Annotated in this window: 54 protein-coding genes and 1 pseudogene; 16 read left to right on the forward strand and 39 right to left on the reverse strand. The window is 71.3% G+C overall.

Annotated features, from left to right (window positions below):
- Positions 1-67: 67 nt before the first annotated feature.
- The 3 genes and pseudogenes from AEQ27_RS04515 to AEQ27_RS04525 all read right to left on the reverse strand — a co-directional run bounded on the left by AEQ27_RS04515 (position 68) and on the right by AEQ27_RS04525 (position 2835).
- Positions 68-538 carry a hypothetical protein gene (locus AEQ27_RS04515; protein ID WP_054145587.1) on the reverse strand — a complete coding sequence of 157 codons (471 nt, stop codon included), beginning with the start codon at positions 536-538 and terminating at the stop codon, positions 68-70.
- A gap of 148 nt (positions 539-686) precedes the next feature.
- A complete protein-coding gene (locus AEQ27_RS04520; protein ID WP_235450975.1) occupies positions 687-1442 on the reverse strand; it encodes an acyl-CoA dehydrogenase in 756 nt (251 codons plus the stop codon).
- A gap of 227 nt (positions 1443-1669) precedes the next feature.
- Positions 1670-2835: pseudogene (locus tag AEQ27_RS04525) on the reverse strand (cysteine desulfurase family protein).
- Between the two features lie 78 nt (positions 2836-2913).
- On the opposite strand from AEQ27_RS04525, the gene glgX reads away from it, so the two are divergent.
- From glgX to AEQ27_RS04540, 3 genes are all read left to right on the forward strand, one after another.
- Positions 2914-4959: a glycogen debranching protein GlgX gene (gene glgX / locus AEQ27_RS04530; RefSeq protein WP_054145588.1), complete on the forward strand. Its 2046-nt coding sequence runs from the start codon at positions 2914-2916 to the stop codon at positions 4957-4959.
- Complete coding sequence (gene ybaK / locus AEQ27_RS04535; RefSeq protein ID WP_054145589.1) at positions 4956-5459, forward strand: Cys-tRNA(Pro) deacylase; 504 nt, start codon at positions 4956-4958, stop codon at positions 5457-5459. Before glgX ends, ybaK begins: the two co-directional genes overlap by 4 nt.
- Positions 5460-5596: 137 nt before the next feature.
- Complete coding sequence (locus AEQ27_RS04540) at positions 5597-6238, forward strand: DUF1294 domain-containing protein (protein WP_054145590.1); 642 nt, start codon at positions 5597-5599, stop codon at positions 6236-6238.
- A 110-nt stretch (positions 6239-6348) separates the two neighbouring features.
- On the opposite strand, the gene AEQ27_RS04545 is transcribed toward AEQ27_RS04540, so the two are convergent.
- The 3 genes from AEQ27_RS04545 to AEQ27_RS04555 are packed head-to-tail and all read right to left on the reverse strand — an operon-like array spanning position 6349 to position 10601.
- Positions 6349-8466, reverse strand: coding sequence for an ABC transporter ATP-binding protein (locus AEQ27_RS04545; protein ID WP_054145591.1), 2118 nt, complete (start codon positions 8464-8466; stop codon positions 6349-6351).
- Complete coding sequence (locus AEQ27_RS04550) at positions 8463-9605, reverse strand: ABC transporter permease (RefSeq protein WP_082383247.1); 1143 nt, start codon at positions 9603-9605, stop codon at positions 8463-8465. Before AEQ27_RS04550 ends, AEQ27_RS04545 begins: the two co-directional genes overlap by 4 nt.
- A gap of 9 nt (positions 9606-9614) precedes the next feature.
- Positions 9615-10601: an ABC transporter permease gene (locus AEQ27_RS04555; protein ID WP_054145664.1), complete on the reverse strand. Its 987-nt coding sequence runs from the start codon at positions 10599-10601 to the stop codon at positions 9615-9617.
- 219 nt (positions 10602-10820) lie between these two features.
- Between AEQ27_RS04555 and AEQ27_RS04560 the strand changes: the two genes are divergently transcribed.
- Positions 10821-11030 (forward strand): hypothetical protein, encoded by a 210-nt coding sequence (locus tag AEQ27_RS04560; protein WP_054145592.1) that lies wholly within the window; start codon positions 10821-10823, stop codon positions 11028-11030.
- A gap of 57 nt (positions 11031-11087) precedes the next feature.
- Positions 11088-12494, forward strand: a complete 1407-nt coding sequence (locus tag AEQ27_RS04565) for an ABC transporter family substrate-binding protein (RefSeq protein WP_054145593.1) — start codon at positions 11088-11090, stop codon at positions 12492-12494.
- A gap of 32 nt (positions 12495-12526) precedes the next feature.
- Here AEQ27_RS04565 and AEQ27_RS04570 read toward each other — a convergent pair whose 3' ends face one another.
- The 5 genes from AEQ27_RS04570 to AEQ27_RS04590 form a co-directional block, all read right to left on the reverse strand.
- Entirely contained in the window at positions 12527-13111 is a 585-nt protein-coding gene (locus AEQ27_RS04570; RefSeq protein ID WP_054145594.1) for a signal peptidase I, read from the reverse strand.
- Entirely contained in the window at positions 13108-13641 is a 534-nt protein-coding gene (locus tag AEQ27_RS04575; protein ID WP_054145595.1) for a hypothetical protein, read from the reverse strand. Before AEQ27_RS04575 ends, AEQ27_RS04570 begins: the two co-directional genes overlap by 4 nt.
- 373 nt (positions 13642-14014) lie before the next feature.
- Positions 14015-14956, reverse strand: a complete 942-nt coding sequence (locus AEQ27_RS04580; RefSeq protein ID WP_054145596.1) for a hypothetical protein — start codon at positions 14954-14956, stop codon at positions 14015-14017.
- Positions 14953-15552 carry a TasA family protein gene (locus AEQ27_RS04585; RefSeq protein WP_054145597.1) on the reverse strand — a complete coding sequence of 200 codons (600 nt, stop codon included), beginning with the start codon at positions 15550-15552 and terminating at the stop codon, positions 14953-14955. The genes AEQ27_RS04580 and AEQ27_RS04585 overlap by 4 nt, the downstream gene beginning before the upstream one ends.
- Before the next feature lie 154 nt (positions 15553-15706).
- Positions 15707-16285: an alternate-type signal peptide domain-containing protein gene (locus tag AEQ27_RS04590; protein ID WP_054145598.1), complete on the reverse strand. Its 579-nt coding sequence runs from the start codon at positions 16283-16285 to the stop codon at positions 15707-15709.
- Positions 16286-16697: 412 nt separating this feature from the next.
- On the opposite strand from AEQ27_RS04590, the gene AEQ27_RS04595 reads away from it, so the two are divergent.
- Complete coding sequence (locus tag AEQ27_RS04595) at positions 16698-18698, forward strand: alpha-1,4-glucan--maltose-1-phosphate maltosyltransferase (RefSeq protein WP_082383250.1); 2001 nt, start codon at positions 16698-16700, stop codon at positions 18696-18698.
- A gap of 11 nt (positions 18699-18709) precedes the next feature.
- Entirely contained in the window at positions 18710-20950 is a 2241-nt protein-coding gene (gene glgB, locus AEQ27_RS04600; RefSeq protein ID WP_082383251.1) for a 1,4-alpha-glucan branching protein GlgB, read from the forward strand.
- Between the two features lie 78 nt (positions 20951-21028).
- On the opposite strand, the gene AEQ27_RS04605 is transcribed toward glgB, so the two are convergent.
- Both AEQ27_RS04605 and AEQ27_RS17715 read right to left on the reverse strand, forming a co-directional pair.
- Positions 21029-22036: a tetratricopeptide repeat protein gene (locus tag AEQ27_RS04605; protein WP_054145599.1), complete on the reverse strand. Its 1008-nt coding sequence runs from the start codon at positions 22034-22036 to the stop codon at positions 21029-21031.
- Complete coding sequence (locus AEQ27_RS17715) at positions 22033-23835, reverse strand: hypothetical protein (protein WP_054145600.1); 1803 nt, start codon at positions 23833-23835, stop codon at positions 22033-22035. Before AEQ27_RS17715 ends, AEQ27_RS04605 begins: the two co-directional genes overlap by 4 nt.
- A gap of 1326 nt (positions 23836-25161) precedes the next feature.
- Here AEQ27_RS17715 and AEQ27_RS04620 point away from each other — a divergent pair.
- Entirely contained in the window at positions 25162-25959 is a 798-nt protein-coding gene (locus tag AEQ27_RS04620) for a hypothetical protein (RefSeq protein ID WP_054145602.1), read from the forward strand.
- A 73-nt stretch (positions 25960-26032) separates the two neighbouring features.
- Complete coding sequence (locus AEQ27_RS04625) at positions 26033-27091, forward strand: AI-2E family transporter (RefSeq protein WP_054145603.1); 1059 nt, start codon at positions 26033-26035, stop codon at positions 27089-27091.
- A gap of 6 nt (positions 27092-27097) precedes the next feature.
- Here AEQ27_RS04625 and AEQ27_RS04630 read toward each other — a convergent pair whose 3' ends face one another.
- The 11 genes from AEQ27_RS04630 to AEQ27_RS04680 all read right to left on the reverse strand — a co-directional run bounded on the left by AEQ27_RS04630 (position 27098) and on the right by AEQ27_RS04680 (position 37623).
- A complete protein-coding gene (locus AEQ27_RS04630) occupies positions 27098-27904 on the reverse strand; it encodes an alpha/beta hydrolase (RefSeq protein WP_235450976.1) in 807 nt (268 codons plus the stop codon).
- On the reverse strand, positions 27901-28200 hold the full coding sequence (locus tag AEQ27_RS04635) for a hypothetical protein (protein ID WP_043596338.1): 300 nt from the start codon (positions 28198-28200) through the stop codon (positions 27901-27903). The genes AEQ27_RS04630 and AEQ27_RS04635 overlap by 4 nt, the downstream gene beginning before the upstream one ends.
- A 48-nt stretch (positions 28201-28248) precedes the next feature.
- Positions 28249-28983: a lytic transglycosylase domain-containing protein gene (locus AEQ27_RS04640; protein WP_235450977.1), complete on the reverse strand. Its 735-nt coding sequence runs from the start codon at positions 28981-28983 to the stop codon at positions 28249-28251.
- Between the two features lie 193 nt (positions 28984-29176).
- On the reverse strand, positions 29177-29731 hold the full coding sequence (locus AEQ27_RS04645) for a DivIVA domain-containing protein (RefSeq protein WP_054145668.1): 555 nt from the start codon (positions 29729-29731) through the stop codon (positions 29177-29179).
- Positions 29732-29793: 62 nt separating this feature from the next.
- A complete protein-coding gene (locus tag AEQ27_RS04650) occupies positions 29794-30792 on the reverse strand; it encodes a phosphatidate cytidylyltransferase (RefSeq protein WP_082383252.1) in 999 nt (332 codons plus the stop codon).
- Positions 30792-31310, reverse strand: coding sequence for a ribosome recycling factor (gene frr, locus AEQ27_RS04655; protein WP_054145670.1), 519 nt, complete (start codon positions 31308-31310; stop codon positions 30792-30794). The genes AEQ27_RS04650 and frr overlap by 1 nt, the downstream gene beginning before the upstream one ends.
- Before the next feature lie 77 nt (positions 31311-31387).
- A complete protein-coding gene (gene pyrH, locus AEQ27_RS04660; RefSeq protein WP_043596333.1) occupies positions 31388-32107 on the reverse strand; it encodes a UMP kinase in 720 nt (239 codons plus the stop codon).
- Positions 32108-32258: 151 nt separating this feature from the next.
- The gene (gene tsf / locus AEQ27_RS04665; protein ID WP_054145604.1) at positions 32259-33086 is read right to left on the reverse strand and encodes a translation elongation factor Ts; all 828 of its coding nucleotides are present in this window, start codon (positions 33084-33086) and stop codon (positions 32259-32261) included.
- A gap of 42 nt (positions 33087-33128) precedes the next feature.
- Positions 33129-34070 (reverse strand): 30S ribosomal protein S2, encoded by a 942-nt coding sequence (gene rpsB, locus AEQ27_RS04670; protein WP_054145605.1) that lies wholly within the window; start codon positions 34068-34070, stop codon positions 33129-33131.
- Between the two features lie 319 nt (positions 34071-34389).
- Positions 34390-36105 (reverse strand): BCCT family transporter, encoded by a 1716-nt coding sequence (locus AEQ27_RS04675; protein WP_054145606.1) that lies wholly within the window; start codon positions 36103-36105, stop codon positions 34390-34392.
- Between the two features lie 69 nt (positions 36106-36174).
- Positions 36175-37623, reverse strand: a complete 1449-nt coding sequence (locus tag AEQ27_RS04680; protein WP_054145607.1) for a sugar porter family MFS transporter — start codon at positions 37621-37623, stop codon at positions 36175-36177.
- Between the two features lie 133 nt (positions 37624-37756).
- On the opposite strand from AEQ27_RS04680, the gene AEQ27_RS04685 reads away from it, so the two are divergent.
- Positions 37757-38302 carry a murein hydrolase activator EnvC gene (locus AEQ27_RS04685; protein WP_054145608.1) on the forward strand — a complete coding sequence of 182 codons (546 nt, stop codon included), beginning with the start codon at positions 37757-37759 and terminating at the stop codon, positions 38300-38302.
- Between the two features lie 122 nt (positions 38303-38424).
- Here the strand turns inward: AEQ27_RS04685 and AEQ27_RS04690 are convergent, their stop codons facing one another.
- The 9 genes from AEQ27_RS04690 to AEQ27_RS04735 form a co-directional block, all read right to left on the reverse strand.
- Entirely contained in the window at positions 38425-39339 is a 915-nt protein-coding gene (locus AEQ27_RS04690) for a tyrosine recombinase XerC (protein ID WP_152970169.1), read from the reverse strand.
- Between the two features lie 50 nt (positions 39340-39389).
- On the reverse strand, positions 39390-40103 hold the full coding sequence (locus AEQ27_RS18260) for a DNA-processing protein DprA (protein ID WP_054145609.1): 714 nt from the start codon (positions 40101-40103) through the stop codon (positions 39390-39392).
- A 544-nt stretch (positions 40104-40647) separates the two neighbouring features.
- Entirely contained in the window at positions 40648-42177 is a 1530-nt protein-coding gene (locus AEQ27_RS04705) for a YifB family Mg chelatase-like AAA ATPase (protein ID WP_054145611.1), read from the reverse strand.
- Positions 42174-42539 carry a YraN family protein gene (locus AEQ27_RS04710; protein ID WP_054145612.1) on the reverse strand — a complete coding sequence of 122 codons (366 nt, stop codon included), beginning with the start codon at positions 42537-42539 and terminating at the stop codon, positions 42174-42176. Before AEQ27_RS04710 ends, AEQ27_RS04705 begins: the two co-directional genes overlap by 4 nt.
- Before the next feature lie 151 nt (positions 42540-42690).
- Positions 42691-43014, reverse strand: a complete 324-nt coding sequence (locus tag AEQ27_RS04715; protein WP_043596320.1) for a DUF2469 domain-containing protein — start codon at positions 43012-43014, stop codon at positions 42691-42693.
- 73 nt (positions 43015-43087) lie between these two features.
- Positions 43088-43726, reverse strand: coding sequence for a ribonuclease HII (locus AEQ27_RS04720; RefSeq protein ID WP_054145613.1), 639 nt, complete (start codon positions 43724-43726; stop codon positions 43088-43090).
- A complete protein-coding gene (gene lepB, locus AEQ27_RS04725; protein WP_054145614.1) occupies positions 43723-44472 on the reverse strand; it encodes a signal peptidase I in 750 nt (249 codons plus the stop codon). The genes AEQ27_RS04720 and lepB overlap by 4 nt, the downstream gene beginning before the upstream one ends.
- Before the next feature lie 67 nt (positions 44473-44539).
- Positions 44540-44887, reverse strand: coding sequence for a 50S ribosomal protein L19 (gene rplS / locus AEQ27_RS04730; protein ID WP_054145615.1), 348 nt, complete (start codon positions 44885-44887; stop codon positions 44540-44542).
- Between the two features lie 160 nt (positions 44888-45047).
- Complete coding sequence (locus AEQ27_RS04735; protein ID WP_054145616.1) at positions 45048-45623, reverse strand: hypothetical protein; 576 nt, start codon at positions 45621-45623, stop codon at positions 45048-45050.
- 38 nt (positions 45624-45661) lie between these two features.
- Between AEQ27_RS04735 and map the strand changes: the two genes are divergently transcribed.
- Positions 45662-46432 (forward strand): type I methionyl aminopeptidase, encoded by a 771-nt coding sequence (gene map / locus AEQ27_RS04740; RefSeq protein WP_054145617.1) that lies wholly within the window; start codon positions 45662-45664, stop codon positions 46430-46432.
- 55 nt (positions 46433-46487) lie between these two features.
- On the opposite strand, the gene trmD is transcribed toward map, so the two are convergent.
- The 4 genes from trmD to rpsP are packed head-to-tail and all read right to left on the reverse strand — an operon-like array spanning position 46488 to position 48480.
- Entirely contained in the window at positions 46488-47180 is a 693-nt protein-coding gene (gene trmD / locus AEQ27_RS04745; RefSeq protein WP_054145618.1) for a tRNA (guanosine(37)-N1)-methyltransferase TrmD, read from the reverse strand.
- Between the two features lie 3 nt (positions 47181-47183).
- Positions 47184-47819: a ribosome maturation factor RimM gene (gene rimM, locus AEQ27_RS04750; protein WP_235450979.1), complete on the reverse strand. Its 636-nt coding sequence runs from the start codon at positions 47817-47819 to the stop codon at positions 47184-47186.
- Between the two features lie 4 nt (positions 47820-47823).
- Positions 47824-48060 carry an RNA-binding protein gene (locus tag AEQ27_RS04755; RefSeq protein ID WP_043596309.1) on the reverse strand — a complete coding sequence of 79 codons (237 nt, stop codon included), beginning with the start codon at positions 48058-48060 and terminating at the stop codon, positions 47824-47826.
- A 3-nt stretch (positions 48061-48063) separates the two neighbouring features.
- Complete coding sequence (gene rpsP, locus AEQ27_RS04760) at positions 48064-48480, reverse strand: 30S ribosomal protein S16 (protein ID WP_054145619.1); 417 nt, start codon at positions 48478-48480, stop codon at positions 48064-48066.
- 303 nt (positions 48481-48783) lie between these two features.
- On the opposite strand from rpsP, the gene AEQ27_RS04765 reads away from it, so the two are divergent.
- Positions 48784-49929, forward strand: coding sequence for a glutamate--cysteine ligase (locus AEQ27_RS04765; RefSeq protein ID WP_054145620.1), 1146 nt, complete (start codon positions 48784-48786; stop codon positions 49927-49929).
- 91 nt (positions 49930-50020) lie between these two features.
- Here AEQ27_RS04765 and ffh read toward each other — a convergent pair whose 3' ends face one another.
- Entirely contained in the window at positions 50021-51592 is a 1572-nt protein-coding gene (ffh, locus tag AEQ27_RS04770) for a signal recognition particle protein (RefSeq protein ID WP_054145621.1), read from the reverse strand.
- 104 nt (positions 51593-51696) lie between these two features.
- Here ffh and lipB point away from each other — a divergent pair, with 104 nt between their 5' ends.
- Both lipB and lipA read left to right on the forward strand, forming a co-directional pair.
- Positions 51697-52380 carry a lipoyl(octanoyl) transferase LipB gene (gene lipB, locus AEQ27_RS04775; RefSeq protein ID WP_054145622.1) on the forward strand — a complete coding sequence of 228 codons (684 nt, stop codon included), beginning with the start codon at positions 51697-51699 and terminating at the stop codon, positions 52378-52380.
- Entirely contained in the window at positions 52377-53363 is a 987-nt protein-coding gene (lipA, locus tag AEQ27_RS04780; RefSeq protein ID WP_054145623.1) for a lipoyl synthase, read from the forward strand. The genes lipB and lipA overlap by 4 nt, the downstream gene beginning before the upstream one ends.
- 70 nt (positions 53364-53433) lie before the next feature.
- On the opposite strand, the gene ftsY is transcribed toward lipA, so the two are convergent.
- Positions 53434-54315 (reverse strand): signal recognition particle-docking protein FtsY, encoded by an 882-nt coding sequence (gene ftsY / locus AEQ27_RS04785; RefSeq protein WP_369813588.1) that lies wholly within the window; start codon positions 54313-54315, stop codon positions 53434-53436.
- Between the two features lie 197 nt (positions 54316-54512).
- On the opposite strand from ftsY, the gene AEQ27_RS04790 reads away from it, so the two are divergent.
- Entirely contained in the window at positions 54513-55529 is a 1017-nt protein-coding gene (locus AEQ27_RS04790; protein WP_054145624.1) for a TerC family protein, read from the forward strand.
- Between the two features lie 87 nt (positions 55530-55616).
- Positions 55617-56198, forward strand: a complete 582-nt coding sequence (locus AEQ27_RS04795; RefSeq protein ID WP_054145625.1) for a histidine phosphatase family protein — start codon at positions 55617-55619, stop codon at positions 56196-56198.
- The last annotated feature ends 202 nt before the right edge of the window (positions 56199-56400 follow it).

Consider the following 56400-nt stretch of genomic DNA (forward strand, 5'->3'; position numbering starts at 1 on the left):
GGCGCGGTGCGGTGCCCGCGGGTCGTGGGTCCGCGGTGGGCACCGGTCGCCGGGTCCACGGTCGTCCTCACCCTCGACGGGCGGCGCCGCGTCGCGTCGGCCAGAAGGCCAGCACGACGGCGGCTCCGACGACGGCGACCGCAAGGCCTCGGGCCGGCGGGGTCGACATCGTCGTCAGGACGAAGCCGAGGCCCGGGGCCGAGGCGACGACGATCCGGGCGTCGCGCACGACGTAGGGGTCGCGGTCGTCCGTGTCGTTGGCGTCGCCCCGCAGCACGAGGGATCGCGCGGCGGCGTCCCCGGGCACGGCGGTCGTCGAGACCACCCGGCGGGTCACCGGGACCTCGAAGCCGGGCCGGGGCACCGTCCCCACGTCGCCGGCCCGCACGTCGGCCGCGGCGATCGCCCGCGTGACGCCGGCGCCGCCCGCGGGCACGGTGGGACTCATCGAGCCGGTCAGGACGACCACGAGCGACAGGCCGAGGACCGTCGAGACGGCGAGCCAGAGCAGACAGATCGCACCGACGAGGCCGACCACCGACAGCAGGACGGTGCTCGCGACGTCGACCGGACGACGGCGCGGGCGCCGGCCCGGGCGGTCGCGACGGTCCGCGCGCGCGGCCCGGCCTCGGGCGCCCGGCGCCCCGCTCGGGGCCGGGTCACGGTGTCGACCATCGGTCGGTCCGTCACTCGACGCTGGTCGAGGCGAACTCCCACGCCGGGGCGACCGTACGGCCCTGCAGGGCCGTGGACGCGGCCGTCGCGGCGCTCTGCGGCAGGGTCACCTCGAAGCAGTAGAACTGCGTGCTGGCGGATCCGGCGGCGAGACGCTGCGGGGCCGACGCGCCTGTCGAGGCGAGGGGGCCCGTGCCGATCGTCGTGGGAGCCGTGAAGGCGGCGGCCGTGCATGTCGGGGCGGCTCCGGTGCCGGAGACCACGACGGTCGCCACGCGGACGGTCAGCGCGGAGAAGAGCGAGCCCCCGGCGTCGGCGACGGTCACGCCCGTCGCGGGGACGGCGGCTCGGACCTGGACGTCGGCGGGGACGGTCGTCGTCGCGGTCGTCCGGAGGGCGACGCCCGCGTAGACGCTCTCGCCGGGGCTCAGGGTCTGGGAGCCCGGGGTGAAGATCATGGCCTGGCCGGGGTTGGCCTCGAAGTCGGTGAAGCCGGCCGTGTAGGGCGACGTGACGCTCTGCTGCACCTCGAAGGTGCCCGTGCCGATGCCGGGACCTCCGGAACCGTCACCGGCGTAGACCCATTCGCTGTCGGTCCAGGCGGCGACCGTGTAGCCGAGGCCGCCGACGACGAGGGCGCCGCCGGCGGCGAGCGCCGCGATCTTGCGGAGACGACCTGGTCTCGGCGTGGCCCGGTCGAGCGTCGCCACGTCGCCGTGGGAGGCATCGTCGCGAGGGGCGTCGGAGGCAGAGCTGTGCTGCGGCATGGTGGTGCTCCTGATCCGCGCAGCCTGGTGAGGGCGGCGCTCGGGTGGTGCGATGGACGCCCGTGGTGAGTGGGCGGCGTGCCGGGGTGCGGCGGTGGCGCGGGATGGTGGGGCCCGGCCGGTGAGACGTGCTCACGTGTGTTGACGACGAGTACACCACCCCCGCGCGGGGGCGACAACCCACCCTTTCGGGGGACGGCGCCGGGGTGCCCGTCGCGGGGGCCGGATCAGCGGGCGCCGAGCGCCGGGGTCCGGTCGGCGTGGCCGGCGGTCGTGGCGCGCGCGACCGCCGTCGGCAGTGCCGCGAGCAGCGCGTCGACGTCGGCGTCGGGGCTCGTGTGCCCGATCGTCATGCGCAGCGCACCGCGGGCCGCATCCGCCGGCAGGCCCATGCCGAGCAGCACGTGCGACGGCTCGGGGATGCCCGCCTGGCAGGCCGACCCGGTCGAGACGCTGACGCCGGCGGCGTCGAGCAGGAACAGCAGCGAGTCGCCCTCGCACCCGGCGAAGGTGAAGTGGGCGTTGCCGGGCAGCCGGTCGACGGGGTCGCCTCGCAACACCGCCCCGGGCACCGCCGCCAGCACCCCGGCGATCAGTCGGTCACGCAGCGGCTCGTAGGCCCCGTGCGGCTGCTCGGCCGCGACGGCGAAGGCGACGGCGGCCGGGGCGTCCTGGGGGCCCGAGCGCACCTGCCGCTGCTGCCCGCCGCCGGGGGTCAGCGGCACGACGGGCGCCGCGCGCGACAGGACCAACGCGCCGAGGCCGATCGGCCCGCCGATCTTGTGGGCGCTGACGCTGAGCGCCGCGAGCCCGGAGGTCGCGAAGTCGATCGGCACCTGCCCGTAGGCCGCGACGGCGTCCGAATGCACCGGCACCCCGTGGGCCGCGGCGAGCGCCACGACCTCGTCGACGGGTTGCATCGTGCCGACCTCGTTGTTGGCCCAGAGCAAGCTGACGAGGGCGACGTCGTCGTGCTCGTCGAGGGCCGCGGCGAGGGCGTCGACGCGCAGCCGACCCTGCTCGTCGAGCGGCAGCCAGGTGACGACGGCGCCCTCGTACCGTTCGAGCCACTCGACGGTGTCGACGGTGGCGTGGTGCGCGCCGGCGGGGCCGAGGGGGCGCGGGGGCGGTCGGCCGGCTGCCTCGCCCCCCAGAGCCCCTTGATCGCGAGGTTGGCCGCCTCGGTGCCGCCCGAGGTGAAGACGACCTCGATCGGGCCGCGGCCGAGGGTCGCGGCGACGCGTTCGCGGGCCTCTTCGAGGGCGCGCTTGGCGTTCTGGCCGGCCGAGTGGATGGACGAGGGGTTGCCGACCGTGCCGAGCGCCTCGGCGTAGGCGGCGATGGCCGCCGGATGCATCGGCGTGGTGGCCGCGTGGTCGAGGTAGACGCTCATGTTCGGGTCCTCAGGCTGGGTGGGGCGGTGACGCTCGATGATTTCGGGGCCGACACGCGCCTCCTCTACTGTAATCGCGTGACCGATCCCGACCCCCTGCGCGATCTCGGCATCCGTCCCGGCCCCGACGGGCCGACGCTGCGCGTCTGGTCGGCGTCGGCGTCCCGGGTCGACCTCGTGATCGACGACGCCCCGCACGACCGCGTCGTGCCGATGGTCCGCGACGAGCACGACGTGTGGAGCGCCACCGACGGCGCCCTCACCCCGGGCCGTCGCTATTGGCTGCGCGCCGACGGCCCGGCCGGGGGCGGCAACGCCTTCGACCCGTCGCTCGAGCTGCTCGACCCGTACGCGCGCGGCCTCGGTCGCACCGGACGCGGCACGTGGCAGTCGACCGTCGTCGACGAGTCGTTCGACTGGGGCGGGGTGGCCAAGCCCCGCACGCCGCTCGACCGGGTGGTCGTCTACGAGGCGCACGTCCGCGGTCTGACCCGGTTGGCCCCCTTCGTGCCCGAAGAGCTGCGCGGCAGCTACGCCGGCCTCGCCGCCGAATCGACCATCGCCTACCTGACGGGCCTCGGCGTGACGGCGGTGCAGCTGCTGCCGGTGCACCAGCACGTCGACGAGCAGCGCCTCGTCGCGCAGGGCATCGAGAACTACTGGGGCTACAACACCCTCGGGTACTTCGCCCCGCACGCCGCCTACGCCAGCCGCGACGCGCAGCTGGCCGGCGCCTCGGCGGTCCTGCGCGAGTTCAAGGGCATGGTGCGTCTGCTGCACGAGGCCGGCATCGAGGTCTACCTCGACGTGGTCTACAACCACACGGCCGAAGAGGGCGAGGTCGGCGGGCCGGTCACGAGCCTGCGCGGTCTCGACGGGTCGGCCTACTACCGGCACGACGCAGAGGGCCGTCCGGTCGACGTGACCGGCTGCGGCAACTCGCTCGACACGAGCACGCCGGCCGCCTCGCGACTCGTGCTCGACTCCCTGCGGTACTGGGCGGACGAGGTGCAGATCGACGGGTTCCGCTTCGACCTCGCCGCCACCCTCGGTCGCGGGGCGGACCACGTCTTCGACCCCGAGCACCCGCTGCTGAGCGCTATCGTCGACGATCCGGCGCTCGAGGGCGTCAAGATGATCGCCGAGCCGTGGGACGTCGGCCTGGGCGGCTGGCAGACCGGCGCCTTCCCCGACGGCTGGATCGAGTGGAACGACCGGTTCCGCAACCGGGCCCGCGACTTCTGGCTGACCGACATCGCCGCCGCCCGCTCGCAGGGCGCTCCCCCGTCCGGGCTCGGCAGCCTGGCCTCCAAGCTCAGCGGCTCGAGCAACATCTACGCCCATGAGCGCGGCCCGCTGTCGGGTGTGAACTTCGTCACGGCGCACGACGGCTTCACCCTGCTCGACCTCGTCTCGTACGACGGCAAGCACAACCTCAGCAACGGCGAGGGCAACCGCGACGGCACCGACGACAACCGGTCGTTCAACCACGGGGTCGAGGGCGACAGCGTCAACCCCTGGATCTCGGACGCCCGCCGCCGGTCGATGCGCAACCTGCTCGCCACGCTCTTCGTCTCGGCCGGCATCCCGATGCTGACCGCCGGCGACGAACGCGGTCGCACCCAGCACGGCAACAACAACGCGTACTGCACCGACAGCGAGCTCACCTGGGTCGACTGGTCCGACGAGCCCTGGCACCGGGCCCTGCACGACGACGTCGCCACGCTGGCCCGGCTGCGGGCCGAGAACCCCGCCCTGCGCCCGTCGCGGTTCGGCCTCGACGGCGCCCGCACGATCGGTGCCGACGAGATGTCGTGGCACTCGGCCTCGGGCGACGAGATGCGTCCCGACGAGTGGAACGACCCCGGCGTCCGCACCCTGCAGTACCTCGCGGCCTCGACGCCCGAGCACGAGGCGCCGAACACGGTGCTCGTCGTGGTGCACGGGGCCGAGACCGCCGTCCCGGTGACGCTCCCCCGGCACGACGGGGTGACGGCCTACGAGGCGTTGTGGTCGAGCGACGACCGCAGCCTGCCGCAGGCGTCGGCTCCCGGTGACGACCTGCTCGTCTCGGGGCCGACCGTGGTGGTGTTCCGCGCCACGACGGTCGAGGCCGCACCGTGAGCACGAAGCACGCAGGAGGCGCGCGCGGCCCCGCCACGCCGGCCACCGTCGCGCTCACCACGGCCGGCATCCCGTTCACGGCCCACACGTACGAGCACCACGACACGGCGACGAACTTCGGCGAGGAGGCCGCCGCCGAGCTCGGCCTGTCGGAAGAGCGCGTCTTCAAGACCCTCGTGGTCGACGCCGACGGCACCCTCGTGGTGGGCGTCGTCCCCGTCTCGGGTCGCCTCGACCTCAAGGCGCTCGCCGCCGCCGTCGGGGCGAAGAAGGCCTCACTGGCCGACCCCGCCCTGGTCGAGCGTCGCACGGGTTACGTCGTCGGCGGCATCAGCCCGCTCGGCCAGAGGACCGCCGCGACGACCGTCGTCGACGCGAGCGCCGCCTCCTTCGCCTCGGTCTTCGTCAGCGGCGGGAGGCGCGGGTTCGACATCGAGATCGCCCCCGACGACCTCGTGCGCGCCACCGGCGGCACCTACGCGGCGATCCGTCGCGACTGAGCCGCGCCGCGCCTCCTCGGATCTGCGGCCACGCCGCCACGAAGTGGACGATCCGCCACGCGGGAACGTGGCGGGATGTCGACCTCGTGGCGGGATGGCCGAGTGCGGCACGGGCGGCGCGGGCTAGGGTCGGGCGCATGACCGGCGGCCCGGCCCGGATCGAGGGCACGCTCACCTCGTGGGACGACGAGCGCGGGTTCGGGTTCCTCACCCCGGTCGCGGGGCGGGGTCGCGCGGTCGTCCACATCACGGCGTTCGGGCGCGGCACGGCCCGGCCCCGGGTGGGCGCCGCGTTCTCGTACGGGGTCGACCGCCACGGCGACCGGGGGCCGGCCGCCGTGCGGGTGTCGTCCGTCGGCACGCGCTGGTCCGCACCACGGGCCCGGACACCCCGACCCACGCGGGCCGGCAGGGTCGCCCTTCTCGTCGGGTTGGTCGTCGTGCTCGGGGTCGCCGCAGCCGTCTGGGCCCTGACCCGAGACTCGACGTCGCCGCAGCTCCACGGACTCGCGCCCTGGCTGGTCGGCGGACTGGTCGGCGTCACCGTGCTGACGGCCCTCGTCTACGGACTCGACAAATCCGCGGCCCGGCGAGGACGACGTCGCGTGCCGGAACGGACGCTGCTGCTGCTCGGCCTGCTCGGCGGCTGGCCTGGGGCCCTCGTCGCGCAACAACTGCTGCGCCACAAGACGAGCAAGCGCTCGTTCCAGTTCGCATTCTGGGCCACGGTGGCCACGAACGTGTCCGCGGTCGTCCTCGCTCTCGCGTTGCTGCGTTGACGCCCCGCGAGCTCAGACGCCCCGCGAGCTCAGACCCCAGAAACCCGCCGAGACCCTCGTGCGCGCGCTGGGGTCTCGGCGAGTTCCTAGGGTCTCACGGCAGCGCAGCCTCAGACGAGCTGCTTCTCGCGGGCGAAGTGGCACGCGGCGGTGTGGTCGGCACCGTCGCGACCGTGCGGCAGCATCGTGGGCACCTCGTCCTCGCAACGCGACCGCTGGGCCTCGGGCAGCATCGCGTAGAGCGGGCAGCGGCTGCGGAACCGGCAGCCGGTCTGCTTGACGGTCGGCGTCGGCGGGTCGCCCGGCAGCACGATGTGCTCGCGTGCCCGCTCCTTGACCGGGTCGGGCACCGGCACGGCCGACAGCAGCGCCTGCGTGTACGGGTGCAGGGGGTGCTCGAACACCTCGTCGACCGGGCCCGTCTCGACGGTCCGGCCGAGGTACATCACCGTGACCCGGTCGGCCACGTGCCGGATCACCGAGAGGTCGTGCGACACGAAGAGGTACGACAGGTCGAGCGTCGCCTTGAGCTCGGCCAGCAGGTTGAGCACGCCGGCCTGGATCGAGACGTCGAGCGCCGACACCGGCTCGTCGAGCACGATCAGCTTCGGATCGGCGGCCAGCGCCCGCGCGATCGAGATGCGTTGCCGCTGTCCGCCCGAGAACTCGTGCGGGTAGCGCGTCGCCGCCGCGGGCTCGAGCCCCACGAGACGCATCAGCTCGGGCACCCGACGCGACACCTCGTCGCGGGGTCGACCGATCGCGAGCAGCGGCTCGGCGATGATGTCGCTGACCGGCTGCCGGGGGTCGAGGCTCGCCATCGGGTCCTGGAAGACCATCGAGACCGCGCCGCGCAGCCGCTTCACCGTGGACCCGTCGAGCTTGCGGTCGAGGGCCGTGCCGAGCAGTTCGATGGTGCCGGCCTCGGGCACCCGGAGGTCCATGATCTCGTGCAGCGTCGTGCTCTTGCCCGAGCCGGCCTCGCCCACGAGCCCGAGCGTCTCGCCCTCGCGCACGTCGAGGTCGACCCCGTCGACCGCCCACACGCTGCCGACCCGGCGCTTGAACACGGACCCCTTCGTCAGCGGGAACGTCTTGACCAGTCCGTCGACGTGCAGCACCCGGTCCCGCGACGCCCGCGGCACGGACGCCAGCTCGGAGGTGGGAGCGGGAGGCAGGTCGTAGACGTCCTCGGGGTCGGTGCCCTCGCCCACGAGCTGGTCCGCGTGCAGGCAGGCGGCCCGGTGGCCGACCTCGCCCGCCGGGGCCTGCTCGAGCGCGGGCTCGTCGACGCGGCACTCGGCCGTCGCGAGCGGGCAGCGCGCCGCGAACGGGCAGCCCGGGGCCAGCGACAGCAGCGACGGCGGCGTCCCGGGGATCGGCACGAGCGGCTGGTCCGACCGCTGGTCGAGCCGCGGCAGCGCCCCGATCAGTCCGACCGTGTAGGGCATGCGCGGGTGGGCGAAGAGGTCGTCGGCCGTCGCCGTCTCGACGACGCGGCCGGCGTACATCACGGCGATCCGGTCGGCGAAGCCGGCGATCACGCCCAGGTCGTGGCTGACGAACAGCAGGGCGGCCCCGGTCTCGCGCTGCGCCGTGCGCAGCACCGAGATGACCTGCGCCTGGATCGTCACGTCGAGGGCCGTGGTCGGCTCGTCGGCGAGGATCACGTCGGGGTCGTTGGCGATCGCCATGGCGATCATCGCGCGCTGCCGCATGCCGCCCGAGAACTCGTGCGGGAACGAGTCGACGCGACGCCCGGGCTCGGGGATGCCCACGAGCCCCAGCAGCTCGATCGCCCGCTCGCGCGCCTGCTTCTTCGTGCCGCCGCGGTGGATCAGCACGGTCTCGGCGATCTGCTGACCGACCGTGTACACCGGCGTGAACGCCGACAGCGGGTCCTGGAAGACCATCGCGATCCGTTTGCCGCGGATCGCCGACATCGCCTTGTCGCCGCGACCGAGCAGCTCCTCGCCGTCGAGGGTGATCGAGCCCGTCACCTTGGCCGTCGCGGGCAGCAGACCGAGCACGGCGAGACTCGTGACCGACTTGCCCGAGCCCGACTCGCCGACGATGCCGAGCACCTCGCCGCGGCGCAGCGTGAGGTCGACGCCGCGCACGGCGCGCACGTCTCCGTCCGGGGTCGGGAAGGTCACGGTGAGGTCGTGCACCTCGAGCACCGGAGCCGAGGAGGCGCGGGTGCGGTCGACCGGTTCGGTGAGCGTCATGCGCGCTCCCCCTTCTCGTCGTTCGTGCGGGGCGGAGCGGACGTCGGCAGCGTGTCGGACGCCGGGGACGTGCGGGTCGGCGTCGGCGAGCCGACGTCGGCCCCGGGGGCGGGGCTCGCGGCCTCGGAGACGCCGGCGACGCGGCCGAGCGGCGCCGCGCCTCCTCGGCTCTCGGCCGTCCGGCCGCGGGTGCGACGGCGACGGCCGGTGCGCCCGGCGGTCGAGGGCGGGTCGAGTGCGTCGCGCAGCCCGTCCCCGAGCAGGTTGCTCGCGAGGGCGAACACGATCAGCGCACCAGCCGCGAAGAAGAACAACCACGGCTTGGTGGTCGCCGCGCTCTGGTTCTGGGCGATCAGCGTGCCGAGCGACACGTCGGGCGGCTGCACGCCGAAGCCGAAGTAGGACAGCCCCGACTCCGTGAGCACGGCCGCGCCGATCGCGATGGTGGCGTCGATCACGAGGAACGACGCGACGTTCGGCAGGATGTGCCGGACGATGATCGTGAAGTGGCCGATGCCCATGTAGCGGGCGGCGCGGATGAACTCCCTCTCTTTGATGCTGAGGGTCAGCGAGCGCACCACGCGGGCCGTGATCATCCAGCCGAACAGGGCGAGCAGGGCCACGAGGATCAACCAGCCGTACTGCTTGAGGCGCGGCGAGAGGATCGCGATGATCAGGAACGACGGCAGCACGAGCAGCAGGTCGACGAAGACCATCACGGCCCGGTCGATCCAGCCGCCGAAGTAGCCCGCCATCGCGCCGAGCATGCCGGCGATCACCGTCGAGAACAGGGCGACGAGCAGGCCGATCAGCAGCGACTTCTGCAGGCCACGGGCGGTCTGGGCGAAGACGTCCTGACCGATGTTGTTCGTGCCGAACCAGTGCGCGCCGCTCGGTGGCGACGACAGGGCCGTATAGTCGATGTAGTTGTAGGCGTACGGCGAGACCACCGGGCCGACGAACGCGAAGACGAAGAGCAGCACGATCGTCACGAGGCCGACGGTGGCGCCGCGGTTCGCGAAGAGGCGCCGGAAGGTCAGCGCGAAGCGGTTCGGCGACGTCGCCGCGACCTCTTCTCGCGACTCGGGCGCGACCGCGTCGGACGGCCCGTCGAGCAGGTCGGGTGTGAACCGGGTCATGGGGCGGCCCTACTTCTGCGCGCGGACGCGCGGGTCGAGCACCGCGTTGAGCACGTCCGACACGAAGCCGGCGAGCAGCACGACGACGGCGCTGTAGAGGGTGTACGTGACGACCACGTTGACGTCGTTGGCCTGAACGGCGTCGATGAACCAGGCGCCGAGGCCGTTCCAGGCGAAGATCTTCTCGGTGAAGGTGGCCCCGGTCAGCACGCCGAGGAACGCGAAGGCGAACAGCGTCGTCATCGGGATCAACGCCGTGCGCAGCCCGTGCTTGAAGATCGCCGGACGACGCCGCAGCCCCTTGGCTCGAGCGGTGCGGATGTAGTCGGCCTGCAGCACGTCGAGCATTGTCGCCCGCTGGTACCGGCTGTAGACGGCGATGAGCCCGATGCCGATCGAGATGGTGGGCAGCAGCAGGTGGGCGATGCGGTCCCACGCGATCGTGCCGAACCCGCCGGTCAGGTTGGGGGTCGCCTCGCCGGTGAAGGTGATCAGCTGGTAGCCCAGGACGTCGTTGAGCTTCGTCGCCCCGATCTTGAGCAGCACCGCGGTGAGGAACACCGGCGTCGAGATCAGGACGAACGACAGCACCGACGACACCCGGTCCGAGAACCGGTACTGCCGGATGGCGTTCCAGGTGCCGACCACGACGGCCAGCACGATGCCGAGGATCGACCCCACCAGCAGGAGGCGCAGGCTGACCCCCAGCCTCGGCCCGAATTCCGCCGCGACCGGCTTGTCCTGGATGGTCTGCCCGAGGTCGCCGGTGACCGCTCCGCCGAGCCAGTGGACGTACCGCTCGCCGAGGGGGTCCTTGTCGTTGACCCCGATCGAGGTGAGCTTCGCGTCGACGATCTCGGAGGACGGACGCGGGTTGCGGTCGGCGTAGACGGAACGCGGGTTGAGGGTCGCCGAGGCGAGGAAATAGGTGAGCGACGTCGCGATGAAGACCAGGGCGACGTAGTACACCAGCCGGCGGGCGAGGAATCGGGCCATGGAGATCGACACTAGACGTACCCCGAGCCGCGACCAGCTGGCCAGGTTTCGAGCGTGTAACAAATTCACATGAAAGTTTGCGTGGATTCAAGGCGTCCGTACATTTGGGCTCACGCGGTCAGCTCTCAGGAGGCGTCGCCATCCGTACCCTCATGGGTCGACAGCGACGTGACTCCTGGGTTGATCAGCACTTTTCACCACCCTTCAGTTCGGAGTGCCATGAAGATCACGAAGAAGCTCGGCCTCGCAGCCGGCCTCGTCAGCATCGCCCTCGTCGTCACGGCGTGCAGCGGAGGCGGCGGCGACGACGGCGACGGAGCCGCGAAGAACGGCGAGTTGTCCCCCGACGGCGACATCAACGCCACCGCGGCAGCCGACGTCGAGCAGGGCGGCACGCTGACCCTGCCCCTCAGCCAGCTGCCCTCGTAGTGGAACTACGGCCAGCTCGACGGCGCCCTGGCCGACGCCTCGCTGATCGAGAGCGCCGTGCTGCCCCAACCGTTCCGCATCGACGAGAAGGGCGTCGCGCAGATCGACGAGAACCTCGTCACGAGCGCCGAGGCCACCAGCGAGGACCCGCTCGTCGTGACCTACGACATCAACCCCGACGCGGTGTGGAGCGACGGCACCCCGATCACGGTCGCCGACTTCCAGGCCTGGAAGAGCGCACTCGACGGCTCGAACCCCGAGTACCTCGTCGGCAGCACGCTCGGCCCCGACCGCATGGCCTCGGTGGAGGCGGGCTCGAGCGACAAGCAGGTCGTCGTGACCTACGCCGAGCCCTTCTCGGACTGGAAGAGCATGTTCGCCCCGCTCTACCCGGCGAGCCTCTACAACGACCCGAACGCCTTCAACACGGCCTACGTCGACACCCTCCCGGTCTCGGGCGGTCCCTACAAGGTCGACAAGATCGACACGACGGCCCAGACCGTGACGATCGTGCCCAACGAGACCTGGTGGGGCGACGCCCCGAAGCTGGACTCCGTGGTCTTCCGCGCCCTCGACAGCGACGCCGACGTCGACGCCTACCTGAACGGCGAGATCGACTTCGTCACGGGAAACTCGTCGGAGCGCTACGACCGCCTCAAGGACGCGAAGGACACCGACATCCGCGCGGCACCGTCGGCTCGGTACACGCACGTCGACTTCAGCACCAAGGGCGTCCTCGCCGACGAGAAGATCCGTCAGGCGATCCAGCACGCGGTCGACCGCGACGCGCTCGGCAAGGTCATCACGGGCACCCTGCCCTACGAGCTGACCACGCTCAACAACCACCTCTTCCTCAGCACGGACGGCGCCTACCAGGACAACGCGAAGGAGACCGGGAACTACGACGTCGACGAGGCGAAGAAGATCCTGGCCGACGACGGGTGGGAGCTGAACGGCGACGTGCTCGAGAAGGACGGGAAGCAGCTCGAGATCGCCGTGACGATCCCGTCGGGCACGCCCATCTCGCAGCAGCTGTCCGAGGTCATGCAGAGCCAGCTCGCCGCGGTCGGCATCAAGCTGACGATCAACGCCGTCAGCGTGGACTCCTTCTTCGAGGACAACGTCACGCCGGGCAACTACGACATGACGATCTTCGTCTGGGCCGGCACCGGCTACCAGGCGTCCGGCGTCAGCATCTACAACTCGGACGAGCAGGGCCAGAACTACGGCCGTGTCTCGAGCCCCGAGATCGACGACCTGCTCAGCCAGGCCGTCGCCGAGGGCGACCCCGACAAGGCCGCCGACCTGTACAACCAGGCCGACGAGAAGATCTGGGAGATCGGACACTCGATGCCGATCATCCAGGCGCCGTACATCTCGTTCCAGAGCCCGAAGCTCGCGAACTTCGGCGCCCGCGCCGGTGCGAGCGACGTGGACTGGACGGTCGTCGGCTTCACGAAGTAGGAGCACCGCCCGAGGCCCGTCCGGCCCCTCGCTCAGCGCGGGGCCGGGCGGGCCTTCCGCGTCCGCGCCCGCCGACGCTGCGCCTCCACCAGGCCGGTGGCCAGGGAGTAGCCCGCGTAACCGAGCAACGCGATCGCCAGCAGCGGCACGATCCACGACCGGGCGTCGCCGTTCACGACCTGGTTGACGAACCCGAGCCACGGCACCGAGTACCAGAGCGTGCCGCGCACCTGCTCGGGCAGCACGGCGGCCTCGTCGGGCTCGGAGTTGTTGTCGCCCTTGGTCACGAACGCGGTGCCGCCGTCCGACGACGACACGATCTCGATCACCCGGTGGCTGATCACCTCGGGCCGGCCGCTCTCGATCTGGTAGGTCACGACGTCGCCGATCCGGATCTCGTCGGCCGGGGTCGGCTTCACCACGATGAGGGTGCCCGGGGGCAGCCGCGGCTCCATCGAGCTGGTCAGCACCGTCAGCGGGGTGGCCCCCGCGACCTTCGGCACGACGATCAGCACCGTCGCGAGCCCGAGCACGAGGACGAACAGCCCCGCACTGAAGCCGAGGCCGAGCGCGTGCAGCAGGCCCTTCTCCCGCACGGCGGCGCGGCGGCCGCTCACGGCTGCTCCCCCGCGGTCTCGTCGTCGTCCGGGCGGCGGCGACCGACCGCCCCGAACGCGCCCGCCAGCACGGCGATCGCCGCGATGGGCAGCGGCAGCCAGCTGCCGCGCAACGGCACGGGCACGAAGTCGTCGAGCACGTCGAGGGCGTGGACGGGGAGCTCGGTGTCCGTGCCCGACACGTCGGTGGTCCCGTCCGACGCGTCGTCGCCCGCGGAGGACACCGCCCCGCGGGCCTCACCAGCCGAGGAGGCGCGGGTCGTCACCGCCTCGATCGTCGCGCTCGAGACACGGTCGCCCCCCGCGCCTCCTGCGCCCGTGCCCGCATTCGCGCCCGCGTCCGCCGCGCCGGCGGTCCCGGCCGATGCGCCCCCCGTCGGCACCGCCACCCCGGCCAGGCCGGCGCGCGTGACGAGCACGCCGAAGGCGGGGGTCTGGTCGCCGGTGCCGTCGGAAGCGGAACCGTCGAGGGCGACCGAGACGGTGACCGGCACCTCCTGCCCCGCGGCGAGCCGGACGGGCGCGAGCACGGGGGTGCAGCCGTCACCGGCCAGGGTGACGGGCGGCAGGTCGCCGACGTCGAGGTCGGAGTGCGAGCTGACCGTGACCGCCTCGGCGAACGCGGGCGACGAGGTCGTGACGTCGACGAGGCGGGCACTGAGCGCGGCCGGCCCGCCCGCGCGGGTCTTCCCCCCGCAGGGGCCCGTCCGGCTCGCCCCGCGGCGAGCCGCAGGCCGTCGCCGACCAGCGCCGCGTCGGGGCGGCCCTGCCAGTGCTCGCCGTCGCCGCTGACCATCAGGCGGGGCGCGGTGGCGGCCGTGGCGGGAGCCGGGGCCGACAGGACGCCGGCGGAGGCGACGAGCGCCGTGACGGCGACGACGACCGCGACCACCCGGCCGCCGGTCACCCGCACTGGATGTTCCTCGTCCCGTACTGGTCGTAGACGACCTTGAGGGTGCCGACGGCCATGAGGTCGGTCGGCTGGCCGTCGACCATCACGCGGATGTCGACGCCGATCAGGCCGTCGCCGAAGGGGTCCTTCGGCAGGTTGTCGCGGGTGAAGGCGAAGTGCGGGTAGTCGCCGGTCTGCTCGTTGTTCGAGATCCGGGTGCTGCCGACGTAGGTCGCGTAGCGGGTCGCGGTCGCGCGGGTCGACGGGTCGAAGTCGAGCCACGCGTAGGCCTCGCCGTCGGTGCGACAGACCGCGGTCTGCGCGGGGACGATCGTGTTGTTCTGCACGATGCGGCGGTCCTGCGGGGTCGCGGTCCACGAACCGGCGGCCAGCGACACGGTGAGGACCGGGTTGACGCGTCCGGTGGGCGACGAGGTCGCGATCGAGGTGCGGAGGCACCAGGTCGCACTGGCCTTGGCGGCGAGGCTGCCGGACAGGTTCGGAACGGCCGACCAGGTGCCGCTGACGCTCCCCGACCCGACGGCCGCCGTCGACGTGCAGGCGGACGCGGCGGACACCGGCCAGCCGACGACGGCGATCGACGCGGCGAGGTCCGCCGAGCTGCCCGAGCTCAGGCTGCCGCGCGTCGAGTACGTCGCCGCGACCGTGCCCGAGTTCGTGAAGGTCCACGGCGCCGTGAGCGACCGGGTCGACCCCGAGTAGTCGGCCTGCAGACCGTCGACGGTCCCGGCCGTGAGCCCGACGGCGCCGGTCCCGACCTTCTCGGTGAGGGTGGCGGACACCGTCCAGAGCGCCGAGGCCGCCCCTCCGGAGGCCAGCGCGACGCCGACGATCACGCCGACGACGACGGCGGCCAGGGCCGATCGCGGAGCGGACCGGGGCCGTGGGCCGATCGCGGGCCGCGGCCCGCTCACGACGCGGCGCCCGGTCACGGGGCCACCTGCGTCCCGGTCAGGACGAGCCCGATCGACGAGGTCTGGTTCTGCAGGGTCGCCGGGACGTCCGAGTCGAGGGTGACGACGACGCACCCGGTCGCGGTGGCGCCGGCCGGCAGCGTGAAGTAGCCGCTGCCGGTGTCGAAAGCCGAGGGCCGCGCCGAGTACCCGCCGACGCCCGCGACGCAGTCCGCGGACTTCGTGACGGCGGCGAGCTTCACGGTGAGCTCCCCGGGCAGGGCGGACGCCGACGCCGTGGTGGTCCCGGCCGTGACCCGCATGGCCAGGGCGACCGACCCCGTGTTCGTCGCGCTGAAGGTGCCCGCGGTGGCGCCGCCGGGGCCGAGGGCGGACGTGTCGAGTGCCTTGACGCTGCCGACCGAGAGGCCCGCCGTGCCCGACGCGACCGTGACGGCCGTGGGGGCGACCGCGGAGTTCCACAGCGCGTACGTCCCGCCGGACGCGACGAGTCCGACGGCGACCGCCCCGGCCACGACCGCCGTCGCCGCCCCCAGCGAACGCAGCGGACGACGAGACGAGGAGGCGCGCTCGGGCGAGCGGTGACGCGCGCGTCCGCCGGGCTGTCCGGTCAACGTCTCACCCCCTGGTGGTCGGTCGTGCGATGCGGTGGCCCGTGAGCCCCTGGTCGGCGGGTCGGACGGGAGGTGGCGACCGGACCGCGTCGGGTGCGGTCCGGTCACCGGTCGGTGAGTCGGGGTGCGATGGCCGTCGGGCCACCGGCACCCGCTAGGCGATGGCGCGCTGCTTGAGCGTGAAGGTCAGCTTGCTCAGGTCGAGCGTGCCGCCCTGGCTGGCGGCGTCGGACACCGTCGAGGGCAGCTCGACGACGAAGGTCACGACGGCCGAGGTGCTGCCGGCGGACACGGGGGCGACGACGTAGCTGCCGGCCGTGCTGCCCGCGGTGACGCCGGACGGCAGGGTCGTGGCGCCGGCGGCGGTCGAGAGGGTCAGCGTGTTCGTCACGTACGGCTTGAGGCTGCCGGTGACCGAGGCCGCGTCGTAGGTGAGGTCGGCCCGCAGGTCGTTGCCCGAGGCGGCGATCGTGATCGGCTGCGTGAACTGCAGCTTGCTGCCGGGGACGATCTTGTAGGCGGCGACCTGGGCGGTCGTCAGGGCCGTGCTCCGGCCGTTCGTGACGTCGGTCCAGCTGCCCGCCGACGACTGGGCGAGCGAGAGGGTGCCCGAGGCGACGCTGGCGGCGTTGACCTCGGTGCTGGCGTTCCAGAGGGCGAAGGTCCCGGCACCACCGAGGAGGAGGGCGATGCCGGCGGCACCGGCGACGGCACCCTTGACGAGCTTGTTCATGTGGGTCCTGTTCCGCGCACCGAGGCGCGCTCGAGCACCGCCGTGCACCGTCGGTCGGGTCGACGTCGGGGTGGCACACGGCGCTGCGGGGGCTGTCGGCTCCGGGTCGGGCGGCCGATCGATGTCGTCGGGCGCCGGGCTCTCGAGGAGTTCGGGTTCTTCGGGCGGGCAGGCCGCGACGACAGGTTCGACATTACGCGGTCCTCCAAAGTGCCGACAGGCCATCCATGCCGATGCATGCACCCAGTTGGGGGGACAAAACGGACCGTGACGTCTGTCGGTGACAGGGTGGACACCGGTTTGTACCCCGAAATGCCTGATCTGCCCCCCGATCCGCCCCCGGCGCCCCTCCCGGGGCCCGGGTCGCGTCCGGGTCGGGACCGGGTGGGCCAGACCGGGTACGGTCGACAGCGTGGCGACAGCATACGAACCCAGAGTCGGGCGGATCCCCATCACGGGCCTCACCCCGACGACACCCGACCGAGTGTTCCCGACGAAGGCCTTCTCCGGCGAGGTGGTCACCTTCGGGGCGACCGTCTTCCGCGAGGGCCACGACCTGATCGGGGCCGACCTCGTCACGATCGACCCCGAGGGCGCCGAGACCCGGCACCGCATGGCCGCCGGCATCCCCGGCACCGACCGGTGGACGGCCCAGGTGCAGCTCGAGACCGAGGGCGACTGGGCCTGGCAGGTCGAGGCCTACACCGACGACTGGGCCACGTGGCTGCACGCGGCCGAGATCAAGGTGCCGGCCGGGCTCGACGTCGAGGTCACCTTCGCCCTCGGCAGTCGGCTGCTGGCGGACGCCGTCGACGAGTACCCCGACACGACCCTCATCCGCGACGCGGCCAAGGCGCTCGCGAACCCCGCCCTCTCCCCTGCCTCGCGCCTCCGTGTCGCCACCGACCCGCGCCTCGCCGCGGTCCTCCTGGTGAAGCCGCTCGCGAGCCTCGTCACGCGCAGCGCCCCCGAGGCACTCCGGGTCGAGCGGAGCCGCGCCGGCCTCGGCAGCTGGTACGAGTTCTTCCCCCGCAGCGAGGGCGCCCGCAAGCAGGCCGACGGCACGTGGAAGAGCGGCACGTTCCGCACCGCGGCCCGCCGCCTTCCGTCGATCGCCCGCATGGGCTTCGACGTCGTGTACATCCCGCCCGTGCACCCGATCGGGACGACGTTCCGCAAGGGGCCGAACAACTCGCTGACCGCCGGTCCGGCCGACCCGGGCTCGCCCTACGCCATCGGCTCGGCCGACGGCGGCCACGACGCGGTGCACCCCGACCTCGGCACCGTCGCGGACTTCCGTTGGTTCGTCGACGCCGCGAAGAACGCCGGCCTCGAGCTCGCCCTCGACCTGGCGCTGCAGTGCTCGCCCGACCACCCCTGGGTCACCGAGCACCCCGAGTGGTTCACGACCCTGCCCGACGGCACGATCGCCTACGCCGAGAACCCGCCCAAGAAGTACCAGGACATCTACCCCCTCAACTTCGACAACGACTACGAGGGCGTGAGCCGCGAGGTGCTGCGCATCGTGCGGCACTGGATCGAGCTCGGTGTCACCATCTTCCGCGTCGACAACCCGCACACGAAGCCGGTGCGCTTCTGGGAGTGGCTGCTGCACGAGATCCGGCAGACGAACCCCGAGGTGGTCTTCCTCTCGGAGGCCTTCACGAAGCCGGCCATGATGCAGGCGCTCGCGCAGGTGGGGTTCCACCAGTCGTACACGTACTTCACCTGGCGCAACGAGAAATGGGAACTCGAGGAGTACCTCGACGAGCTGTCGAAGGAGACGAGTGCCTGGCTGCGCCCGAATCTCTTCGTCAACACGCACGACATCCTCACGCCCTACCTGCAGTTCGGTGGGCCCGCGGCGTACAAGATCCGTGCCGCGATCGCCGCGACGGCCTCGCCGACCTGGGGCGTCTACTCGGGCTACGAGCTCTTCGAGGACGTGGCGCGACCGGGCAGCGAAGAGAACATCGACAACGAGAAGTACGAGTACAAGCCCCGCGACTGGGCCGCCGCCGAAGAGGCCGGGGCGTCGCTGGCGCCGTACCTGACGCAGCTCAACCGCATCCGCGCCTCCCACCCGGCCCTGCGTCAGCTGCGCAACCTCGAGATCCACTCGAGCGACGACGAGTCGATCCTCGTCTTCTCGAAGTACCTGTCCCGTGCGCACACCCGCAGCGGACGTGCCGACGGCATCATCGTCGTCGCCAACGTCGACCCGCACTCCGCGCGCGAGACGACCGTCCACCTCGACGTCACGAAGTTCGGGCTGCAGCCCGGTGGCACCTACACCGTGCGCGACCTCATCACCGGTCAGTCGTGGACCTGGGGCGACGACAACTACGTCCGACTGGACGCCTTCGTCGAACCGGTGCACGTGCTCTCCGTCGACCTCAACCGAGCCCCGTAGGAGCGCCCCCGATGACCACCACTCCCCCGACCGGCCCCGACGCCGGCCCCGACCAGGGCACCGACACCCGGGTCGACCCCGCCGTGGCGAGCGACGCCGACGGCCTGTTCTCCCTCGGCGACGACGAGGTCTTCTCCGCCGCCACCGGCACGCACGGCCACCCGCACGCCGTCCTCGGCGCGCACCCCCGCGGCGGCCGTACCGCCGTCCGCGTCGTCCGACCGCTCGCCGAGACGGTCACCGTGACCGGCGCCTCCGGGTCGTCTTTCGCGCTCGAGCACGTGGCCCACGGCCTCTGGCAGGGCGTCACGAGCGAGCCGATCGGCGCGTACACGATCGAGGCGACCTACGACGGAGGCGCGGCGTGGGTCTCCGACGACCCCTACCGTTTCGCCCCCACCGTCACCGAGTTCGACCTGTACCTCTTCGGCGAGGGCCGCCACGAGCAGCTCTGGAAGATGCTCGGCAGCCACGTGCGCGAGCACGAGGGCGTCACCGGCACCTCGTTCGCCGTCTGGGCGCCCCACGCCCGTGCCGTCCGCGTGAAGGGCGACCTCAACGGCTGGAACGGTGAGCGGCACGCGATGCGCCGCCTCGACGGCAACGGCGTCTGGGAGCTCTTCGTGCCCGGCGTCAAGGACGGCATCTACAAGTACGAGGTGCTCACACCCGACGACGTCTGGGTCGAGCGCGCCGACCCGATGGCTCGCACCTCGGAGGTGCCGCCGCTCACCGGCTCGGTGGTCACCAAGGCCGCCCACGCCTGGTCCGACGACGCCTGGATGGCCTCCCGCGCCGAGAACGACGTCCACGCCGGCCCGATGAGCGTCTACGAGCTGCACGTCGGCTCGTGGCGACCGGGGCTGAACTACCGCGAACTGGCCGACCAGCTGATCGAGTACGTCGGCGAGCTCGGCTTCACCCACGTCGAGTTCATGCCGCTCGCCGAGCACCCCTTCGGCGGCTCGTGGGGCTACCAGGTCACCGGCTACTACGCCGTCACCAGCCGCTTCGGCAGCCCCGACGACCTGCGCTACCTGATCGACCGCCTCCACCAGGCCGGCATCGGCGTCATCATGGACTGGGTGCCCGGGCACTTCCCGAAGGACGAGTGGGCCCTCGCGAAGTTCGACGGCCGCGCCGTCTACGAGCACTCCGACCCCCGCCGCGGCGAACAGCCCGACTGGGGCACGCTGGTCTTCAACTTCGGCGACTCGCAGGTGCGCAACTTCCTCGTCTCGAACGCGCTCTACTGGCTCGAGGAGTTCCACATCGACGGGCTGCGCGTCGACGCCGTGGCCTCGATGCTCTACCTCGACTACAGCCGCAACGAGGGCGAGTGGTTGCCGAACGAGTTCGGCGGACGCGAGAACCTCGAGGCCATCAGCTTCCTGCAGGAGGCCAACGCCACGGCCTACAAGCGCCACCCCGGCATCGTCATGATCGCCGAAGAGAGCACGAGCTGGCCCGGCGTGACCCGCCCGACCAGCGAGGGCGGCCTGGGCTTCGGCCTCAAGTGGAACATGGGCTGGATGCACGACACCCTCGGCTACGTCGCCGAGGACCCGCTCTACCGTTCGCACCACCACGGCGAGATCACCTTCTCGTTCGTCTATGCGTTCAGCGAGAACTTCATGCTGCCGATCAGCCACGACGAGGTCGTGCACGGCAAGGGGTCGCTGCTCAACAAGATGCCGGGCGACCAATGGCAGAAGCTCGCGAACCTGCGTGCCTACCTCGCGTACATGTGGGGCCACCCCGGCAAACAGCTGCTCTTCATGGGCAGCGAGTTCGGCCAGCCCGGCGAGTGGAGCGAAGAACGAGGGCTCGACTGGTGGATCCTCGACCAGCCCGTGCACCAGGGGCTCCACGGACTCGTGTCGCGCCTCAACGAGGTGTACCGCGACGAGCCGGCGCTCTGGGCGCACGACTTCGACACCGACGGCTTCGAGTGGATCGACGGCGGCGCCGCCCAGCACAGCGTCGTCGCGTTCCTCCGCAAGTCCGGCTCGGGCGATTCGGTCGCCGTCCTGGCGAACTTCTCGGGTGAACCGGTGCACATGCGCTTCGGCCTGCCCGAGGCCGGCCGGTGGGACGAGATCCTGAACACCGACGCCGAGATCTACGGCGGTTCGGGTGTCGGCAACTTCGGCGGCGTCACCGCGACCGACGACCCCTGGGCCGGACGCCCCGCCGCGGCCGACGTCCAGTTGCCGCCGCTCGGCGTCGTCTGGCTCAAGCTGCGCCGCTGAGCCACCGCCCCTCCACGACGGAACCCCCGCCACCCTTCCGGGTCGCGGGGGTTCCGTCGCTCACGCAGGAGGCGCGGCTCAGTACAACAGCATCGCCAGACGACGGCGGGCGGTCGCCACCCGGGGGTCGTCCACCCCGACGATCTCGAAGTACTCGAGCAGGCGGGCCCGGGCGGCATCGCGGCCCGCGGGGTCGAGCGACGGGAAGACGGTCAGCACACGGTCGAAGGCGTCGTCGATGTGCCCGCCGCTGAGGTCGAGGTCGGCCACGTCGAGCTGGGCGCCGAGATCGGTGGGGGCGGCGGCGGCCGCCGCGCGGACGTCGGCCAGGGACGCGCCCTGCAGCCGCTCGAGCAGCGACACCTGGGCGAGACCGGCCACGGCGAGCTGGTCGCGAGGGTCTTGCGCGATGGCGGTCTTGTACGCGGTGATCGCCGCGGCGTAGTCCCCCCGGTCGATCGCGTCGTAGGCGTCCTGGTGGTGCGGGGGCAGAGGCTCCGGCTCGGGCTCGACCTCGTCGGCCTCGCCCGCCGGGGCGCCGGCGCCCGCCGCCGTGCCGGTCACGCCGTTCTGCGCGGCGAGCTCGAGCACCTGCTCGAAGACGTCGCGCACCTGGGCCTCGGGCAGGGCCCCGACGAAGAGCTGGACGGGGCGGCCGCCGATCACCGCGGCGACCGCCGGGATCGACTGGGCCTGGAACGCCTGCGTCAGCTGGGGGGTGGCGGCGACGTCGACCTTGACGAGCAGCAGGCGGCCGGCGTACTCGCCGACCAGCTTGTCGAGGACCGGCGAGAGCTGTTTGCACGGGCCGCACCACTCCGCCCAGAGGTCGACGATCACCGGGACGGTGTTGCTGATCTCGAGGACCGGCGTGAAGGTGGCGTCGGTCGCGTCGAGCACGAGGCCCGGCGCCGCGACCGGCCCGGCGGCGGGGGCCGGGGCGCCACCCGCGCCTCCTGCGGTCGCGCCGTCGGCGGGCGAGCCGTCGGACGGGCCGGCCGGGGCGGGGGCCGGCGCGCGGTTGACGAGCGACGAGAGGTCGACGGCGCCGCGGAGACCCGCGGGGACGGGGGGAAGGTTGGTCATGGCAGCTCCTTGGCAGAGGTGAGGGCCTGGCTGAAACCGAGCAGGACGATCGGGTCGTCGCTGCCGACGGGCGGGACGGAGAACAAGAGCTCGACGCCGTAGGTCGCCTCGATGCCCTTCGACGACTCGTCGAGGCCCAGCAGGGTCTTGACGGTGCCCTCGGGGTTGACCTTGGCGCCGGTGGCCGTCGGCTTGACGGTCTCGATCTCGTTGAGCGCGACCGAGACGATGGCTCCGGCGTCGTTGGTGGCGAACGCGACCGGGGTCTCGTCGTCGGCCTGCGACGTGTAGTCGATCGACGCGGTGGTCGGCAGGGCCGCGCGCTTGGCGTCCTTGTAGGCCTTGCCGATCTTCTCGCGCAGGGTGTCACCCTCGGTCTGGAACTGGGCGGCGTACTGGCTCTCGTCACCGTTGCGCAGGATGTCGCCGTAGGCCTCGGCGAGCTGGTCGGGCTGCAGCTCGAGCAGCTTGACGTCGGGCGAGAGCCGGGCCGCACCGATCGACGCGGGGGCGACCGTCAACGGGGTCTGCGTCTGGAGACTGACCGCGTACTCGACCTTGTAGGGGTCTCGCGCGGTCTCTTGTTCGAGCGTGAGGGCGACGGGTGCGACGCTCGTGTCGGCGTCCTGCACGACGACGAACGCCGACCGCGGCCACGAGTCGGCCTGCTGCGGCAGCGTGAGCGTGACCGTGCCGGTCGGGATGGCCAGGGGGGCGGCAGCCGCCGCGTCCTTGGACCGGATCGTGTAGTTCGCCTGGCGCTGTTCGAGGGCGGGACCCGTGAAGCGGGTGGCCGCGAGGTCGGCGTTCAGCGAGGCGTCCGCTTCGGTCGCCGTGGCCGAGATGCGTTCGACGATGCGCTTCGCCTGAGCGATGCTGATCACGGGGGGCTGCAGTGCGTTGCCCTGGTCACCGGACTCCGCGCCGTCGGTCGAGGTGGGCGTCGGGGTCGGGGTGGCCGAGTCGGAACCCGCCACCGGCGCCTGCTGCGGCCAGTAGTCGGCGGTGCACGCCGACAGGGCGAGCGACGACACCAACACGATCGGAGCCACGGCGACGAGCCGACGGATGCCGCGGGCACGCCCACGGCCGGGTGCGAGCGTCTCGGTGCCGGCGGCGTCGAGCGCCTTGACCGCCTTGCGCCCGGCCCGGCGCGACAGGCGGGGTCGCTTCCCGTCGCCCGAGCGTCGACGCGGGCCGCGCGTGCGGCGGTGGTGCAGGATCGCCCAGACGTACAGGCCGATGCCGATCAGCAGGACCACGAGGCCGCCGACGATGAGCGGACCGGCCAGGGGCGTCGCGGTCGAGAGCGGCCAGGTGATGCGGACGTCGGCCGGGGCCGGCTGCGTGCCGTCCGAGACGATGACGAGCGAGACGTCGTCGGGCGCGTCGAGAGAGAAGGTGAGGTCTCTGCCGGTGAACTGGTCGAACCAGAGGTCGGAGTCGGTCGGGTCGGGGACCTCGGCGGTGTCGCCGGCGACCGTACGGCTGGCGAGTTCGCCGGTGTTCTGGTCGTATTCGACCTCGTTGTAGCTCGCGTCACCCACCCAGCCGAGCACGTCGGACGTGCGGCCGTAGGCGGCGAACGCGGTGTCCCCACCGGAGACCGACACCGTCTGACGCCCGTCGTGGCCGTGCAACGCCGAGGCCGGGACGACCGTGACGGTCGCGTCGGAGTCGCTGGTGTCGACCTGGGACGACACGCTCGGCGGGGGCGCGAAGACGGTGCGTTGGGCGAAGCCCAACGCCACCATCACCGCCGCCAGGACGACGACGACGACTGCGACGATGAAACGCACGTTTCTCTCCCTCCGAGCCACCATCCCGGTCGGGGCGCCAGGAACCGTCGTGGTCGACGACGGGCCTCGCACGAGCCTGGCCAGGAGGCCGGGCGCGGCAGCAGAATTTAAGACGGCTCAGCGTATCCGACGAGGCTGAGAGGCGCCTAACCCGTCGGTCGGCGTCCATCGAGGGCCTCCCACTAGCATCGTGTCGCGGGCCGCGCTCCCCTGGCCCGAACCCTGCACCGAAGGAGACACCGTGGCCGCTGACGAAGCCGATTTCGGCATTGAACTCCGGGGCTACCGCAAGGACGAGGTCGACCGCGTGCTCGGCGACCTGCGGCGCGAGCTCATCAAGGCCAACGCCGACCGGGCCGACCGGGCGAGCGAGGTCGCTTTCCTCCAGCAGCGGGTGGACGAGATCCGTGCCGAGCTCGAAGAGGCCGGCACCCCCACGTACTCGGGCCTCGGCAGCAAGCTCGAGCAGACCCTGCGTCTGGCCGAACAGCAGTCCACCCTCCTGATCAGCCAGGCCGACATCGACGCCGAAGCCCTGCGCTCGTCCTCCACGGCCGAGGCGAAGCGCCTGCTCGACGACGCCACCGAGCGGGCGGCGGCCGTGCTCGACGACGCCCGGGGCCGTGCCGCGGCGCAGGTCGCCGAGTCCACCGCCGACGCCGACCGTCTGGTCGCGCGCGCCAAGGCCGAGGCACGCGACCTGCTGCAAGAGGCGCAGCGCGACGCCATCTCGATCCGCGGGTCGGCGGCGACCGAGGCCGCCCAGAACGTCTCGACGGCGCGACGGGAAGCAGCCGCGCTGCGGGCCGAGGCCGAGCACGAGGCGCCGAGCAGCGGGCCGCCGTCGCCCGGGACCCCGCCCGGGCCCGCGACGAGGCCGAGACGCTCGCCGCCGACACCCGCGAGGCCCGAGCCGTCCTCGAGAGCGACTCCGAGCGCCAGCGCGCCGACCTCGACCGCGCGGGCGTCACGGTCCGCGCCGAGCTGGCCCGCCTCGACGCGACCACCCGCGCCGACCTCGACGCCGAGGTCGGCGCCCGCCGCGCCGACCTCGCGCGCGCGACCACGGCCGCCCGCGCCGACCCGGCCGACGCCGTCGCGTCCCAGCGAGCCGAACTCGCGCGCGACGCCGCCGCGGCCCGCGCCGAGCTCGCCCCCGAGGTCGCCGAGACCAGGGCGCCCCTCGCCCGCGCCGCCGACGCCCCCCGTGCCGATCTCACCGACGAGGTCGAGTCCACCCGGGTCGAGCTCGAGCGCGAGATCGCCACCGGTCGCGACCGCCTCGCGGCCGAGATCGCGCAGGCCCGGGCCGACCTCGAGAAAGAGATGGGTGACGCCCGCACCGAACTCGACCGCGAGACCCGGCGTCGCCGCGACGAACTCGACCTCGCCGAGACCACGTCACGCGAACGCATCGAGCGGGTCACCGTCGAGGCCGACGAGCGCCTCCCCCGTGAGAGCGAGGCGCAGGCCGACCGTCCCGCCCGCGAGGACGCCGACCGACGGGCCGAACTCGCGGCCGAGATCGAGCAGGCCCGCGCCGAACTCGCCGCCGAGACCGCCGAGGCCCGCGCCGCCCTGGCGGACGAGACCGAGGCCCAGCGCGCCCGCCTGGCCGCCGACGACGTCCGGGTCCGGGCCGGGCTCGAGGCCGACCGCGAGCGGGCCACGGCCGACCTGCGTCGCGACGTCGACCAGGGGCGGGCCGACCTCGAGGGCGAGGTGCTGGCCCGGCGCGACGCAGCCGCGGTCGAGCTCACACAGCGACACCAGCCGGCCGCCGCCGAGACCCAAGAGCTGCCCGACTCGGCGGCCGAACAGCTCGCCGAGCCCCCCCGCCGTGCCACCGCGGTGCGGCGCGAGGCCGACGAGCTCGAACGCAGCGCGAACGAGTACGCCCGGACGACGCGGACGGGCGCCGACGAGACGGCCCACGAGGTCCTCACCAACGCCGACGAACGGTCGCGGTCGATCCTGGCCGACGCCCAGCAGCGGGCCGACGACATCGTCGGCGACGCCGAAGAGCGCCTCGCCGAGATCACGCGCGAACGCGACGCCGTCGCCGACTACTTCGAGAACCTGCGTGGCATGATCGGACAAGTCGGCGGCGGTACGCCAGAGTAGGACGACAGGCCGTGTCGGGCAGTCGGTGCCGCCGTGGCCTCGACCGGCCCGCGCCGTCGACAGGAGCCCGCCCGTGAAGATCCACAACCCGTTCCGCATCGGTCTGCTCGCGGGCCTGGGCGTGCTCGTCGCCCTCGTGATCGGGGGTGCCGTCGGCCAGCTCTCGACGATCCTGACCTACGTGGGCGCAGCCCTGTTCATCTCGCTGGGTCTCGACCCGATCGTCTCGTGGCTCGAGAAGCGCCGGGTGCCCCGGGGCATCGCCATCGTGATCGTCCTCGTGGCGGTGGTCGGCGCGTTCGTGGGCGTCGTGTTCGCGATCGTGCCCGTCATCGTGCAGCAGACCACGAGCCTGATCGAGGCGCTGACCTCGTACCTGCAGAGCGTCACCACCCAGCAGTTCGTCGACAACCTGCAAGAACTCGTCCCGCAGAACGTCTTCGACGTGCAGAACGCGCTCGACTCCATCGTCGACTTCCTGACCAACCCCGACAACGTCGTCACGATCGGCGGCGGAGTCCTCGCCGTCGGCGTGGCGATCGGCAACGGCCTCTTCGGCACGGTCGTCGTGGTCATCCTGACGATCTACTTCACCTCGTCGATTAACAGCGTCAAGCGCGCTCTGTACCAGCTCGTCCCGGCCTCGAAGCGTGCCACGTTCGTCGACATCTCCGAACAGATCAGCCAGTCGGTGGGTCGGTACGTCATCGGGCAGTTCACGCTCGCGGCGCTCAACGGCATCCTCAGCTTCGTGTTCCTCACCATCATCGGTGCCCAGCAGCCGGCCGTCTTCGCCTTCATCGCGTTCCTCGGCTCGATCATCCCCCTCGTCGGCACCATCAGCGGTTCGGCGATCATCGTGCTGGCGCAGATCGCGCTGTTGCCCCAATCACCGGCCACCTGGGTCACCGCGGCCGTCTACTACCTCGTCTACATGCAGGTCGAGGCCTATCTGCTGAGTCCGCGCATCATGCGTCGGGCGGTCCGCGTCCCGGGCGTGATCGTGGTCATCGCCGCCCTCGTCGGGGGCACGCTGCTGGGCGTGCTCGGCGCGCTCATCGCCATCCCGGTCGCCGCGTCGATCTTGCTGATCATCCGCGCGGTTTACGTACCGCGCCAGAACCAGCTCTGAGGGGCATCACACCCGCCAGCTGCGCCCCACGGTGGGCGAGGGGCGGGCCGCCGTCCGGCGCCCGTGCCGGCAGGAGGCGCGGGGTGGCCCGGGGGACGGCAACGGCAGGGCACCGGGGGCGACCCGGCCGACGATCTCGGTCAGCACGCGGCTGGTCTGCTCCTCGCCGACCCACAGATGTTTGCCGCCCTCGACGGCGACGACCTCGGCCTCGGGCACGAGGGCGAACCGTCGTCGCGCCTCGTCGGGCCGCAGGTAGTCGTCGAACTCGGGCACGACGGCGACCACGGGCCGCCCGGAGCCGTGCCAGGCCGTGAGCTCGGCATCGGACGTGCGGTGCAGGGGCGGGGACAGCAGGACGACGCCCGCCACCTCGACGGCGCGGCCGTGCTTCAAGGCGCCCTCGGTGCCGAACGACCAGCCCGCCAACCACGGGGAGGGCCGACCGCGAGCGCGCACGAAGGCCACGGCAGCGGCGAGGTCGGCCGCTTCGGCCACTCCCTCGCCGAACTCGCCCTCGGACCGCCCGCGAGGGGACGACACCCCGCGGAAGTTGAACCGCAGCACGGCCAGGTCGGCCAGGGCCGGCAGGCGGGCCGCGGCCTTGCGGATGACGTGGGAGTCCATGAACCCACCGGCGGTGGGCCGGGGGGGCAGTGCGACGATCGTGCCGACGGGCTCGCGGGCCGCCGGGGGGCTCAACTCGCCCACCAGCGTCAGACCGTCGCCGGTGTGCAGTTCGACGTCTTCGCGGCGCGCGGGCAGCAGGACTCCCCCGCGGATGTCGAGGGCGTCGGTGTCGGGGGTGGTCACGAGATCCTCCAGCAGTGGGTGTGCCAATGACGGCGCGCTGCCAGGTCGTCCTCGGCACCGAAGAGCCCGTCGGCGCGCCACGCCACGACGTGCGGTGTCGACGGGGCGATGCCCAGCGAGCAGCCGGGGCAGACGTATTCTTTGACGGCCGACGACGCCGAGACCGATTGCACGTTGAACGAACGCCCGTGCTTGGTCTCGACCGTCAGGCCGCCGAACGACGCCCGGCTGATGTCGTACGCCTCGTCGGCCTCACGCCGGTCGCGTGAGCGACGGGAGCGGTTGCTGCGGGGCATGACGACCAGCGTAGCAACGGCCCTCGGGGTCGAGGGCCGTGCGACGGGTCAGTACCAGTTGTTGGCGACGGAATGCGCCCAGGCACCACACGGGGTGCTGTAGCGACCGCCGATGTAGTTGAGTCCCCAGGTGATCTGCGTCGCCGGGTTGGTCTGCCAGTCGGCGCCGACGGAACCCATCTTGCTGCCGGGCAGAGCCTGAGGGATGCCGTACGCACCACTCGACCGGTTCGACGCGTAGACGTTCCAGCCGGACTCTTTCTGCCACAGGGACACGAGGCAGTCGTACTGGTCGGAACCCCAGCCCCGAGCGGCGACGAGTTCTGCGGCGACGGCCTTGGCACTGCCCGGATCGGGCGTACCCGCCACGGGAGCAACAGAGGACTTCTTGGCCCCACCGGACGTCGCACTCGAGGAGGAGGCCTCGGGCTTCTCGGTCTCGGCCACCACGACGGGCGGAGGCGGCGGCGGGACGTATTCGGTGACGCCGTACGCGTCTCGGTCGGCGACCGTCACGGCAGCACCGGCGACGGTGAGGGTCTGGCCGGGGGCGGTCAACACCGACGCGGCGCCGGGAACGGTCGTCGCGGCCTCGGCACCGGCCAGCGGGTTGACGAGCGAGGCCGACACGAACGCGAACGACGCACAGAAGCCGACGAGAGGCAGGACGACCCGTCGCGGGACACCCGGTCGACGAGCGGCCGAGGCGGTCTCGCGGGCGGAGCCGGTGGACGCGAGCGGACCGGCTGCCGGGCGACGGGCGACGCTCTGGGAAGCCGGCACGCGGATGCGTCGCCGGGTCGAGGGTCGTTCGACCGCGGCCGGGTGATCTCGTCGAGGGGGACCGGGGGTCGGATTCGCTGCGTGCCTGCCCATGAGTCCGTCCAGGGTAACCGTTGGGACGCCGGAGGACCAGGGACGGCACGTCAGCGTGTCGGGAGGCCCCCGCCGTCGGGCGAAGTGCAGGCCATGGCCGTCAGCGGACGGCGAGCATGACGTCGACCACCGTGTCGAGGAGCAGGTCGACCTGGCTCTCCCGGTAGCCGCCACGTTTGGGCCGGAAGACCGATCCCCGGACGTCGTCGATGCTGAGGGGTCGGCCGTCGGTGAAGTAGCCGTGCAGACGCCGGGTGAGGCGATCGACGTCTCGCGGGTGGTAGCCCGTCGTGAGGATGCCGACCCGGTCGAAGCGGTGACCCTGCGGTCGCTCGAGCCGGGCCACGATGTCCTCGGCCCCGGACCGCGCGGTCGAGAACCACGTGGACTCGGCCCCCGACGAGACCGCGCGGTCACGCTGGCGACTGGCGAAGGCGTCCTCGAGACGTTCGAGCGCGGCGTCGACGTGTGCGGTCGAGTAGCCGTTCTTGGTCAATCCGAAGGCGGTGCGTCGGATGCGGGCGGAGTCGATGCCGAGGCTGACGTCGCCGGCGTAGGCCTTGCGGGCCTCGTCCAGGAACGCGTCGACCTCGTCGACGTCGTAACCCCGCTTGCCCTTGGGAACGGTCGGGAATGTGCTGCTCACGGCCACCATCATGCCGCATGGCCCGATGGCAAGCCGCTGGACGCGCGGCCCCTCACCCTCGGCGGAGGGCCCTAGGCGAACAGCAGGTAGAGACCGTAGGCCGCAGCGGCCGACGGCAGCGTGCTGTCCAGCCGGTCGAGGAAACCGCCGTGACCGGGCAACCAGGTGCTGATGTCCTTGATGCCGAGGTCACGCTTGATGAGCGACTCGGAGAGGTCGCCGATGGTGGCCGTCACGATGATGACACCGCCGAAGACGAGGCCGAACCACCACGGCTCGTCGAGCAGGAAGACCGACAGCAGCACGGCCGCCACGAGACTGGCGGCCACCGAGCCGACGAAGCCTTCCCAGGGCTTCTTCGGGCTGATGCGGGGAGCCATCGGGTGCTTGCCGAAGTTGAGGCCGGTCGCGTAGGCGCCGGTGTCGACCGCGATCACGACGATGAGGGCCGACAGCGTCCACCACTGGCCGTCGGGTCGGGCGGCCATGAGCACCATGAAGCTGCCGAGGAACGAGCAGTAGATCTGGACGAACGCCCCGGCACCCAGGTCGCGACCGAGCGAGGAGGCGCCACCTCGGCGCGAGGGACGGGCCAACTCGACGAGACGCCACAGCGACACGACGACGATGCCGCCGACGAGAGCGGCCCACTGGCCACCGGCTCCCCCGTAGAAGGCCGCGGGCACGACCGCCACGCCGGCCAGGACGCTCGGCAGGCGGGGAACGTCGCGCCCTGCGAAGCGGAGGGCGCTGGCGAGTTCGAAGCACAACGAGCCGATCAGGGCCGCGGCCACGATCATGAAGAACGCCTTGACGAAGATCAGGCTCAGCAGCACCGCCGCGCCCAGGAGCACGCCCACGGCGATGGCGGCCGGCAGGTTGCGACCGGTGCGCGCCGTCAACTTCTCGTTGCGTGAGTCGAGGCGTGCCTTGCCGGCCCGCAATTGGTTCTCGATGTCGTGCCGCGCCGCCTGCGCACGAGCGTCGAAGTCGGCACGGCGACTGCCGAGGGTGCTCTTCTGAGCCGGTGACGAGTCGTCAGGGCCGGCGCCGTCGGGTCGCTGTCTCATCAGACCTCGAGCAGCTCCGCTTCTTTCTTCTTCAGCGCGTCGTCGATGGAGTCGATGTAGCCCTTGGTGATCGACTCGAGCTCTTTCTCGGCACGAGCGACCTCGTCGTCGCCGACCTCGGTCTTCTGGGCGTCGAGCGCCTCTTTCGACTTGCGACGGACGTTGCGCACCTGGACCTTGGCGTCCTCGCCCTTGCTGCGGACGAGCTTGACGAACTCTTTGCGACGCTCTTGCGTCAGTTCGGGAATCGTGACGCGGACGATGGTGCCGTCGTTCGTCGGATTGGCCCCGAGGTTGGGGAAGGTCGCGATGGCCTTCTCGATCTCTTTGAGGGCCGTCTTGTCGTACGGCGTGACGATCATCGTGCGCGCCTCGGGCACCTGCAGCGAGGCGAGCTGAGCCAGCGGCGTCGGGGTGCCGTAGTAGTCAATCGGGATCTTCTGGAACAGAGCCGGGTTGATGCGGCCGGTTCGCACCGTGCCGAAGTCGTTCTTGGCGGCGTCGAGCGCCTTGTCCATCTTCTCGCGCGTCTCGGTGAGTACGTCGTTGATCGCCACTGGTGCTCCTTGTTCGGTTCGCGGTCGAGTTTAGTCGTCTAGTTGCTGACGATTGTTCCGATGCGTTCGCCGCGGATGGCGCGGGCGATGTTGCCCTCGCCTTCCATGCCGAACACGTGCATGGGCATGCCGTTGTCCATGCAGAGGCTGAAGGCGGTCGAGTCCACGACCTTGAGCCCCTGCATGAGTGCCTCTTGGTACGTAAGCCGGTCGAGCTTGACCGCCGACGGGTCGTGCCGGGGGTCGGCCGAGTAGACGCCGTCGACGCCGTTCTTGGCGACGAGGACCTCGGAAGCGCCGATCTCGAGGGCCCGCTGGGCCGAGACGGTGTCGGTCGAGAAGTACGGCAAACCCGCACCGGCACCGAAGATGACGACGCGCCCCTTCTCGAGGTGCCGCTCGGCACGACGAGGGATGTAGGGCTCGGCGACCTGGGTCATCGCGATGGCGGACTGGACACGCGTCGCGGCACCGGCCTGCTCGAGGAAGTCCTGGAGGGCGAGGGCGTTCATGACGGTGCCCAGCATGCCCATGTAGTCGGCCCGGCCCCGGTCCATGCCGCGCTGACTGAGCTCGGCGCCCCGGAAGAAGTTGCCGCCGCCGACCACGATGGCGATCTCGACGTCGGTCGCCGCGTCGGCGATCTCGCGGGCGATGGCCCCGACCACGTCGGGGTTCACGCCGAGCTGGCCGCCGCCGAAGGCCTCGCCCGAGAGCTTCAGCAGGACGCGTCGTCGTCCGGTGGTTTCCGATGTCATGCGAGTCTCCGTCTCGTCGTGGCCGTAGCCAGGTTAGCGAGTTCGGGCTGGTCGCCGTCCGTCGCCGATGATGCACCCGGTGTCGTGACCTCGGCCGGGCACGGGAACGGGGCCCGAGACACGTTCGTCTCGAGCCCCGTCACGGTGCTGCTTAGGCGCCGACCTTGATGCGGGCGAAGCCCGTGATCGACAGTCCGGCCTCGTCGACGACCTTCGCGACCGACAACTTGTTGTCCTTCGCGTAGGCCTGGTCGAGCAGAGCGATCTCCTTGAAGAAGCCGGTCAGGCGACCCTCGATGATCTTGGGCAGGGCCGCTTCCGGCTTGCCCTCGTTCTTCGCGGTCTCCTCGACGATGGCACGCTCCTTGTCGACCTGCTCGGCAGGCACCTCGTCGCGCGACAGGTACGTCGGCGCGGCGAAGGCGATGTGCTGAGCGATCGAACGAGCGGTCTCGGCGTCGTCACCGGTGTAGCCCACGACCACGCCGACCTGCGGGGGCAGGTCCTTCGAGGTCTTGTGCAGGTAGATGGCGAACTGCTCGCCCTCGATGCGGTTGACGGTGCGCAGTTCGACCTTCTCGCCCATGAGCGCGGCCTCGTCGTTGACGAAGGCCTCGACGGTCTGGCCGCCGATCGCGGCGGCGTTGCCCTCGGCGGCGCTGGAGGCGCCGCCCGCGTGCACGGCCTCGAGGACCTGGTCGGCCAGGGCGACGAACTTCTCGTTCTTCGCGACGAAGTCGGTCTCGCTGGCGAGCTCGATCAGCGTGGCGTAGCCCGAGCCGGGCTTGGCGGCGACGAGACCGGCGGTGGGCTGGCGGCCCTCGCGCTTGGCGACGCCCTTCAGTCCCTTGACGCGCAGGATCTCGACGGCCTTCTCGATGTCGCCGTCGGCTTCTTCGAGGGCGTTCTTGCTGTCGACCATGCCCGCGCCGAGGCGGTCACGGAGGATCTTGACGTCAGCGATGGTGTAGTTGGCCATGTGTCTGACTTCCTTTCGTGGAGTCGGAAGGGTGGAGGAGGACTACTTCGAGTCGGCGTCGGCCGGCTCGGCCGCGGTGGCCTCGGTCGCCTCGGTCGCCTCGGCGACGGGCTCGACGACCGGCTCGCCCAGGGGCTTCGCGGCGACCTGTGCGTCGGCGTCGTTCTCCTCGACGGGGGCCTCGGCGACGGGCGCCTCGGCAGCGGTGTCGGCGGCCTTGGCCTCGCCCTGCGCGAGCAGCTCGGCCTCCCATTCGGCCATGGGCTCGACGGGCTGGTCGGCGTCCTCGGGCTTCTGGTGACGCTGCACCAGGCCCTCGGCGGCGGCGTCGGCGACGATGCGCGTCAGCAGGCCGACGGAACGGATCGCGTCGTCGTTGCCCGGGATCGGGAAGTTGATCTCGTCGGGGTCGCAGTTCGTGTCGAGGATGCCGATGACCGGGATGCCCAGCTTCTTGGCCTCGTCGATCGCGAGGTGCTCTTTCTTGGTGTCGACGACCCAGAGGGCGGACGGCGTCTTGGTCAGGTTGCGGATTCCGCCGAGCGTCTTGTGCAGCTTGTCGAGCTCGCGCTTCTTGATCAGCAGTTCTTTCTTGGTGAAGCCCTGCGTCGTGTCGTCGAAGTCGATGTCCTCGAGCTCTTTCATGCGGGCGAGGCGCTTCGAGACCGTCTGGAAGTTGGTCAGGAGGCCACCGAGCCAACGCTGGTTGACGAAGGGCTGGCCGACGCGGTTGGCCTGCTCGGCGATGGAGCCCTGGGCCTGCTTCTTGGTGCCGACGAAGAGGATGGTGCCACCGTGGGCGACCGTCTCTTTGACGAAGTCGTACGCCTTGTCGATGTACCCGAGCGACTGCTGCAGGTCGATGATGTGGATGCCCGAGCGCTCGGCGAGGATGAAGCGCTTCACCTTCGGGTTCCAGCGGCGGGTCTGGTGTCCGAAGTGGACGCCGCTGTCGAGCAGCTGGCGGATGGTGACGACGGCCATGGTCGTTCTCCTTGTTCGTGGGCGCACCCGCGGGTGCGCCTGTTGTCGGTTGTCGGGCGACCGGTCGGTCGCCACTGCCTGGTGCCCGGGCACACGTCCGCCGATCACACCGTGAGGCGCGTTCGGACCGAGTGGACGTGGAGGCCGGGAGCGGCGCGAGGCGACGAGGTCACCTCGACGTCGGTGCGTCCGAGGACGCACAGGGCACGCGAAGTCAGCCTGCTGGGCAGGCTGCATCGCTCATGTTAGCACCACCACGGGCCCGAGGAGGCGGTGGTCGCCACCCGAGGGCGGCGACCACTGCGTGCTCGCACCGCGACTACGAGCGGCGGCGACCGAGGCCGAGCAGACCGCGCCTATGGGCCCGCGCCTCCTCGAGTCCGTAGTGGTCGCCGAAGTCGTCGCGCAGCTGCGTGCGCTGGGCGCGGAGGACGCGCCGGTGCTCGGCGTCGAAGGCCCGGAAGGTCGCGACGCAGATGCCGATCATGACCACGCTGAACGGCAGTGCCGTGATGATCGCGGCCGTCTTGAGGGCGTCGAGCCCGCCGGTGATCAGCAGGGCGATGGCGACGAGGGCCGTGACCACGGCCCAGAAGATGCGGACCCAGGTCTTCGGCTCGGTGTCGCCGCCGGTCGAGATCATGCCGAGGACGAGCGAGCCCGAGTCGGAGGACGTGATGAAGAACAGACCGATCAGCAGGATGGCCCCGAAGACCGCGATCGAACCGCCGGGCAGACCCTGCAGCATCTCGAAGAGAGCCCCTTCGGTGTCGACCGAGCCGTCGGCGCCCACGAGGCCGCCACCCCCGAAGACCTCACGGTAGAGCGCGGCACCACCCATGACGCTGAACCAGAGGAAGGTCAGCAGCGTGGGCACGACGAGGACGCCGACGACGAACTCGCGGACCGTGCGGCCCTTCGAGATGCGCGCGATGAAGATGCCGACGAACGGCGCCCAGGACATCCACCACCCCCAGTAGAAGGTGGTCCACGCGCCCTGCCAGGCCTCGCCCTCGGCCCCTGAGAAGGCGCTCACCGTGAAGGTCAGGCCGACGACGTTCTGCAGGTAGTTGCCGAGCGACTGGACGAAGTCGCGCAGCAGGAAGAGCGACGGGCCGCTGACCAGCACGAAGACGAGCAGCAGGGCCGCCAGCACGATGTTGACGTTCGAGAGCCACTTCATGCCCTTGGTGACACCGCTGACCAGGGAGAAGATCGTGACGCCCGTGATGGCCGCGATCAGGATCACCTGGATCACCAGGGTCGGTTCGGCGATGCCCGCGGCCGAGAGTCCGGCCGAGATCTGCAGCACGCCGAGACCGAGCGACGTCGCGACGCCGAACAGCGTGCCGACGACCGAGACCACGTCGATGACGTTGCCCCACAGGCCGTGGACGCGGCTGCCGAGCAGCGGTTCGAGGGCGTACCGGATCGACACCGGGCGGCCCCGACGGTGGATCGCGTAGGCCATGCCCAGCCCGACCACGATGTAGATCGCCCACGCGTGCACGCCCCAGTGCAGGTAGGTCTGGCTGAGGGCCTGGCCGGCGAGTTGGTTGTCGTCGCCGGTCACGCCCGGGCGCGGACTGGCGTAGTGGCTGAGCGGTTCGGCGACCCCGTAGAACACCAGGCCGATGCCCATGCCGGCGGCGAACAGCATGGACAACCACGAGAGACGAGAGAACTCGGGCTCGTCGTCGTCCTTGCCGAGCTTGATGTCGCCGTACCGGCTGACGCCCATCCACAGGGCGAACACCACGAAGACGGCCGCGAGCAGCACGTAGTACCAGCCGAACGCCCCCACGATGCCGCTCTGGATCGACCCGAACAGGCCCTCGGCGACGGTCGGGAAGGCCATGGCGAAGACGACGAAGCCGAGGATCACGGCCGCCGCGGGCCAGAAGACCCACGGGGCGAAGGCCCTCCGGCGGGGCGTGACCAGCGCCTCCTGGGTGTGGTCGCGGGCGGCGCTCGTCGCGTCGCCGGGTGTCTCGTCGGCGGGCGCGACCGGTGTCGCGTCGTCGGCGTGGCTCATCGGAAGTCCTCTCAGAATGCGAACGTCCCGCCCAGGATCTGGACGGGACGTGCATCGATTCTGCCAGGCTCAGGCTTTCGCGGACCGCCCCGCGTCGGCCTGGACGGCCGAGGTGCCCATCTCTTCGAGGGAGCGGCCCTTCGTCTCGGGGATCTTCGCCAGGACGAAGAAGAACGACACGAGCGCGAAGAACGCGAAGATGCCGTACGACAGCGTGAGGCTGAGGGCGGCCAAGGTCGGGAACGACACCGTCACGATGAAGTTGGCGATCCAGTTGGCCATGCTGCCCACGCCGAGGGCGGTGGCGCGGATGCTGTTCGGGAACATCTCGCCGAGCAGCACCCACATGAGCGGGCCCCACGTGGCACCGAACGACACGACGAAGAGGTTCGCGGCGACGAGCGCCACCGGGCCCCAGGCGCCGGGCAGCGAGGGGTCGCCGCTCGCCGAGGTGGTCGCCTGGCTGAACGCCAGGGCGGTGACGGCGAGGCTCACGAACATGCCGATCGAGCCGGTCAGCAGCATCGGGCGGCGACCGACCTTGTCGACGAGCCCGATCGCGATGAAGGTCACCGCGACGTTGACGACGGCGGTGATGGTCGAGATGAGGAACGAGTCCTCTTCCTGGAAGCCGACGGCCTGCCAGAGGGTGGTCGAGTAGTAGAAGATCACGTTGATGCCGACGAACTGCTGCAGCACGGCGAGGATGATGCCGACCCAGACGATGGGCTGAAGACCGAAGCGGGTGCCCCGGATCGACGACTTCTTCTCGAGTTCGGCCTCGGTGCGGATCGAGTCGGTGATCTCTTTCAGGCTCGTCTCGACCGTCTCGGCGGGGACGATCGACTGCAGGACCTTCTTGGCCTCGGCCTCACGCCCGTCACCGGCGAGGTACCGCGGCGACTCGGGTAGACGCCAGGCGAGGATCCCGTAGACGACCGACGGCACGATGCCCACCAGGAACATCCAGCGCCAGGCGGCGAGGCCGAAGAGCGACGGCTCGGAAGCGCCGCCCGCCGTGACCGCGAAGAGCTGGTCCGACAGGAGGGCGGCGAAGATACCGAGCGTGATGGCGAGCTGCTGGAACGACGCCAGACGACCGCGGATGGCCTTGGGCGACACCTCGCTGATGTACGCGGGGGCGATGACCGACGCGATGCCGATGCCGAGTCCGCCGATGACGCGCCAGAGGACGAGGTCCCAGACGGCGAACGCCGCGGCGGCACCGATGGAGCTGATCAGGAACAGACCGGCACCGATCAGCATGACCTTGATGCGGCCCATCTTGTCGGCGAGACGACCGGCGACGTAGGCACCGATGGCGCAACCGATCAGGGCCGAGGCGACCGCGAAGCCCGAGGCGAACTCGGTGAGGCCGAACTCGTCGGTGATCGACTGGACGGCACCGTTGATGACGGACGAGTCGAAGCCGAACAGGACCCCGCCGATGGCCGCCGCCACGGCGAGCGCGGTCACCCGCCTGTTCAAGCTCTTCGTCGTTGCAGTGGTGTTCGACACCTGTACTCCTTCACGGCTCGAGGAGCAGGGCTCGTGGCCACGACTCCCCCACAAACGGTGTGCACGGGGTGTTCATGCACGGGTGAACCTTACGCCTCGCCGAGAAAGCTTGCGCGACCGGCACGGTGCCGGTATGCGTCCGATCCCTCCACGAACGATCCGCCGCCTCGCCTCCGCCTCGACGACGATCCTGGCGGTCGTCGCGGCCGGGACGCTCGCGTCCGCCCCGGCGGTCGCGTCGCCTCCGGCGGAGAACGTAGGAGGCGCGGTGTGGGCCTGGCCCGTCGCCTCACCCCACCCGGTGGTCCGCCCCTTCGTCGGGCCGCCGAACCCGTGGTCGCCGGGGCACCGCGGCATCGACGTCGGAACGACCGAGGGCTCGGTCGTGACCGCCCCGGACGACGGGGTGGTGCACTTCGCCGGGGTCGTGGTGGATCGGCCGGTGCTGTCGATCGCCCACTCGGGCGGAGTGCTGAGCAGCTTCGAGCCGGTGGTGGCCGACCTCGCGAAGGGCGACGTCGTCACGCGGGGGCAGACCGTCGGTGTGCTCGAGCCAGGGCACTGCCCCGACCGGCCGTGCCTGCACCTGGGGGCGCGCATCGACGGCGAGTACGTCTCGCCCCTGGTGTTCCTGGGGGGGATCGAGCCGTCGGTGTTGCTGCCGACGCGGCCCCGCTGAACGGTCGCCGGGTCGCACCGAACCAGGCGGGCGTCCGTGGGGCCCTCGGGTGCACCAGGCGTCGCGGAGTCCTGTGCTCAGCGCAGTCGGGTGTGCTGACGTCGCCAGGCGCGCGGGCGTCGTCAGGCGCGCGGGTGCGCCGACCGGTAGCTGTCCCGCAGCCGGTCGGTCGAGACGTGCGTGTAGATCTGCGTGGTGCCGAGGCTCGCGTGGCCGAGCAGCTCCTGGACCGCTCGGAGGTCGGCGCCCCCGTCGAGCAGGTGGGTGGCCGCCGTGTGCCGCAGGGCGTGCGGCCCAGCCGGTCCCCCGCCCGGAAGGTCGGCGAGCAGCCCGGCGACCAGCCGGTAGACGGCTCTCGTGCCGAGCCGGCCCCCGGTCGACCCCACGAAGAACGCGGCGTCCGTGGCCGGGGGGACGAGCGTCGGGCGCGCGAGTTCGAGGTATCGTCCCAGAGCCGCGGCCGCCGGCACCCCGAACGGCACGACGCGCTGCTTCGCCCCCTTGCCGGTCACCCGCACGGTCAGTCGCTCGAGGTCGACGTCACCGAGGTCGGCACCGACGAGCTCGGACACGCGCAGACCAGCCCCGTAGAGCAGTTCGACGACAGCGAGGTCCCGACGCGCACCGGTGTCACCCGTGTCGGCACGGACGGCGAGGGAGGCCAGCAGACCGTCGACCTGCTCACGGGTGAGGACGCGGGGCAGACGACTCTCGGGCTTCGGTGCGCGCAACCGGACACCGACGTCGACCGGCGTCCGGTCGGTCTGGTCGAGCCACCGGGTGAAGGCCCGGACGCTCGCCGACCGCCTCGCGAGGGTGGCCCGGGCGAGGCCGGCCTGCGTGCCCTGCCAGAGCCAGTCGCGCAGCAGGTCGAGGTCGAGGTCGCCCACCTCGCCCGGGCGACCGAACCGGTTCTCGGCGAAGACGACGAGCGAGTCGAGGTCGGCCCCGTACGACCGCACCGTGTGGTCGCTGAGCCCCCGGCCGTCGTGCAGGTGGTCCGCGAAGCGTTCGACCTCGCCCAGGAGGCGCGTCACGGCAGGGTCCGCCCCTCGCGTCTCGACCCCGGCTCGTGCATGCCGACAGGCTAGCCATTGCGGCGCCCCCTCACCCGCCGCCACCCCGACCCGTGCCCTCGGGCCGCACCCGAGAGGTCGAGTTCGGAGAGGACGTCGCGGACCGTCCCGAGCGACAGACCGCTCGCGACCGCCAGTTCGTCGGTCTCTCGGGTCACCGTCGTGCTGAGTGCGTCGAGCACCCTCATCGTCTCGGGGTCGAGACGCCGCCCCTGGTACGAGGCCACCACGAGGTCGGTCGACACGCCGGCGAGTGCGACGACCTCGTCGGCACTCGTCACGCACTCGGCCAGACCGGATCGGATCAGGGCGTGGCAGCCCACGGACGACGGCGAGGTCACCGGGCCGGGCACGGCCCCGACCGGACGACCGAGCGACTGGGCGTGGGCGGCCGTGTTCAGCGACCCCGAGCGCCCGCCGGCCTCGACGACGACGGTCGCGGCCGTCAGGGCCGCGATGAGCCCGTTGCGTTGCAGGAACCGCCCCCGCGAGGGTTTGCCCCCGCACGGGGCCTCGGAGATCAGCAGACCCGTCTCGAGGATGCGTCGCAACAGACCGTCGGGCCCGGCCGGGTAGCGGCGGGCGACGCCCCCGGCCCTGACCGCCATTCTCGTCGCCGCCGCGGCCTGCGCCGCCCGGGGGGCGGCCCCGTCGATGCCGTAGGCGGCACCCGAGACGATCGCGAGTCCTCGGTCGGCCACGCCGTCGGCGAGCTCGGCCGACACCTGCTCGCCGAGGCCGTCGCCGCCCGCGAGCCGACGATCGCGATGCTCGACGCCGGTGCCGGAACCGGCGCCGGGCCTCGCGCCCAGAGGGCCACGGGCGCGTGATCGCCGAGCTCGTCGAGGCCCGCGGGCCAGGGCGGGGAGCCCGGCACGAGCAGCCGCGACCCCACCGCGGTCGCCGTGTGGAACGACCGGAGGATCACGCCGGTCTCGAGTCGCGGCCGCCATCTCTTCAGCGCCCGGACGAGGTCGAGCCGCTCGACGTCGTCGAGGGTCGCCCCGGCCTCGACCAGGGCCCCCGCGAGGAGACCCGGGCGGGGTTCGTCGTGACCGACCGCCGCCTCGAGCACGACGCGGAGCCCCACGGTCGGGCCCAACGTCGACCTGACGACCCCACCCACCGCGTCCCCCGGTTCGACCACGCCCGTCCAGGCGCCCGAGGCGAAGGCCCGGACGGCCTGCGCCTCGCTGAGAGCGTCGGGCCTCGGCAGGACGGGCCGCACGAGATCGGCCAGGTCGGCGGGGGTCGCCCGGAGCAGGTCGCTCACAGCGACTGCCGCATGCTCAGGGCCCGCACGACGTGACGGCGGACGGGGGCGGGTTCGTCGTCGAGGTCGGCGAGGGTCCAGGCGACGCGCAGCACGCGGTCGTAGCCCCTCATCGTCAGGGCACCGGTCTCGAGAGCCCGGTCGACGGGCTGCGAGTCGGCCACGGCCAGGCGATTCACCGGGTCACGCAGCCACGTACCCGGGACCTCGCCGGACAACCGCCAGGGCGTGCCGTCGAGCCGACGGGCGGCACGGTCGCGTGCCCGGTCGACACGCTCGCGGGCCTGACGCGTCGTCGTCGGGACGACGTCGGCCGAGGCGCGGAACTGCGACGAGCTGATGCGGGCCACCCGCAACTGCAGGTCGATGCGGTCGACGAGCGGCCCGGAGAGCTTGCCGAGGTACCGACGCCGCTGGTGCGGGGAACAGCTGCAGTCGGAGTCGCGGGAACCGTACTGCCCGCAGGGACACGGGTTGGCCGCCGCGACGAGTTGGAACCTCGCCGGGAAGCGGGCCACGGACCGCGACCGGTGGACCACGGTCTCGCCCGATTCGAGGGGCTGGCGGAGGCAGTCGAGGACCGTCTGCTGGAACTCGGGCGCCTCGTCGAGGAACAGCACTCCGCGGGTCGCCCTCGACGCGGCGCCGGGCCGGATGACCCCGCTGCCGCCGCCGACCAGGGCCGCCGCGCTGCAGGTGTGGTGCGGTGCCTCGAACGGCGGCCGCTGGTCGAGATCGCCCGTGACGGCCACCCCGGCCAACGAGCGGATCGACGCCACCTCGAGGGCCGAGTCGGCGTCGAGGTCGGGCAACAGACCCGGCAGGCGGGCCGCCAGCATGCTCTTGCCGGCACCGGGAGGGCCCACCATGAGGAGGTGGTGGCCGCCGGCCGCGGCGACGACGAGCGCCTCGACGGCGTCGACGTTGCCGATGACGTCCGCGAGGTCGAGTTCGGCAGGCACCGCCGGTTCGGAGCGCGATCTCGTGATGGCCTCGACCGGTTCGGGTTCGAGACCCGCTCCGTGCCAGATCGCGGCCTCGCGGAGGCTCGGCACGGCCACCACGCGGATGCCGGGCACGAGAGCCGCCTCGTCGGCGTTGTCGGTCGGCACCATGACGGTGGTCGCCCCGGCCCGACGCGCGCCCAGCACGGCGGGCAGGACGCCGTCGACGGGGCGGAGCCGGCCGTCGAGACCGAGCTCGCCCAGGTGGACGACGCGCTCGACGGACTCGGCGGGAACGACTTCGGCTGCGGCCAGGGCTGCGATGGCGATGCCGAGGTCGAAGGAGGACCCCTGTTTGGGCAGCGAGGCCGGTGACAGGTTGACGGTCAGCTTGCGCGCTGGCAAGGCACACCCGGAGTTCGTCGCGGCCGACCGCACCCGGTCGCGGGCCTCTCCCAGCGAGGTGTCGGGCAGACCGATGATGACGAACGCCGGCAGCCCGGCACCCATGTCGGCCTCGATCTCGACCAGGGCCCCGTCGACCCCCAGCAGCGCGACCGCCCTCGTCCGCGCCACACTCATGCTCCGGCCCCGCGGACGTGGTCGATGCGCTCGTGCCCTGCGCACCGCTCGACCGTGATGCCCACGACGTCGATGCGCAACCCCCGGGGCGACGTGGAGGGATGCGCCTGGCCCCAGGACCCCGCCAGCCGTCGCCGGCGCGCCAACTTGGCCGGCGTCACGGCCTCGAGCGCGTGGCCGTAGCCGGTGCCCGATCGCGTCTTGACCTCGACGACGACGAGTTCGTCGCCGTCCAGGGCGACCACGTCGATCTCGCCCTCGCGACACCGCCAGTTGCGCTCGACGACCCGCATGCCCTGCGCCTCGACGTACTCGGCCGCGACGTCTTCGCCGCGCCGTCCCAATTCGTCCTTCTTCGCCATGTCTGACCTCCTGCCAGCAGGCTGGCGGAGGCCTGCCCCACGGAGGGCGGGCGAGAGGTCGCCTGGGGACGCCACCGATCCGGCGACGGCTGGGGACGAGCCGTGTCAGACGGATCGCATCCCGCTGCAGCGGGTCGCGTCGCGGCCGGGACTACTCGTCGAGCGCGAGTTCTTTCGGCAGCTCGAGGTCGCGGGTGGTGAGCTCTTCGACGTTCACGTCTTTGAAGGTGAGCACCCGGACCGACTTGACGAATCGGTCGGAACGGTAGACGTCCCACACCCAGACGTCGGTCATCGACAGTTCGAAGTAGAAGTCGTGTTCGGTGTCGCGCCGGACGAGGTCGACCTCGTTGGCCAGGTAGAAGCGCCGCTCGGTCTCGACCACGTAGCGGAACTGCGACACCACGTCGCGGTATTCGCGGTACAGCGCGAGCTCGACCTCGCGGTCGTAGTCTTCGAAATCGTCCTCGTCCATCGGAGTCGAGCTTACGCGGCCCTCGGGGCAGCGGTCGCCGCCGTCCCGCTGCCGCCGGCGTGGGCGCTCGAGGTCAGTGCAGCCAGGTGAGGCGGTGCAACGGCGACGGCCCCAATTCGGACAAGGCGCCGTAGTGCGCCGACGAGCCGTAGCCCTTGTTGCCGGCCCAGCCGTACCCCGGGTGCACACCGTCGGCCTCGATCATCAAGCGGTCACGCTCGACCTTGGCGATGACCGATGCCGCGGCCACCGACGCACAGTCGCGGTCGGCCTTGACCCGGGTCGTGATGCGCGGCGGGGTGGTGAGCTGGGGCGACAGGTAGTCGTGGTTGCCGTCGAGCACCACGACGGACTGCATGATGCCGACGCCCGCGTGGTGCAGCGCGGTCAGGGCGCGCTTGCCGGCCAGACCGAGCGCCACGACGATGCCCAGCTGATCGACCTCGTTCGCCTCGGCGAAGCCCACCGCGTGGTGCGACACCCAGGACGTCGCCAGCGGGTACAGCGCCTCTCGGCGCTTCTCGGACAGGAGCTTCGAGTCGCGCAGACCCTCGGGGACGTCGAGGCACTCGACGTGGACCGCCCCGAGCCCGACGGCGACCGGCCCGGCGATGGCGCCCCGACCGACCTCGTCGCAGCCGATCACCCAGGTCGCCCCGGTGGCGTGCAGCTCGCGCTCGAAGTCGAGCGTGGGGTCGACGACGGGGCTCATTCGCCCTCTCGTTCGGTGCCGCGGAAGACGTCGGGGTAGTCGCCGAGCCACGTCCAGCGATCGGTGGGCCAGCTGATGACGAAGGCGCGCCCGACGACGTCGCTCATCGGGACGAACCCCTTGCTCGGCGTGGCGCCGTTGTACCGGCTGTCCTTCGAGTTGTAACGGTTGTCGCCCATGACCCACAGCGAATCGGCGGGGACCGTGACCGAGAAGTCGTCGGCCGAGACGCGGGTCTCGCCCGGCGGCAGGTTCACGTAGGGCTCGTCGAGGGGGACTCCGTTGACCGACATCTGGCCGAAGTCGTTGCAGCACTCGACCGTGTCGCCCGGCAGACCGATGACCCGCTTGATCAGGTGGTCGTTGCTGTCTTGCGCACCGAGCCCCACCAACGTGAGGAACCACGAGATGCCGTCGGACACGGGGTTGCCCGTGGTGGTGCTGATCGGCGCGGTGCCGTCGAGCCACCCACCCGGATCGGTGAACACGACCACGTCGCCCCGCTTGACGTCGACGAGGTCGGGCACGAGCTCGTTGACGATGATGCGGTCGTTGATCTGGAGCGTCTGTTCCATCGACCCCGAGGGGATGTAGAACGACCGGATCAGGAACGTCTTGATGAGGAACGAGATGAGGAGGGCCGCCAGGAAGATGACGAGGACGTCACGCACGAACGTGCCGATGCCGCGCTTCTTGCCGTCGTCGCCTCGAGGACGCAGGGCGCGCCTCACTGTGTCATTCGTCATTTAACCACCCGAGCTCCCCGCCATCTTAGACGGCGGGGAGCTCGGAGGATGTCGCTGAGAGGCGTGACTAGTTGTCGCGCTTCTCCTTGATCTTGGCCTTCTTGCCGCGCAGTTCGCGCAGGTAGTAGAGCTTGGCGCGACGGACGGCACCACGGCTGACGACCTCGATGTGGTCGATGACCGGGGAGTGCACCGGGAAGGTGCGCTCGACGCCGACCTGGAAGCTCACCTTGCGGACCGTGAAGGTCTCGCGGATGCCCTCGTTCTGCTTGCCGATGACGACACCCTGGAAGACCTGGACGCGCGAGCGCGTGCCTTCGATGATGTTGACGTGCACCTTGACGGTGTCGCCGGCACGGAAGTCGGGGACGTCCGTACGGAGGTTGGCGGAGTCAACCGCGTCGAGGATGTGCATTGTCGTTCGCTCTCTGCAACCGCCACAGGTCGACTGCGTGTCTGGGGCGCGTCACGCGCCCGTCATGATGAAGAAGGTGTGCTCTGGATCGGCAGACTCCCCTGTGGCAGAGTCGTGCGCAGGCACAAGCGTCAATTGTGCCACAGCACGGGCACCCGTGTCAGCCTCGCGGCGTGATGGTGATGACCGGGCCGTCGTCGCCGTAACCGGGCCGACGCCCCGCGGCGACCCCGGTGCCCGACGCGACCCTCTCGAGGTTGGCGAGCGACACGGCCATGCGGGCCCGCGCCTCCTTCACGAACTGCCACAGCGCCGCGGCGAACAGGCCCACGCCCGCCGCGATCGTCACGACGGCGCAGAGCGCGAACAGGGCGGTCGAGAGGTCGAGGGACGAGACCCCGCCGGCGACCTGCGTGAAAGCCGACGCGGACTCGGACTCGGACTCGGCGGAGCTGTCGACGATGAAGAACCCGAGACCGAGCTGCCCGAGCCACGACAGCGTGAGCAGACCGACGTCGGCCCACGACACGGCCTTCGCCTGCCGGACGCTGCGGCGGCCCACCACCACACCGGTGGCCACCGCCTGCCCCACGAAGAGCAGGGGCACGAGCAGCAGCTGGCCCACGAACTGCAGTCCCAACGGGACGCCGAAGAACGCCCGGCCCAGCAGCACCCAGAGAGGCAGCACGAACACGGCCACCCAGAGGAGGCGGTAGAACACCCGGCGCATCGTCATGCGGTCGAGGCTACGAAACGATCGTGAAGAATGGCTGCATGATCGAACTGCGCACCCCCGACGAGATCGAGCGCATGCGGCCCGCCGGAGCCTTCGTCGCCCGCGTGCTCGAGGCGACCAGAGCTGCCGCACGACCGGGGGTCGACCTGCTCGAGATCGACGCGCTCGCGCACCGCATGATCCGCGAGGCGGGTGCCGAAAGTTGCTACGTCGACTACCACCCGTCGTTCGGCGCGAGTCCGTTCGGCAAGGTGATCTGCACGTCGGTGAACGACGCAGCCCTGCACGGCCTGCCGCACCGCTACCGCCTGCGCGACGGAGACCTGCTCAGCCTCGACTTCGCCGCGTCGGTGGACGGCTGGGTCGCCGACTCGGCCGTGTCGTTCGTCGTCGGCGAGCAGGCGACGTCGGAGGACCTCCGCCTGATCGAGACGTGCGAGGTCGCACTCGACGCCGGCATCGCCGCCCTGAGGCCGGGCGCCAAGCTCGGCGACGTCTCGGCGGCGATCGGCCAGGTCGCCCGTGGTGCGGGCTACGGGGTCAACCTGCAGTTCGGCGGCCACGGGGTCGGACGGACGATGCACGGCGATCCCCACGTGCCGAACGACGGACGCGCGGGCAGAGGCTGGCCGGTGCGGCCCGGGCTCGTGGTCGCGATCGAGCCGTGGCTGATGCGGGGCACCGACGAGATCGTCACCGACGCCGACGGCTGGACCCTGCGCAGCGTCGACGGCTCGAGGGCGGCGCATGTCGAGCACACCGTCGCCGTCACCGAGGACGGACCGCTCGTGCTCACCGCACGCGGCTGACCCGGAAACGACGGGGACCTGGGCCCCCGGCGCGGACCTCAGCCCGCAGACCGCGTCAGTCGAGCAGGTCGGGCCGCACCCGGCGGGTGCGTTCGAGCTGCTGCTCACGACGCCAGGTCGCGATGGCCGCGTGGTTGCCGCTGAGCAGCACGGGAGGCACGTCGAGACCCCGCCAGGACGCCGGCTTGGTGTAGCTCGGGTACTCGAGCAGGCCGTCTTCGTGGCTCTCTTCGGTGAGGCTCTCGGGGTTGCCCACGACACCCGGGACGAGACGCCCGATGGCCTCGATCATGGCGGTGACGGCGACCTCGCCGCCGTTCAGCACGTAGTCGCCGAGGCTGATCTCACGCACCGTCGCCCGGGTGGCGGCGTGCTCGACGACGCGCTGGTCGATGCCCTCGTAACGGCCGCAGGTGAAGACCAGGTGGGGCGCGAACGCGAGCTCACGAGCCGTGGCCTGGGTGAACGGCGTGCCGGCCGGCGACGGGACGATCATGATCGTGTCGTCCGGCGTGGACGTCTCGCCGAAGACGTGGTCGAGTGCCTCGCCCCAGGGCTCGGGGCGCATGACCATGCCGGCTCCCCCGCCGTAGGGCGTGTCGTCGACGGTGCGGTGCCGGTCGTGCGTGAAGTCACGCAGGTCGTGCACCTCGACGTCGAGCAGCTTCTGCTGCCGGGCCTTGCCGAGCAACGAGATGTCGAGCACCCCGAAGAACTCGGGGAAGATCGACACGATGTCGATGCGCACGCGTCAGCGCTCGTCGTCGGGAGCGGACTCGGCGTCGGAAGTCGGCTCGGCGTCGGGAGTGGACCCACCGTCGGATGTCGGCTCGTCGTCCGTGTCGTCGGCCAGCTCTTCGAAGAGCCCCTGCGGCGGCGTCACGACGACCACACCGGCCTCGACGTCGACCTTCGGCACGAGGGCCGAGACGAACGGGACGAGGACCTCGCCCGACGCGGTGTCGACCGCGAGGAGGTCTTGGGCCGGCAGGTGGTCGACCCGGGCCACGGTGCCGACGACGACGCCGTCGCGTTCGACGCGGAGGCCGACCAGCTGGTGGTCGTACCAGGCGTCGTCCTCGTGCGGCAGCTCGTCGGTGTCTTGGTCGACCCAGAGGATCGCCTTGACGAGGGACTCGGCGGCGGTGCGGTCGTCGACGCCCTCGAAGAAGCCCACCGGGTGGCTGTTGTACCAGCGCAACTCCGTGAGGGTGAGGGTCTTGTCGTGCCAGGCACTGTCCGCGGGCACCTGCAGGCGGAACACGGCACCGGGCACGAAGCGCTGCTCGGGGGTGTCGGTGAAGAGTTCGAGCTTCAGGGCGCCCTTGAGGCCGTGGGCCTTGGTGAGTCGCCCCACCCGGAGTTCGGTCTTGCGGTCGGACGGCACGGTTCTAGAGATCGCCGTCGACGACGTCGACCCGGACACGCTTGCCGTCGGCCAGCGCCGTGATCAGGGTGCGGAGGGCCTTGGCGGTGCGGCCGGCGCGGCCGATCACGCGACCGAGGTCGTCCGCGTGGACGTGCACCTCGAGGACGTCACCTCGCGGGGAGTTCTTCTCCACGACCTGCACCTCGTCCGGGTGATCGACGATCCCCCGGACGAGGTGTTCGAGTGCAGGTGCGAGCACTGACTACGCCTCGGTGGTCTCGGCGTCGTCGCTGGACTCGGCGGGCGCCTCGGCCTTGACCGCGGGCTTCTCGGTCTTGGGCACGAGGACCGGCTTCTTCTTCTCGTCAGCGACGAAGGCCTCTTTCGGGGTCTTGGTCTTGACGGTGCTGACGGCGTCGGCGTCGCCCTTGAACTTGCCCCAGTCACCCGTGAGCTTCAGCAGCGCGGCGACCTGCTCGGTCGGCTGTGCGCCGACGCCGAGCCAGTACTGCGCACGCTCGGACTCGACCTCGATGAACGAGGGCTCTTCGGTCGGGTGGTACTTGCCGATCTCTTCGATGACGCGACCGTCGCGCTTGGTGCGCGAGTCGGCGACGACGATGCGGTAGTAGGGGGCGCGGATCTTGCCCATGCGCTTGAGACGGATCTTGACAGCCACAATTCTCCTGTGTGATGTGATGTGGGCGAGTTGCCAGCCGTGAGCGTGGGGGCACACTCGGCTCGAAAGCTCTGATGGGAGTCGAACGTCGCCTGATTAGAGGGTCGGACGACAGAAGACTCGACCTCCCATTGTTGCAGACGAAAGGCGATCTGCACGAATTGCGTCGCGTCGTGTCCGGCACCGCGCCTCCTCGGCGTCAGCGGAGGACACGGGCGGCGCCGGCCAGCCCGGCGGCCGGCCCCCTCGGGCCCTCGGCTGGCAGGATGGACCCGCCCTGACGCCCACGGGAAGGCCACGCGGATGCGCATCGATTTCACGACCTCAGAGCGGTCGACCCTCGGCGTCGAGTGGGAGCTCGCCCTCGTCGACCACGAGTCGGGAGAGCTGGCGCCGCACGCCCCGGCGATCCTCGCCGATCTCGCCCACGTCAACGACGGCGGTCCCGAGCGGTTGACGACCGAACTGCTCACGAACACGGTCGAGGTCGTCACCGGAGTCCACCGCCGGGTGGCCGACGCCGTCGACGACCTCACGGGCACGATCGACCAGGTCCGCGGCCCCGCCTCGGTGCTCGGCGCCGACCTGATGTGCGCCGGGACGCACCCCTACAGCCGCTACGTCGACCAGGAGGTGACCCCCGGCAAGGAGCGCTACGCGACCCTGATCGACCGCACGCGCTGGTGGGGTCGCCAGATGATGATCTGGGGCGTCCACGTGCACGTCGGCATCGACGACCGTGACAAGGCGCTGCCGATCCTCAACGGCATGCTCACCTACCTGCCGCACTTCCAGGCCCTCACGGCGTCGAGCCCGTTCTGGGTCGGGGAGGAGACGGGATACGCCTCGAACCGCGCCCTGATGTTCCAGCAGCTGCCGACGGCGGGACTGCCACCCCAGTTCACGACCTGGTCCGAGTACGAGGCCATGGTGGCCGACATGACGCACACCGGCGTGATCGACGACCACAGCGAACTGCGCTGGGACCTCCGCCCCTCGCCGAAGTGGGGCACGCTCGAGACCCGCGTCTTCGACGGCATCGCGACGACCGACGAGCTCGCCGCCGTGACGGCGCTGGTGCAGTGCCTCGTCGACGACATGTCCGAGCGGCTCGACCGCGGCGAGGACCTCCCGAGCATGCAGCCGTGGTTCGTGCGCGAGAACAAGTGGCGTGCCGCCCGGTACGGCATGGACGCCATCGTCATCCAGAACGCGGCCGGTGACGAGCGGCTGGTGACGGACGACCTGCGCGAGCTCGTGACGACGCTCGAGCCGGCGGCCGAACGCCTCGGGTGCCTCGACGAACTGCACTCGCTCGCGATGATCACCGACCGCGGGGCCAGCTACCAGCGGCAGCTCGCCGTGGCCGCCGCCCACGGCGGAGACCTCCGGCCCGTCGTGGCCTCGCTGGTCCGCGAGTTCGACGAGGGGTTGTCGGCGGCCGAGTGAGCCGTCGCGTCCGGCGTCACGCACGGACGACGACGCCCGCCCCGCGTCTGGCGGGACGGGCGTCGTGGGCCTCCAGGAGGCGCGGGTCGGGTCAGCCGCGTCCGAGCATCTTCTGCAGCGACGCGAGCTCTTCGGGCGAGGGTGCCGTGCCGCCGGCCGTGGCCCCACCGCCGCCGAGCCCGAAGCCCGAACCGCCGGGAGCCGAGGAAGCCGGCTTGGCACCGGTGGCGAGGGCGGCGTTCTGGGCGGCACGCTTCGCCGGGTTGCCGGCCTTGGAGCCCTTCTTCTTGGGCTGCGCCTTCTTGCCGGCGTACGAGGCCCCGGGGATCGGGCCCATGCCGGGGACCTGGGGCACGCCGCCCTTGGCGACGGTCTTCATCATCTTCGAGGCCTGCTCGAAGCGCTGGACGAGCTGGTTGACGTCGGTTACGGTCATGCCCGAGCCTCGGGCGATGCGCAGTCGACGCGAGCCGTTGAGCAGCTTGGGCATCGCGCGCTCTTGCCGGGTCATCGACTGGATGATCGCCTCGGTGCGGACGATCTCGCGCTCGTCGAAGTTCTCGAGCTGCTCACGCATGCCCTTGGCGCCCGGCAGCATGCCGAGCATGCCCTTGATCGAGCCCATCTTGCGAAGCTGCTGCATCTGCGTGAGGAAGTCGTCGAGCGTGAAGGAGTCGGTCGCGATCTTCTGAGCGACCGCCATCGCCTCTTCTTCGTCGAAGGCCTGCTGGGCCTGCTCGATGAGCGAGAGGATGTCACCGAGGTCGAGGATGCGGCTCGCCATGCGGTCGGGGTGGAACGGCTCGAAGTCGTCGAGCGACTCACCCGTCGACGCGAACATGATGGGGCGGCCGGTGACCGACGCGACGCTGAGGGCGGCACCACCGCGGGCGTCGCCGTCGAGCTTCGAGAGCACGACGCCGGTGAAGTCCACGCCGTCCTGGAAGGCCTTGGCTGTGGCGACCGCATCCTGACCGATCATCGCGTCGATGACGAAGAGCACCTCGTCGGGGTCGACGGCCTTACGGATGTTCGCGGCCTGCTTCATGAGCTCGGCGTCGACGCCGAGACGACCGGCCGTGTCGACGATGACGGTGTCGTACTGCTTGTCGCGGGCGTACTTGATGGCTTGCTTGGCGACCTTGACGGGGTCGCCGACGCCGTTGCCGGGCTCGGGTGCGAAGACGTGGGCACCGGCCTGCTCACCGACGACCTGCAGCTGCGTCACCGCGTTGGGACGCTGGAGGTCGGCCGCCACGAGCATGGGCGTGTGGCCGTCCTTCGCGAGCCACTTGGCCAGCTTGCCCGCGAGGGTCGTCTTGCCGGCACCCTGGAGGCCCGCGAGCATGATGACGGTCGGCGGGTTCTTGGCGAACTCGAGCCGACGCTGCTGACCACCGAGGATCTGCACCAGTTCTTCGTTGACGATCTGGACGACCTGTTGCGCCGGGTTCAGGGCCTTGCTGACCTCGTCGCCGAGGGCGCGGTCGCGCACCGTGTTCGTGAACGCCTTGACGACGTCGAACGCGACGTCGGCGTCGAGCAGGGCGCGACGGATCTCGCGCACGGTGCCGTCGACGTCGGCGGGGCTCAGCTTGCCCTTGTTGCGGAGGTTCTTGAACGTTTCCGCGAGGCGGTCGGAGCGGGTTCCAAAAGGGGCCATGGGGCGCCCATCTTAACCGACCGTCGGCGTCCCGCGCTGCGCGGCCGCGCCCCCCGGGCCCGCCTTTGTTGTACTCGGTGCATCAATGTGGTTCCCCTCAGGGCATGACCACGACGCGACGTGTCGGCCTGACGGGTCCGCCGCTCGACTACCGCGAGGGGCTGCGCCTGCAGCGACAGCTGCACGCCGACGTGGCGGCGGGGCGGCTCGACTCGGCCCTCGTCCTCTGCCAGCACCCGTCCGTCTACACGGCGGGGACGCGGACGCAGCCGAGCGACCTGCCCCGCGACGGCTCCCCCGTCGTCCCGGTCGACCGCGGCGGACGCATCACCTGGCACGGCCCCGGCCAGCTCGTGGCGTACCCGATCGGGCGCCTGCCCGAGCCGCTCGACGTCGTCGCGCACGTCCGGGCGCTCGAGGCGTGCCTGATCGACGCGTGCTCGGGCGTCGGCGTGCCGGCGGTGCGGGTGGCGGGGCGCAGCGGCGCCTGGGTGCGGGGGCCCTTCGGTGACGAGAAGGTCGCGGCGGTCGGCGTGCGGGTCGCCGAGGGCGTGACGATGCACGGCGTCGCCGTCAATTGCGACGCCGACCTGTCCCCCTACGCCCAGATCGTGCCCTGCGGCATCACCGACGCCGGCGTGACCAGCCTGACCCGCGCCTCCGGGAGGCGCGTGGCCGTCACCGACGTCGCGGACGCCCTCGAGGCGACCCTGACCGCCTACCTGACCAGCCTCGAGACCGCCCGCCGCCTGCCTGCCCGACCCGACCCCGTGGGAGCCCACCGATGACGACGACCGCCCCCGAGGGCCGACGCCTGCTGCGCGTCGAGGCCCGCAACGCCGAGACCCCGATCGAGAAGAAGCCGGCCTGGATCAAGACGACCGCGAGGCAGGGGCCCGAGTACCGCGCCCTGACCGAGCTCGTGGTCGACAAGAAGCTGCACACCGTCTGCCAGGAAGCCGGCTGCCCGAACATCTTCGAGTGCTGGGAGGACCGCGAGGCCACGTTCCTGATCGGCGGCTCGCAGTGCACGCGCCGCTGCGACTTCTGTCAGATCGACACCGGCAGGCCGAGCCCGCTCGACCGCCGCGAGCCGCTCTCGGTCGCCGAGTCGGTGCGCGAGATGGGGCTGCACTACGCGACCGTCACGGGCGTCGCGCGCGACGACCTCGACGACGGAGGCGCGTGGCTCTACGCCGAGACCATCCGGCGCATCCACGAGCTGAACCCGGGCACGGGCGTCGAGATCCTCGTGCCCGACTTCACCGGTCGCCCCGACCTGCTCGGGCAGGTCTTCGACGCCCGGCCCGAGGTCTTCGCGCACAACGTCGAGACGGTGCCTCGCATCTTCAAGCGCATCCGCCCCGCGTTCACCTTCGAGCGGTCCCTCGACGTCATCACGCAGGGGCACGACGCCGGGCTCGTCACGAAGTCGAACCTCATCCTCGGCATGGGCGAAGAACGGGGTGAGGTGATCGACGCCCTCGAACGCCTCCGGGAGGCGCACACCGACATCGTCACGCTGACCCAGTACCTGCGCCCCAGCCCCCGGCACCTGCCGGTCGCCCGGTGGGTGCACCCGGACGAGTTCGTCGACTTCCGCGAGATCGCGGAGGACATGGGCTTCAGCGGCGTGCTCGCCGGGCCGCTCGTGCGGTCGTCGTACCGGGCGGGCCGGCTGTGGGCGCGGGCGACCGAGGCACGCGGCGGGATCGTGCCCGAGGCGCTGCGGCACCTGCTCGAGGCGGGGGCCGGACGCCAGGCCGTGTGACCCGCGGTGGGGTGGACGCAGGAGGCGCGGGTCACGGGACCCGCGCCTCCTGCGTTCCGGGCGGCGGCAGCTAGGCGATCAGGTTCTGGACGAACACGTGGGGGGTGAAGCCGGTGAGGTCGCCGATGCCCTCGCCCTGACCGACGAGCTTGATCGGGATGCCGGTCTGCTCTTGCACCGCGAGGACGAAACCGCCTCGGGCCGAGCCGTCGAGCTTCGTCAGGACGAGGCCGGTCACCCCGGCGTGCTCGATGAAGGCCTGCGCCTGGGCCAGGCCGTTCTGGCCGGTCGTCGCGTCGAGCACGAGCAGCACCTCGGCGATCTCGGTCTGCTTCTCGACCACGCGCTTGATCTTGCCGAGCTCGTCCATCAGGCCCGACTTCGTCTGCAGGCGCCCCGCCGTGTCGATGAGGACGATCTCGATGCCCTCGCGCATGGCGAGCTCGACCGTCTGGAACGCCACCGACGCGGGGTCCTGGCCCTGCTGCTGGGGGCGGACGATGCGGGCGCCGGCACGCTCGGCCCAGGTCGCGACCTGCTCGACGGCGGCCGCACGGAAGGTGTCGGCCGCTCCCACGACGACCGAGCGGTCGTAGTTGCGCAGGAACTTGGCGAACTTGCCGATGGTCGTCGTCTTGCCGACGCCGTTGACGCCGACCATCAGCACCACGGCGGGTCGGGCGCTGAGCTTGAGGGTCGAGTCGAGCTTCGAGAGCCGTTCTTCGAGCGTCTCGCGCAGCATGCGCTTGAGGTCGGCGGGGTCGGTGGTCGAGTAACGCTGCACCTTCGCCTGCAGGTCGTCGATGATCTGCTCGGTCACGTCGGGGCCGAAGTCGGCGCCGATCAGGGCGGCCTCGAGGTCGTCCCACGTGGTCTCGTCGATCGTCTTCTTGGCGAACATGCCACGGAGGGCACCGGAGAGGGACCAGGGAGAAGCCATGCGGGCCAGCATATTCGGCCCCGGGCGAGACCGCGGACGTGCAGAGGCTGTAAGCTCGTCAGGTTGAAGGGGAGTACTCCCACGCGGTGGCGTCGTCAATACGGAAGAGACCGATCTCGACCCGGTGCACCGGTTCGCAGTCGTCCTGATCAGGACGCGACGCGAGTGGAGGAGACCTTCGGTACCCGCTGCGTACTGGAGGTACACACATGGACGTCCACTTCTTCACCTGGGCGATCACCATCGCCGGCATCATCGGCCTGCTGTTCTTCGACTTCTTCAGTCACGTCCGCACGCCGCACGAGCCGACCATCCGCGAGTCGGCCATCTGGTCGGGCGTCTACATCGGCATCGCGGTCCTGTTCGGCGTCGGCGTCGGCGTCTTCTCGAACTGGACCTTCGGTGGCGAGTACTTCGCCGGCTACATCACCGAGAAGGCCCTCTCGGTCGACAACCTGTTCGTCTTCCTGATCATCATGACGAGCTTCGCGGTGCCCCGCATCTACCAGCAGAAGGTGCTGCTCGTCGGCATCGCGATCGCCCTGCTCTCGCGCGGTCTGTTCATCGCGGCCGGCGTCGTCATCATCGAGAACTTCTCGTGGGTCTTCTACCTCTTCGGCATCCTGCTCTTCTGGCTCGCCTACAGCCAGGTCAAGGGCGGCCACGGGGACGACGAGAAGGACGAGGCGGACAGCAAGCTCATCCGCGCCCTGCGCCGCGTCATCCCGACGTCGAACGACTACGACGGCCAGAAGCTCACCACCAAGGTGAACGGCAAACGCCTCTTCACCCCGCTCTTCCTCGTCATGGTGGCGATCGGCCTGACCGACGTCCTGTTCGCGCTCGACTCGATCCCCGCCATCTTCGGCCTCACGCAAGAGGCGTACATCGTCTTCACGGCGAACGCGTTCTCGCTGCTCGGCCTGCGTCAGCTGTACTTCCTGATCTCGGGTCTGCTCGAGCGCCTCGTCTACCTGGCCCAGGGGCTGGCGGTCATCCTCGCCTTCATCGGCGTCAAGCTGCTGTTCCACGCCCTGCACGTCAACGAGGTGCCGTTCATCAACGGCGGCGAGCCGATCACCTGGATCCCCGAGATCCCCATCTGGTTCTCCCTCGGCTTCATCGTGCTGACCATCGCCGTGGCGACGGTCGCCAGCCTCGCGAAGACCCGACGGGACGCCCGCGCGAAGGCCGGCGTCACGGCGAGCACCGACGACGACCACTGATCCCCCGACGGGCGGCCCCGTCCGGGGCCGCCCGTCGTCACTCCCCCGCGGCACCGCCGCGGCCGCACCACGAAACGGAACACCCCGATGCGCCTCGAACTCATCCGCCACGGTCAGACCGACTGGAACCTCGCCGACAAGCTGCAGGGCTCGTCCGACATCCCACTGAACGACACCGGCCGCGGCCAGGCCCTCGAGGCGGCACGTCTGCTGGCCGGCGTCGAATGGAGCGCCATCGTGTCGTCGCCGCTCGGCCGTGCCCGCGAGACCGCCGAGATCATCGCCGGCGAGCTCGGCCTCGGGCCCGGTGACGCCTACGCCGAGCTGATCGAGCGCGCCTACGCCTCGCACGAAGGGCGGCCCCCGGAGTCGCCGATCCCCGACCAGCCGAACGCCGACTACCCCGACATCGAGCCGCGCGAGTCGGTCGCCGCCCGGGGCATCGGCGCGCTCGAGATGATCCGCGACACGCGACTGCCGCTCGACGGTGACGACGCCCACATCGTCGTCGTCTGCCACGGCACGATCATCCGCTTCACCCTCGCCGAGATCCTCGGCCGAGAGGTCCCGCACATCGAGAACGCGGCGGCGAACACGGTCGAGTGGGACGGCACCGCCTGGCACGTGCTGAGCATCAACGGCGGGGTCGTCGACACGCCGATCGACTGACACCCCGGGGCTCCACGGGGCACGACGAGAACGCAGGAGGCGCGGCCACGCAGGTCGCGCCTCCTGCGTTTCTCGTCGGGTCGGGCCGGGTCGGGTCAGGGCCCGACCTGACCCGAGCAGACCGACTCCGAGGCTCACGGCGTGCCGAACCCGACCCCACTGAGGGCTCGCGGCGTGCCGAACCCGACAACTCGTGCGCGAC

Source organism: Frigoribacterium sp. RIT-PI-h (assembly GCF_001297205.1).
Classification (GTDB): Bacteria; Actinomycetota; Actinomycetes; order Actinomycetales; family Microbacteriaceae; genus Frigoribacterium.

Coding starts and splice junctions, on each gene's coding strand:
- AEQ27_RS04710 (WP_054145612.1), bottom strand. CDS start 42,539: ATGGCGAAGAAGGACGAATTGGGACGGCGCGGCGAAGACGTCGCGGCC.
- AEQ27_RS04635 (WP_043596338.1), bottom strand. CDS start 28,200: ATGCCCCGCAGCAACCGCTCCCGTCGCTCACGCGACCGGCGTGAGGCC.
- rplS (WP_054145615.1), bottom strand. CDS start 44,887: ATGCACATCCTCGACGCGGTTGACTCCGCCAACCTCCGTACGGACGTC.
- AEQ27_RS04520 (WP_235450975.1), bottom strand. CDS start 1,442: ATGCCGCAGCACAGCTCTGCCTCCGACGCCCCTCGCGACGATGCCTCC.
- AEQ27_RS04590 (WP_054145598.1), bottom strand. CDS start 16,285: ATGAACAAGCTCGTCAAGGGTGCCGTCGCCGGTGCCGCCGGCATCGCC.
- AEQ27_RS04540 (WP_054145590.1), top strand. CDS start 5,597: ATGACCGGCGGCCCGGCCCGGATCGAGGGCACGCTCACCTCGTGGGAC.
- lepB (WP_054145614.1), bottom strand. CDS start 44,472: ATGACGAATGACACAGTGAGGCGCGCCCTGCGTCCTCGAGGCGACGAC.
- map (WP_054145617.1), top strand. CDS start 45,662: ATGATCGAACTGCGCACCCCCGACGAGATCGAGCGCATGCGGCCCGCC.
- AEQ27_RS04550 (WP_082383247.1), bottom strand. CDS start 9,605: ATGACCCGGTTCACACCCGACCTGCTCGACGGGCCGTCCGACGCGGTC.
- lipA (WP_054145623.1), top strand. CDS start 52,377: ATGACGACGACCGCCCCCGAGGGCCGACGCCTGCTGCGCGTCGAGGCC.
- AEQ27_RS04675 (WP_054145606.1), bottom strand. CDS start 36,105: ATGAGCCACGCCGACGACGCGACACCGGTCGCGCCCGCCGACGAGACA.
- AEQ27_RS04735 (WP_054145616.1), bottom strand. CDS start 45,623: ATGACGATGCGCCGGGTGTTCTACCGCCTCCTCTGGGTGGCCGTGTTC.
- frr (WP_054145670.1), bottom strand. CDS start 31,310: ATGGACAAGGCGCTCGACGCCGCCAAGAACGACTTCGGCACGGTGCGA.
- AEQ27_RS04605 (WP_054145599.1), bottom strand. CDS start 22,036: ATGACCAACCTTCCCCCCGTCCCCGCGGGTCTCCGCGGCGCCGTCGAC.
- pyrH (WP_043596333.1), bottom strand. CDS start 32,107: ATGACATCGGAAACCACCGGACGACGACGCGTCCTGCTGAAGCTCTCG.
- AEQ27_RS04555 (WP_054145664.1), bottom strand. CDS start 10,601: ATGGCCCGATTCCTCGCCCGCCGGCTGGTGTACTACGTCGCCCTGGTC.
- AEQ27_RS04650 (WP_082383252.1), bottom strand. CDS start 30,792: ATGAGACAGCGACCCGACGGCGCCGGCCCTGACGACTCGTCACCGGCT.
- glgB (WP_082383251.1), top strand. CDS start 18,710: ATGACCACCACTCCCCCGACCGGCCCCGACGCCGGCCCCGACCAGGGC.
- AEQ27_RS04560 (WP_054145592.1), top strand. CDS start 10,821: ATGAAGATCACGAAGAAGCTCGGCCTCGCAGCCGGCCTCGTCAGCATC.
- ffh (WP_054145621.1), bottom strand. CDS start 51,592: ATGGCCCCTTTTGGAACCCGCTCCGACCGCCTCGCGGAAACGTTCAAG.
- tsf (WP_054145604.1), bottom strand. CDS start 33,086: ATGGCCAACTACACCATCGCTGACGTCAAGATCCTCCGTGACCGCCTC.
- AEQ27_RS04545 (WP_054145591.1), bottom strand. CDS start 8,466: ATGACGCTCACCGAACCGGTCGACCGCACCCGCGCCTCCTCGGCTCCG.
- AEQ27_RS04705 (WP_054145611.1), bottom strand. CDS start 42,177: ATGAGTGTGGCGCGGACGAGGGCGGTCGCGCTGCTGGGGGTCGACGGG.
- ftsY (WP_369813588.1), bottom strand. CDS start 54,315: ATGCTGGCCCGCATGGCTTCTCCCTGGTCCCTCTCCGGTGCCCTCCGT.
- AEQ27_RS04790 (WP_054145624.1), top strand. CDS start 54,513: ATGGACGTCCACTTCTTCACCTGGGCGATCACCATCGCCGGCATCATC.
- lipB (WP_054145622.1), top strand. CDS start 51,697: ATGACCACGACGCGACGTGTCGGCCTGACGGGTCCGCCGCTCGACTAC.
- rpsB (WP_054145605.1), bottom strand. CDS start 34,070: ATGGCCGTCGTCACCATCCGCCAGCTGCTCGACAGCGGCGTCCACTTC.
- AEQ27_RS04645 (WP_054145668.1), bottom strand. CDS start 29,731: ATGGTGGCCGTGAGCAGCACATTCCCGACCGTTCCCAAGGGCAAGCGG.
- AEQ27_RS04715 (WP_043596320.1), bottom strand. CDS start 43,014: ATGGACGAGGACGATTTCGAAGACTACGACCGCGAGGTCGAGCTCGCG.
- AEQ27_RS04720 (WP_054145613.1), bottom strand. CDS start 43,726: ATGAGCCCCGTCGTCGACCCCACGCTCGACTTCGAGCGCGAGCTGCAC.
- AEQ27_RS04795 (WP_054145625.1), top strand. CDS start 55,617: ATGCGCCTCGAACTCATCCGCCACGGTCAGACCGACTGGAACCTCGCC.
- AEQ27_RS04620 (WP_054145602.1), top strand. CDS start 25,162: ATGGGTGACGCCCGCACCGAACTCGACCGCGAGACCCGGCGTCGCCGC.
- AEQ27_RS04685 (WP_054145608.1), top strand. CDS start 37,757: ATGCGTCCGATCCCTCCACGAACGATCCGCCGCCTCGCCTCCGCCTCG.
- AEQ27_RS04765 (WP_054145620.1), top strand. CDS start 48,784: ATGCGCATCGATTTCACGACCTCAGAGCGGTCGACCCTCGGCGTCGAG.